Annotated in this window: 55 protein-coding genes, 1 pseudogene and 1 riboswitch (1 of these 57 cut by a window edge); of the genes and pseudogenes, 7 read left to right on the top strand and 49 right to left on the bottom strand. The window is 67.3% G+C overall.

Going from position 1 to position 55284, the window contains the following annotated elements; translation table 11 throughout:
- Positions 1-7 precede the first annotated feature (7 nt).
- The 28 genes from tatB to BBJ41_RS11780 form a co-directional block, all read right to left on the bottom strand.
- Complete coding sequence (gene tatB / locus BBJ41_RS11915; RefSeq protein ID WP_069746568.1) at positions 8-538, bottom strand: Sec-independent protein translocase protein TatB; 531 nt, start codon at positions 536-538, stop codon at positions 8-10.
- Positions 539-564: 26 nt separating this feature from the next.
- Positions 565-795 carry a Sec-independent protein translocase subunit TatA gene (tatA, locus tag BBJ41_RS11910; RefSeq protein ID WP_034183658.1) on the bottom strand — a complete coding sequence of 77 codons (231 nt, stop codon included), beginning with the start codon at positions 793-795 and terminating at the stop codon, positions 565-567.
- Between the two features lie 94 nt (positions 796-889).
- On the bottom strand, positions 890-1255 hold the full coding sequence (locus BBJ41_RS11905) for a histidine triad nucleotide-binding protein (protein ID WP_069746567.1): 366 nt from the start codon (positions 1253-1255) through the stop codon (positions 890-892).
- A 31-nt stretch (positions 1256-1286) separates the two neighbouring features.
- The gene (locus BBJ41_RS11900) at positions 1287-1679 is read right to left on the bottom strand and encodes a DUF4870 family protein (protein ID WP_069746566.1); all 393 of its coding nucleotides are present in this window, start codon (positions 1677-1679) and stop codon (positions 1287-1289) included.
- 68 nt (positions 1680-1747) lie between these two features.
- Positions 1748-2113: a phosphoribosyl-ATP diphosphatase gene (locus tag BBJ41_RS11895; protein WP_069746565.1), complete on the bottom strand. Its 366-nt coding sequence runs from the start codon at positions 2111-2113 to the stop codon at positions 1748-1750.
- A complete protein-coding gene (hisI, locus tag BBJ41_RS11890) occupies positions 2110-2526 on the bottom strand; it encodes a phosphoribosyl-AMP cyclohydrolase (RefSeq protein WP_069746564.1) in 417 nt (138 codons plus the stop codon). The genes BBJ41_RS11895 and hisI overlap by 4 nt, the downstream gene beginning before the upstream one ends.
- Entirely contained in the window at positions 2526-3299 is a 774-nt protein-coding gene (gene hisF, locus BBJ41_RS11885) for an imidazole glycerol phosphate synthase subunit HisF (RefSeq protein WP_069746563.1), read from the bottom strand. The genes hisI and hisF overlap by 1 nt, the downstream gene beginning before the upstream one ends.
- A 106-nt stretch (positions 3300-3405) precedes the next feature.
- Positions 3406-4161 carry a 1-(5-phosphoribosyl)-5-[(5-phosphoribosylamino)methylideneamino]imidazole-4-carboxamide isomerase gene (gene hisA / locus BBJ41_RS11880; RefSeq protein WP_069746562.1) on the bottom strand — a complete coding sequence of 252 codons (756 nt, stop codon included), beginning with the start codon at positions 4159-4161 and terminating at the stop codon, positions 3406-3408.
- A 163-nt stretch (positions 4162-4324) separates the two neighbouring features.
- Positions 4325-4966: an imidazole glycerol phosphate synthase subunit HisH gene (gene hisH, locus BBJ41_RS11875; protein ID WP_069746561.1), complete on the bottom strand. Its 642-nt coding sequence runs from the start codon at positions 4964-4966 to the stop codon at positions 4325-4327.
- Entirely contained in the window at positions 4963-5583 is a 621-nt protein-coding gene (locus tag BBJ41_RS11870; RefSeq protein ID WP_069746560.1) for a YchE family NAAT transporter, read from the bottom strand. Before BBJ41_RS11870 ends, hisH begins: the two co-directional genes overlap by 4 nt.
- A 62-nt stretch (positions 5584-5645) precedes the next feature.
- Complete coding sequence (hisB, locus tag BBJ41_RS11865; protein WP_006477126.1) at positions 5646-6233, bottom strand: imidazoleglycerol-phosphate dehydratase HisB; 588 nt, start codon at positions 6231-6233, stop codon at positions 5646-5648.
- A 65-nt stretch (positions 6234-6298) separates the two neighbouring features.
- A complete protein-coding gene (hisC, locus tag BBJ41_RS11860) occupies positions 6299-7372 on the bottom strand; it encodes a histidinol-phosphate transaminase (protein WP_069746559.1) in 1074 nt (357 codons plus the stop codon).
- Between the two features lie 149 nt (positions 7373-7521).
- Entirely contained in the window at positions 7522-8838 is a 1317-nt protein-coding gene (gene hisD / locus BBJ41_RS11855) for a histidinol dehydrogenase (protein WP_069746558.1), read from the bottom strand.
- A gap of 24 nt (positions 8839-8862) precedes the next feature.
- On the bottom strand, positions 8863-9516 hold the full coding sequence (hisG, locus tag BBJ41_RS11850; protein ID WP_069746557.1) for an ATP phosphoribosyltransferase: 654 nt from the start codon (positions 9514-9516) through the stop codon (positions 8863-8865).
- On the bottom strand, positions 9513-10862 hold the full coding sequence (murA, locus tag BBJ41_RS11845) for a UDP-N-acetylglucosamine 1-carboxyvinyltransferase (RefSeq protein ID WP_069746556.1): 1350 nt from the start codon (positions 10860-10862) through the stop codon (positions 9513-9515). The genes hisG and murA overlap by 4 nt, the downstream gene beginning before the upstream one ends.
- Positions 10863-10876: 14 nt before the next feature.
- Positions 10877-11116, bottom strand: a complete 240-nt coding sequence (locus BBJ41_RS11840) for a BolA family protein (protein WP_069746555.1) — start codon at positions 11114-11116, stop codon at positions 10877-10879.
- A gap of 51 nt (positions 11117-11167) precedes the next feature.
- Positions 11168-11923, bottom strand: a complete 756-nt coding sequence (locus tag BBJ41_RS11835; protein ID WP_069746554.1) for an ABC transporter permease — start codon at positions 11921-11923, stop codon at positions 11168-11170.
- Complete coding sequence (locus BBJ41_RS11830; RefSeq protein WP_069746553.1) at positions 11920-12846, bottom strand: ABC transporter ATP-binding protein; 927 nt, start codon at positions 12844-12846, stop codon at positions 11920-11922. The genes BBJ41_RS11835 and BBJ41_RS11830 overlap by 4 nt, the downstream gene beginning before the upstream one ends.
- A 192-nt stretch (positions 12847-13038) precedes the next feature.
- The gene (locus BBJ41_RS11825) at positions 13039-13314 is read right to left on the bottom strand and encodes an STAS domain-containing protein (RefSeq protein ID WP_069746552.1); all 276 of its coding nucleotides are present in this window, start codon (positions 13312-13314) and stop codon (positions 13039-13041) included.
- Positions 13311-13940: an MlaC/ttg2D family ABC transporter substrate-binding protein gene (locus BBJ41_RS11820; protein WP_069747671.1), complete on the bottom strand. Its 630-nt coding sequence runs from the start codon at positions 13938-13940 to the stop codon at positions 13311-13313. Before BBJ41_RS11820 ends, BBJ41_RS11825 begins: the two co-directional genes overlap by 4 nt.
- A gap of 111 nt (positions 13941-14051) precedes the next feature.
- Positions 14052-14990, bottom strand: coding sequence for an MlaA family lipoprotein (locus tag BBJ41_RS11815; RefSeq protein WP_069747670.1), 939 nt, complete (start codon positions 14988-14990; stop codon positions 14052-14054).
- 31 nt (positions 14991-15021) lie between these two features.
- Entirely contained in the window at positions 15022-15573 is a 552-nt protein-coding gene (gene mlaD / locus BBJ41_RS11810) for an outer membrane lipid asymmetry maintenance protein MlaD (protein ID WP_069746551.1), read from the bottom strand.
- Between the two features lie 24 nt (positions 15574-15597).
- Positions 15598-16365, bottom strand: coding sequence for a lipid asymmetry maintenance ABC transporter permease subunit MlaE (gene mlaE, locus BBJ41_RS11805; protein ID WP_069746550.1), 768 nt, complete (start codon positions 16363-16365; stop codon positions 15598-15600).
- A complete protein-coding gene (locus tag BBJ41_RS11800; protein WP_006477138.1) occupies positions 16362-17183 on the bottom strand; it encodes an ABC transporter ATP-binding protein in 822 nt (273 codons plus the stop codon). The genes mlaE and BBJ41_RS11800 overlap by 4 nt, the downstream gene beginning before the upstream one ends.
- Positions 17184-17267: 84 nt before the next feature.
- Positions 17268-18392 (bottom strand): thiamine phosphate synthase, encoded by a 1125-nt coding sequence (gene thiE / locus BBJ41_RS11795; protein ID WP_069746549.1) that lies wholly within the window; start codon positions 18390-18392, stop codon positions 17268-17270.
- The gene (locus BBJ41_RS11790) at positions 18389-19204 is read right to left on the bottom strand and encodes a thiazole synthase (protein ID WP_034183640.1); all 816 of its coding nucleotides are present in this window, start codon (positions 19202-19204) and stop codon (positions 18389-18391) included. Before BBJ41_RS11790 ends, thiE begins: the two co-directional genes overlap by 4 nt.
- Positions 19205-19242: 38 nt before the next feature.
- A complete protein-coding gene (gene thiS / locus BBJ41_RS11785) occupies positions 19243-19440 on the bottom strand; it encodes a sulfur carrier protein ThiS (RefSeq protein ID WP_027783340.1) in 198 nt (65 codons plus the stop codon).
- Positions 19441-19472: 32 nt separating this feature from the next.
- Entirely contained in the window at positions 19473-20609 is a 1137-nt protein-coding gene (locus BBJ41_RS11780; protein ID WP_069746548.1) for an FAD-dependent oxidoreductase, read from the bottom strand.
- 228 nt (positions 20610-20837) lie between these two features.
- Positions 20838-20961: riboswitch (TPP riboswitch) on the bottom strand.
- A 271-nt stretch (positions 20962-21232) separates the two neighbouring features.
- On the opposite strand from BBJ41_RS11780, the gene BBJ41_RS11775 reads away from it, so the two are divergent.
- From BBJ41_RS11775 to BBJ41_RS11760, 4 genes are all read left to right on the top strand, one after another.
- Positions 21233-23002, top strand: coding sequence for an ABC transporter ATP-binding protein/permease (locus BBJ41_RS11775; RefSeq protein WP_069746547.1), 1770 nt, complete (start codon positions 21233-21235; stop codon positions 23000-23002).
- The gene (locus BBJ41_RS11770) at positions 22999-23775 is read left to right on the top strand and encodes an SDR family NAD(P)-dependent oxidoreductase (protein ID WP_069746546.1); all 777 of its coding nucleotides are present in this window, start codon (positions 22999-23001) and stop codon (positions 23773-23775) included. Before BBJ41_RS11775 ends, BBJ41_RS11770 begins: the two co-directional genes overlap by 4 nt.
- Before the next feature lie 255 nt (positions 23776-24030).
- Positions 24031-25293 (top strand): MFS transporter, encoded by a 1263-nt coding sequence (locus tag BBJ41_RS11765; RefSeq protein WP_069746545.1) that lies wholly within the window; start codon positions 24031-24033, stop codon positions 25291-25293.
- Between the two features lie 25 nt (positions 25294-25318).
- A complete protein-coding gene (locus BBJ41_RS11760) occupies positions 25319-26602 on the top strand; it encodes a D-amino acid dehydrogenase (RefSeq protein ID WP_069746544.1) in 1284 nt (427 codons plus the stop codon).
- 314 nt (positions 26603-26916) lie between these two features.
- Here BBJ41_RS11760 and thpR read toward each other — a convergent pair whose 3' ends face one another.
- The 6 genes from thpR to BBJ41_RS11730 all read right to left on the bottom strand — a co-directional run bounded on the left by thpR (position 26917) and on the right by BBJ41_RS11730 (position 37790).
- Positions 26917-27483 (bottom strand): RNA 2',3'-cyclic phosphodiesterase, encoded by a 567-nt coding sequence (gene thpR / locus BBJ41_RS11755; protein ID WP_069746543.1) that lies wholly within the window; start codon positions 27481-27483, stop codon positions 26917-26919.
- On the bottom strand, positions 27480-28970 hold the full coding sequence (locus BBJ41_RS11750; RefSeq protein WP_069746542.1) for an alanine/glycine:cation symporter family protein: 1491 nt from the start codon (positions 28968-28970) through the stop codon (positions 27480-27482). Before BBJ41_RS11750 ends, thpR begins: the two co-directional genes overlap by 4 nt.
- Positions 28971-29296: 326 nt before the next feature.
- Entirely contained in the window at positions 29297-30763 is a 1467-nt protein-coding gene (locus BBJ41_RS11745; RefSeq protein ID WP_069746541.1) for a glutamate synthase subunit beta, read from the bottom strand.
- Positions 30764-30848: 85 nt separating this feature from the next.
- Entirely contained in the window at positions 30849-35552 is a 4704-nt protein-coding gene (locus tag BBJ41_RS11740; protein WP_069746540.1) for a glutamate synthase-related protein, read from the bottom strand.
- Positions 35553-35841: 289 nt separating this feature from the next.
- Entirely contained in the window at positions 35842-36555 is a 714-nt protein-coding gene (locus BBJ41_RS11735; RefSeq protein ID WP_027783329.1) for a transposase, read from the bottom strand.
- 242 nt (positions 36556-36797) lie between these two features.
- A complete protein-coding gene (locus tag BBJ41_RS11730; protein ID WP_007182917.1) occupies positions 36798-37790 on the bottom strand; it encodes an IS5-like element ISBmu23 family transposase in 993 nt (330 codons plus the stop codon).
- 172 nt (positions 37791-37962) lie between these two features.
- Between BBJ41_RS11730 and BBJ41_RS11725 the strand changes: the two genes are divergently transcribed.
- A complete protein-coding gene (locus tag BBJ41_RS11725; RefSeq protein WP_059232590.1) occupies positions 37963-38694 on the top strand; it encodes an OmpW/AlkL family protein in 732 nt (243 codons plus the stop codon).
- Between the two features lie 163 nt (positions 38695-38857).
- Here BBJ41_RS11725 and ugpQ read toward each other — a convergent pair whose 3' ends face one another.
- The 12 genes and pseudogenes from ugpQ to BBJ41_RS11665 form a co-directional block, all read right to left on the bottom strand.
- A complete protein-coding gene (gene ugpQ / locus BBJ41_RS11720) occupies positions 38858-39622 on the bottom strand; it encodes a glycerophosphodiester phosphodiesterase (RefSeq protein WP_069746539.1) in 765 nt (254 codons plus the stop codon).
- A 28-nt stretch (positions 39623-39650) separates the two neighbouring features.
- Positions 39651-40736: a sn-glycerol-3-phosphate import ATP-binding protein UgpC gene (locus BBJ41_RS11715; RefSeq protein ID WP_069746538.1), complete on the bottom strand. Its 1086-nt coding sequence runs from the start codon at positions 40734-40736 to the stop codon at positions 39651-39653.
- Positions 40737-40768: 32 nt separating this feature from the next.
- Positions 40769-41614, bottom strand: a complete 846-nt coding sequence (gene ugpE / locus BBJ41_RS11710; protein WP_069746537.1) for a sn-glycerol-3-phosphate ABC transporter permease UgpE — start codon at positions 41612-41614, stop codon at positions 40769-40771.
- Positions 41611-42495 carry a sn-glycerol-3-phosphate ABC transporter permease UgpA gene (ugpA, locus tag BBJ41_RS11705; protein ID WP_069746536.1) on the bottom strand — a complete coding sequence of 295 codons (885 nt, stop codon included), beginning with the start codon at positions 42493-42495 and terminating at the stop codon, positions 41611-41613. The genes ugpE and ugpA overlap by 4 nt, the downstream gene beginning before the upstream one ends.
- A gap of 97 nt (positions 42496-42592) precedes the next feature.
- Positions 42593-43927, bottom strand: a complete 1335-nt coding sequence (ugpB, locus tag BBJ41_RS11700) for a sn-glycerol-3-phosphate ABC transporter substrate-binding protein UgpB (RefSeq protein WP_069746535.1) — start codon at positions 43925-43927, stop codon at positions 42593-42595.
- A gap of 90 nt (positions 43928-44017) precedes the next feature.
- Positions 44018-45226 (bottom strand): deoxyguanosinetriphosphate triphosphohydrolase, encoded by a 1209-nt coding sequence (locus tag BBJ41_RS11695; protein WP_069746534.1) that lies wholly within the window; start codon positions 45224-45226, stop codon positions 44018-44020.
- Between the two features lie 41 nt (positions 45227-45267).
- Entirely contained in the window at positions 45268-46350 is a 1083-nt protein-coding gene (gene aroB / locus BBJ41_RS11690; protein WP_069746533.1) for a 3-dehydroquinate synthase, read from the bottom strand.
- On the bottom strand, positions 46347-46901 hold the full coding sequence (locus BBJ41_RS11685) for a shikimate kinase (protein ID WP_069746532.1): 555 nt from the start codon (positions 46899-46901) through the stop codon (positions 46347-46349). The genes aroB and BBJ41_RS11685 overlap by 4 nt, the downstream gene beginning before the upstream one ends.
- 38 nt (positions 46902-46939) lie before the next feature.
- The gene (locus BBJ41_RS11680; RefSeq protein ID WP_069747669.1) at positions 46940-48577 is read right to left on the bottom strand and encodes a type IV pilus secretin PilQ; all 1638 of its coding nucleotides are present in this window, start codon (positions 48575-48577) and stop codon (positions 46940-46942) included.
- Positions 48577-49449 (bottom strand): pilus assembly protein, encoded by an 873-nt coding sequence (locus BBJ41_RS11675; RefSeq protein WP_069746531.1) that lies wholly within the window; start codon positions 49447-49449, stop codon positions 48577-48579. Before BBJ41_RS11675 ends, BBJ41_RS11680 begins: the two co-directional genes overlap by 1 nt.
- A complete protein-coding gene (locus BBJ41_RS11670; protein WP_069746530.1) occupies positions 49446-50093 on the bottom strand; it encodes a fimbrial protein in 648 nt (215 codons plus the stop codon). Before BBJ41_RS11670 ends, BBJ41_RS11675 begins: the two co-directional genes overlap by 4 nt.
- Positions 50090-51014, bottom strand: a pseudogene (locus BBJ41_RS11665) (competence protein ComA). The gene BBJ41_RS11670 and the pseudogene BBJ41_RS11665 overlap by 4 nt, the downstream one beginning before the upstream one ends.
- A 226-nt stretch (positions 51015-51240) precedes the next feature.
- Between BBJ41_RS11665 and BBJ41_RS11660 the strand changes: the two are divergent.
- Positions 51241-53628 (top strand): penicillin-binding protein 1A, encoded by a 2388-nt coding sequence (locus tag BBJ41_RS11660; protein WP_156814770.1) that lies wholly within the window; start codon positions 51241-51243, stop codon positions 53626-53628.
- Between the two features lie 81 nt (positions 53629-53709).
- On the opposite strand, the gene cyaY is transcribed toward BBJ41_RS11660, so the two are convergent.
- A complete protein-coding gene (cyaY, locus tag BBJ41_RS11655) occupies positions 53710-54036 on the bottom strand; it encodes an iron donor protein CyaY (RefSeq protein WP_069746528.1) in 327 nt (108 codons plus the stop codon).
- Positions 54037-54072: 36 nt separating this feature from the next.
- Here cyaY and lptM point away from each other — a divergent pair, with 36 nt between their 5' ends.
- On the top strand, positions 54073-54348 hold the full coding sequence (gene lptM / locus BBJ41_RS38920) for an LPS translocon maturation chaperone LptM (RefSeq protein WP_083281854.1): 276 nt from the start codon (positions 54073-54075) through the stop codon (positions 54346-54348).
- A gap of 82 nt (positions 54349-54430) precedes the next feature.
- Here the strand turns inward: lptM and msrQ are convergent, their stop codons facing one another.
- A complete protein-coding gene (gene msrQ / locus BBJ41_RS11645; protein ID WP_069746526.1) occupies positions 54431-55117 on the bottom strand; it encodes a protein-methionine-sulfoxide reductase heme-binding subunit MsrQ in 687 nt (228 codons plus the stop codon).
- 20 nt (positions 55118-55137) lie between these two features.
- Positions 55138-55284, bottom strand: partial view of a protein-methionine-sulfoxide reductase catalytic subunit MsrP gene (msrP, locus tag BBJ41_RS11640; RefSeq protein WP_069747668.1) — the final stretch only. 849 nt of this gene lie beyond the right edge of the window; 147 of the gene's 996 nt are visible here — the last part of the coding sequence; its start codon lies off the right edge, out of view; the stop codon is at positions 55138-55140.

The raw sequence follows: 55284 nt of genomic DNA, 5'->3' as shown, positions 1-55284 counted from the left end.
GCTCGACTCAGAAGAAGCGCGTCGGCCGGCGCAGGCTGGCCGGCTGGTGGCGCGCGACACGCGCGGCGCCCGACTGCACGTGCGTACGGCGGGTGGTCGCGCGCTTGTACCAGACAGGCGTTGCCGCCTGCTTCACACGCCAGTTGCGGCGCTTCGGCGCGAGCGCGGCGGTGCTGCCGCGCCACGACGGCGCCGCAGGCGTGTCGGAGCCGTAGGACCCGGTGCTGCCCGACGCTTCGTCAAGGCCGCCGACCGCGGAATGCCACGTGTCGTTCAGTTCCTTCTCGTGCTCGCGCAGGTTGTCGTGAATCGTCGTCTCGACGTTGCGCGCGGCCGACTCGAAATCGGTCTTCATCGTCCGCAGCGCGTCGAGTTCGATTTCGCGCGAGACCTCGGCCTTCACGTCGTTGATGTACCGCTGCGCGCGGCCGAACAATGCGCCTGCCGTACGCGCAACGCGCGGCAGGCGCTCGGGGCCGAGCACCACGAGCGCGACGACGCCGATCAGCGCCATCTTCGAAAGACCGAGATCCAGCATCGCGAATGCCTGTCAGCGTGCCGGCGTTACGCCTTGTTCGAATCGGAACGCGTCGTTTCCTTCGCGTTGACGTCGACCGAGCCCGAGCGCGGCAGTTGCTGCGCATCAGCCGGCGTTTCGCCTTCCTTCATGCCGTCCTTGAAACCCTTGACGGCGCTGCCGAGATCGTTGCCGATGTTGCGCAGCTTCTTCGTACCGAAAACCAGCGCGACGATCAGCAGCACGATCAGCCAGTGCCAAATGCTCAATCCACCCATGATGAAACCTCTCCTCAACCACGCCGCTTCGCGGCGCAAATCGCCGGCGACGCGCCGGCTTCGACTATCGAATGCAGGGCAACGCCCCGCGCCGTCAACCCATCCGCTGCCACGGGCGCGGGCCGGCCAGAATATGCGCGTGCAGGTGGTAAACCTCCTGCCCGCCGCCGGGGCCCGTGTTGATCACCGTGCGAAAACCGGTTTCGCCGCCCGTGTACGCGACGCCGAGCTGGTCGGCCAGGCGCGCGACGAGCAACATCAGCCGGCCGAGCATCGGCGCATCGCCGTCGCTCGCCGCCGACAGCGTCGGCAGGTGCTGGCGCGGGATCACGAGCACATGCGTCTCGGCCGCCGGGCGGATGTCGCGGAACGCGACGAATTCGTCGTCCTCGTGCACCTTCGTGCTCGGGATCTCGCCTGCCGCGATCTTGCAGAACAGGCAATTCGGATCGTGACTCATGTTGCTCCTGCAGACGCCCGCGCGCGGCCGGTCAGAACCACGCCTGCGGATCGAGCGTCTTGTTGTCGTTCAGGTACAGCCAACCCTTGATGATACGGTACAGCGTCCAGATCCATGTGACAAACATCACTGCGAATCCGATCACCACGAACATCAACGCGAAGCCGATCACATAGGCGATCAGCGCGCGCCAGAACGTACGGATCTGCCACTCGAAGTGATCGGCGTACGGCGTGCCGGCCACATCGGCGCGCTTCACGTAGTTGATGATGATCGCGATGATGCCCGTGACGCCGCCCGTCAGCCAATGAAACGCGTAGAGGCCGTAAAGCACGTGAGTCAGCGTGCGCAGCCCGTTCAGGCGCTCGGCGTCCGCGGCCCCCGGCACCGACGGCGGCGGAAACTGGCTTGGCGTATCGGTCATGATGCTACCCCCGTTAGATGACAATTCTTACAGCTTACCGCACTGTGGCTGCATCGCGACGCTGCCTGTCACCCGCCGTTTTCCTCGCGCTCGCGGCGCTTGCGCAACGCCTTCTCCTCGATGCCCGACAGCCCTTCGCGGCGCTCGAGCTCGGCGATCACGTCGGCCGGGCTCAGGTCGAAGTGCGACAGCATCACGAGGCAGTGGAACCACAGATCGGCCACCTCGCTGACGAGCGCGGTCGGCGCGCCGCCCTGGCGCACGTCCTTCGCGGCCAGCACGACTTCCGTCGCCTCTTCGCCGATCTTCTTCAGCACCGCGTCGTCACCCTTGTGGAACAGGCGCGATACGTACGATTGATCGGGATCGCCGCCCTTGCGGCTATCGATCACGGCCGCGAGGCGCAGCAGCGTGTCTTCGGTCGATTGCGTCATTTGTAGATGTGTTCGGGATCTTTGAGCACCGGTTCGACCGCGACCCAGTCGCCGTTCTCGACGGTGCCTTCGAATTTCTGGAAGAAGCACGAATGCCGGCCGGTGTGGCATGCGATGCCCGACACCTGCTCGACCTTCAGCAGCACAACGTCCTCGTCGCAGTCGAGCCGCACCTCGTGCACGTGCTGCACGTGGCCCGACTCCTCGCCCTTGAACCACAGGCGCTTGCGCGAACGCGAATAATAGACCGCGCGCTGCGTCTCGATCGTCTTCGCCAGCGCCTCGCGGTTCATCCACGCGAACATCAGCACGTCGTTCGTCGACGCTTCCTGCGCGATCACCGGCACGAGGCCGTTGTCGTCCCAGCGGACCTTGTCGAGCCACGCGGGCAGGGATTTCGTTTCCGTATTCATCACAGCCTCACCGGGATGCCCTGGTCGGCCATGAAGCGCTTCGCCTCGCCGACCGTGTGCTCGCCGTAGTGGAAGATGCTCGCGGCCAGCACCGCATCGGCACGGCCGTCCTTGATGCCGTCGGCAAGGTGCTGCAGCGAGCCGACACCGCCCGACGCGATCACCGGCACCGGCACCGCGTCCGACACGCCGCGCGTGAGCGCGAGGTCGAAGCCCGACTTCGTGCCGTCGCGGTCCATGCTCGTGAGCAGGATCTCGCCCGCGCCGAGCTCGGCCATCTTGCGCGCCCATTCGATCGCGTCGAGGCCCGTGCCCTTGCGGCCGCCGTGCGTGAAGACTTCCCAGCGCGGCGTCTCGCCGTCGGCCGACACGCGCTTCGCATCGATCGCGACGACGATGCACTGCGAGCCGTACTTGTCGGCCGAGTCGCGCACGAGCTGCGGGTTCGCGACCGCCGACGAATTCATGCTGACCTTGTCCGCGCCCGCGTTCAGCAGGCGCCGCACGTCCTCGACGGCGCGCACGCCGCCGCCGACGGTCAGCGGAATGAAGACCTGCGACGCGACGGCTTCGATGATCGGCAGGATCAGGTCGCGCTGGTCGGACGTCGCGGTGATGTCGAGGAACGTCAGTTCGTCGGCGCCCTGGTCGTCGTAGCGGCGGGCGATTTCGACGGGGTCGCCGGCGTCGCGCAGCTCGACGAAGTTGACACCCTTGACGACACGCCCGGCGGTCACGTCCAGGCAGGGGATGATGCGTTTAGCTAGAGCCATGATGTTGCGCCAAAGGCCGCGATGGGACGGCCGGTTACGGAAGCCTCGCGCGAGGCTTCCGGTCGGGGCTGCTCACGGGCAGCCCCGGCGAAGGGGACAACCGCGATCAGGCGTTGTCGAGTTCGCCGTTCAGTTCGTCCGCGCGTTTTTGCGCGGCCGCGAAATCGAGATCGCCGGAGTAGATCGCGCGGCCGCAGATCACGCCTTCGACGCCTTGCTCTTCCACTTCGCACAGGTTCTCGATGTCGGCGAGGTTCGACAGGCCGCCGCTCGCGATCACCGGGATGCCGACCGCCTGCGCGAGCTTCACGGTCGCCTCGATGTTGATGCCCTGCAGCATCCCGTCGCGGCCGATGTCCGTATAGACGATCGATTCGACGCCGTAGTCCTCGAACTTCTTCGCGAGATCGATCACTTCGTGGCCCGTCAGCTTGCTCCAGCCGTCGGTCGCGACCTTGCCGTCCTTCGCGTCCAGCCCGACGATGATGCTGCCCGCGAACGCGGTGCACGCGTCCTGCAGGAAGCCCGGATCCTTCACGGCCGCCGTGCCGATAATCACGTAGGACAGGCCCGCGTCGAGGTACTTCTCGATCGTCTCGAGGCTGCGGATGCCGCCGCCGAGCTGCACGGGGATTTCATCGCCGACTTCGTCGAGGATCGCCTCGATCGCCTCGAGATTCCTCGGCTTGCCGGCGAATGCGCCGTTCAGGTCGACCAGATGGAGCCGCCGGGCGCCGAGATCGACCCACTTGCGGGCCATCGCCGCCGGGTCCTCGGAGAAAATCGTAGCCTGGTCCATATCGCCCTGTTTCAGGCGTACACACTGACCGTCTTTGAGATCGATGGCCGGAATCAGCAACATAGCAATCGGGTATCGTCGTGGAAAAAGAAAAGAATCCGGCGCGCACCGGCCAATCCGGTGCCGCGCCGCCTCGCTAGTTTAGTACAACTCTTTCGGCGCCTTGGCGGGCAAGCCCCGTGCGACAGGCCTTTCCGGCCCGCCGACTGTGGCACGCACGCGACGTTCACGGTTTCCAGTGTACGAAGTTGCGATACAGACGCAACCCGACCTCCGCGCTTTTCTCGGGGTGGAATTGGGTCGCGAAGAGATTATCCCGCGCGACCGCGGACGTAAACGGCGCGCCGTATGCCGTTTCGCCGACCGTATGCACCGGGTTGTCCGGGCTCACGTAATAACTGTGCACGAAGTAGAAATACGCGTCGTCGGGCACGCCGTCCCACAGCGGGTGCGGCTGCGACTGACGCACGCGGTTCCAGCCCATCTGCGGCACCTTGAAGCGCGAGCCGTCGTCCTGAAGCTGGCCGTCGAGCGCGAAGCGCACGACCTTGCCGGGCAGCAGGCCGAGGCCCTTCGTGTCGCCTTCCGCGCTCCAGTCGAACAGCATCTGCTCGCCGACGCACACGCCGAGCAGCGGCTTCGTGCGCGAGGCCTCGATCACGGCCTCCTGCAGGCCCGATTCGCCGAGGCAGCGCATGCAATCGGGCATCGCGCCCTGGCCGGGCAGCACGACGCGGTCGGCCGCGCGAATCGCGGCCGGCGTGTCGACGATCGCCACGTCGGCGGCCGGTTCGGCCTTCTTGAGCGCCTGCGCGACCGAGCGCAGGTTGCCCATCCCATAATCCACAATCGCAATCGAAGTTTTCATCTCAGTGCAGGCAGTAGCGCCCTCAGTCCATTGACGATGAATTCCACCGCCAGCGCCGACAGCATCAGACCCATCAGCCGCGTGGCGATGTTGATGCCCGTGCGGCCGATCCAGTTCGCGATCGGCTCGGCGAGCCGCATCGCGACGAAACACAGAAAAGCCAGGACCGCGCCGATCGCAACCAGCCCGGCCCGCTCATACCAGTGATGCGAGTTCGCCGCATAGATGATCACCGTGCTGATCGAGCCGGGGCCCGTGAGCAGCGGAATCGCCAGCGGCACGACCGCGATGTTGTCCTTCAGCTCGGCCTCGTGGCGCTCCTCCGGCGTCGATCGCGTGTTGCCGATCTGCGCGTTCAGCATGTTGATCGCCATCAGCAGCATGATGATCCCGCCGCCCACTTCGAGCGAGCCGACCGAAATACCGAAGAAGTCGATGATCTGCTGCCCGAGCAGCGCCGTCACCGTCATCACGCAGAACACCGACACCGACGCGATCCGGATCGTGCGCCGCCGCTCGCCGTCCGTCTGCTGCGCCGTCAGGCTCAGGAAGAACGGCACCGCGCCGATCGGGTTGATCAGCGCAAGCAGCGAAATGAACGATTTGAGCAGATCCATCGCAAGCCGGCGCTGTGCACCGAGGCCGTAAGGTTGTCCTTAGCGTCCGTCCGTTCGGAAGTTCAGAGGCTGCCTTTCGTCGACGGGATCTGCCCCGCCGCACGCTCGTCCAGCTCCACCGCCGCGCGCAGCGCACGCCCGAAGGCCTTGAACACCGTCTCGAGCTGATGGTGCGCGTTGATCCCGCGCAGGTTGTCGATGTGCAGCGTGACGCCCGCGTGGTTCACGAAACCGCGGAAGAATTCGATCGACAGGTCGACGTCGAACGTGCCGATCCGCGCACGCGTGAACGGCACGTGGAATTCGAGGCCCGGCCGGCCGGAGAAATCGATCACGACGCGCGACAGCGCCTCGTCGAGCGGCACGTACGAATGGCCGTAGCGGCGGATGCCCTTGCGGTCGCCGATCGCCTTCGCGACGGCCTGCCCGAGCGTGATGCCGACATCCTCGACCGTGTGGTGGTCGTCGATATGGGTATCGCCATGCGCTTCGACCTCGAGATCGACCAGACCGTGTCGCGCGATCTGGTCGAGCATATGGTCGAGAAACGGCACGCCGGTGGCCAGCTTCTGCTGGCCGGTGCCGTCGAGATCGAGCTTCACACGGATCTGCGTTTCGCTGGTATTGCGAACGACTTCCGCCACACGCATGGCAATTCCTTGATTGAGTCTGATGTAAATGGGGATTGATCGTCGCGCGCCGCCGCGCCCTGGGCTCAACCGGGCAGCGCGAGTTTCAAGGCGGCCAGCAGGCGGGCGTTTTCATCGGGAGAACCGACGGTCAGCCGCACGCATTCGGCCAGCAATGGATGCATTTTACTCACGTTTTTGACCAGCACCCGCTCGGTGAGCAGCGCGTCGAACACCGCAGCCGCTTCAGGCACGCGCACCAGCAGGAAATTGCCGGCGCTCGGGAACACCGTCGCGCCCGGCAGCGCGGCCACGGCCTGGGCAAGGCGCGTGCGTTCCGCTCGCAGTTCGGCCGCCTGCGCGTCGAGCACGTCGAGGTGGTCGAGCAGGAAATCGGCGGTCGCCTGGGTCAGCACGTTGATGTTGTACGGCGGGCGCACCTTGTCGAATTCGGTCAGCCACGCGGGCAGCCCGACCAGATAACCGAGACGGATGCCCGCGAGGCCGAGCTTCGACACCGTGCGCATCACGACGACGTTGTCGAATTCGGCGGCGCGCGGCAGCCACGAGCGTTCGGCGAACGGCTGGTACGCCTCGTCGATCACGATCAGGCTGTGGCGCGCGGCCGCGATGATCCGTTCGACGTCGGCATCGTCGTACAGCGTGCCGGTCGGGTTGTTCGGGTAGGCGAGATAGACGAGCGCCGGACGGTGCTCGGCGATCGCCGCGAGCATCGCGTCGACGTCGAGCGTCAGGTCGGCCTTCAACGGCACGCCGACGAATTCGAGCTGCGCGAGCTTCGCGGACAGTTCGTACATCACGAAGCCCGGCACCGGTGCGAGCACCTTTGCGCCCGGCTGCGCGCACGCGACCGACATCATGCTGATGATTTCGTCCGACCCGTTGCCGAGCAGCACGTCGCAGGCCGCCGGCACGCCCATCGCGTGGCGCAGCTTGTCGAGCAGCGCGGCCGGGCGCGGCGCCGGGTAGCGGTTCAGCGCGACCTGCGCGAGGCGCTCGCCGAGCGCTTCGGCGAGCGGTTCGGGCAGCGGGTACGGGTTCTCCATCGCGTCGAGCTTCACGAACCCGCTTGCGTCCGGCACCGGGTAGCTCGTCATCGCGAGCACGTCGCGGCGGATGATGTCTTGTGGCGTCGTCATGGTCTCAAGCCGGCGTGCGTCGCGCCGGCGTCAAATGATCCGCAAGGCGGCGGCTGCCGCCCTGCGCGTGTCTCCAGCCCCGGCTTCGGGGTATCCGCCGGAGCCGGCACGTCGTCTGCGCCTGCCCCGGTCCCGCATCACGCGTGCGGTCAGCCCCTCATCCGGAACTCGGCGCTCCTCGCGTGCGCCTGCAGCCCCTCGCCGTACGCGAGCTCGGACGCGATCTCGCCGAGCGTCTGCGCGCCTTCGGCGCTGACCTCGATCACGCTCGAACGCTTGATGAAGTCGTACACGCCGAGCGGCGACGAGAAGCGCGCGGTGCGCGACGTCGGCAGCACATGGTTCGGGCCCGCGCAGTAGTCGCCGAGGCTCTCGCTCGTGTAGCGGCCGAGGAAGATCGCGCCCGCGTGGCGGATCTGCTGGCCCCATTGCTGCGGCTCCAGCGCCGAAATCTCGAGGTGCTCGGGCGCGATGTCGTTCGCGATCCGGCATGCCTCGGCCATGTCGCGCACCTTGATCAGCGCGCCGCGGCCTTCGAGCGACGCGCGGATCACGTCCTGGCGCGGCATCGACGGCAGCAGCTCGTCGATCGCCTTTTCGACGCGATCGAGGAACGCGCCGTCCGGGCACAGCAGGATCGACTGCGCGAGTTCGTCGTGCTCCGCCTGCGAGAACAGGTCCATCGCGACCCAGTTCGGATCGGTCGTGCCGTCGCACAGCACGAGGATTTCCGACGGGCCCGCGATCATGTCGATGCCGACCGTGCCGAACACGCGGCGCTTCGCCGATGCGACGTACGCATTGCCGGGCCCGCAGATCTTGTCGACGGCCGGCACCGTCGCCGTGCCGTACGCCAGCGCGCCGACCGCCTGCGCGCCGCCGATCGTGAACACGCGATCGACGCCGCCGAGCAGCGCCGCGGCGAGCACGAGGTCGTTCTTCACGCCGTCCGGCGTCGGCACGACCATCACGATCTCGCCGACGCCCGCGACGCGCGCGGGAATCGCGTTCATCAGCACCGACGACGGATACGCGGCCTTGCCGCCCGGCACGTACAGGCCGACGCGGTCGAGCGGCGTGACCTTCTGGCCGAGCACCGTGCCGTCGCTTTCCGTGTACTGCCAGCTATGGGTGCCGCACTCGATCTTCTGCTTCTCGTGGTACGCCCGCACGCGCGCCGCGGCCGCTTCCAGCGCCGCGCGCGCTTTCGGCGCGAGGCCGTCGAGCGCCGTCTGCAGCGCATCCTGCGGCAGTTCGAGCGCGGCGACGCTGCCTGCGTTCAGCCGGTCGAAACGGTTCGTGTACTCGAGCACCGCGGCGTCGCCGCGCGACTTCACGTCGGCGAGAATCTGCGCGACCGATTGCTCGATCGCCTCGTCTTCGCTCGCCTCGAATGCGAGTACCGCGCGCAGCGCGGCGCCGAAGCCTTCGCTCGTCGAATCGAGTTTGCGGATGGTGATGGCCATGAGAGTTCCGTTACGGTGATGCGCTCAATTGCCATTCTGCGACGCGCGTTCGAACGCGTCGAGGATCGGCTTGAGCGCCGCGCGCTTCAACTTCAGCGCGGCCTGGTTCACGACGAGGCGCGACGAGATCGCCATGATCTCTTCGACCTCGACCAGATTGTTCGCTTTCAGCGTGCCGCCCGAGCTGACGAGGTCGACGATCGCGTCGGCCAGCCCGACCAGCGGCGCCAGTTCCATCGAGCCGTACAGCTTGATCAGGTCGACGTGCACGCCCTTCGCGGCGAAGTGCTCGCGCGCCGTTTCGACGTACTTGGTCGCGACCCGCAGGCGCGCGCCCTGGCGCACGGCGCTCGCGTAGTCGAAGCCGGCCGACACGGCCACCGACATCCGGCAGCGTGCAATGTTCAGATCGATCGGCTGATACAGGCCCGAGCCGCCGTGCTCGACCAGCACGTCCTTGCCGGCCACGCCGAAATCGGCCGCGCCGTATTCGACATAGGTCGGCACGTCGCTCGCGCGCACGATGATCACGCGCAGGTCCGGGTTCGTCGTCGGCAGGATCAGCTTGCGCGACGTTTCCGGATCCTCGGTCACCTGCACGCCGGCGGCGGCCAGCAACGGCAGGGTTTCCTCGAAAATCCGGCCCTTCGACAGGGCGAGGGTCAGCGGCGCGGTCATGCTTGGCTCCCGGAAAGGCGGCGCACGTTCGCGCCGACGGCGGTCAGTTTGGCTTCCATGCGGTCGTAGCCGCGGTCCAGGTGATAGATGCGGTCGACGAGCGTTTCGCCGTCGGCGCGCAGCCCGGCGATCACGAGGCTCGCCGACGCGCGCAGGTCGGTCGCCATCACGTTCGCGCCCGACAGTTTCTCGACGCCGGTCACGAGCGCCGTATTGCCGTCGATCGTGATGTTCGCGCCGAGCCGGTTCAGCTCCTGCACGTGCATGAAGCGGTTCTCGAAGATCGTCTCGACGACCTGCGCGGTGCCGGTCGCGACCGTATTGAGGGCCATGAACTGCGCCTGCATGTCGGTCGGGAACGCCGGGTATTCCGAGGTGCGGATCGTCACCGCCGACGGCCGGCGGTCCATTTTCACGCGCAGCCAGGTGTCGCCTTCCTCGATCGACACGCCGGCTTCGCGCAGCTTGTCGATCACCGCGTCGAGAATGTGCGGGCGCACGCCCGTCAGCCTCACGTCGCCGCCCGCCGCCGCGACCGCGCACAGGAACGTGCCGGCCTCGATGCGGTCGGGAATCACCGAATGGCGCGCGCCGTGCAGCCGCTCGACGCCCTGGATCACGAGGCGGTCGGTGCCGATGCCGTCGATTTTCGCACCCATCGCGACCAGCAAGTGTGCGAGATCGCTCACTTCCGGCTCGCGCGCGGCGTTCTCGATCACCGTTTCGCCGTCCGCGAGCGTCGCGGCCATCAGCAGGTTTTCCGTCCCCGTCACCGTGATCATGTCGGTCACGATGCGCGCGCCCTTCAGGCGCTTCGCGCGCGCTTCGATGAAGCCGTGCTCGATGCTGATCTCGGCGCCCATCGCCTGCAGGCCCTTGATGTGCTGGTCGACCGGACGCGCGCCGATCGCGCAGCCGCCCGGCAGCGATACCTTCGCCTCGCCGAAGCGCGCGAGCAGCGGCCCGAGCACGAGGATCGACGCGCGCATCGTCTTCACGAGCTCGTACGGCGCAACGAGGTTGTCGACGCGCGACGCGTCGAGCTGCACGCGGCAGCCGTCGGTCTCGCTCTTCACGCCCATCTGGTTCAGCACCTTCAGCGTCGTGCGCACGTCCTTGAGGTTCGGCACGTTGTCGAGATCGACCGGATCGGCGGTGAGCAGCCCCGCGCAGAGGATCGGCAGTGCGGCGTTCTTCGCGCCCGACACGACGATCTCGCCGGACAGGCGGCGGCCGCCCTCGATCACGAGCTTGTCCATCCCCTGTCCCTGCGATTCCCCGTTGGCGGCCGGGTGTGCCGTGGCGACGCTCTGGACGGCGTCGCGCTCGTTGACGGTGACTTGCACTCAGTGATTTCCGGTTATGCGTTCTGCCATTCGGCGGGCGTCAGCGTCTTCATGCTGAGCGCGTGAATTTCCTGTTTCATGCGATCGCCGAGCGCCGCATAGACGAGCTGATGCCGCTGGATCGGCCGCTTGCCTTCGAAGGCCTCGGACACGATCGTCGCAAAGAAATGCTGGCCGTCGCCTTCGACTTCCAGATGAGTGCAGGCGAGACCGCCGGCGATGTATTGCTTGACCTGTTCGGGAGTCGGCAACATGTAAGGCTCCTGTCGGCGCGCGCCGCCCGCGGCGGCCGCTGCCTGTCGATATCAATGACGCAGTTTGTAGCCGGTCGCGAGCAGCCGCATCGCGACCACCGCGAGCAGCACGAAGAAACCGGTGACGATCGCAAGGCTCGCGAACGGGTTGATGTCGGACGCGCCGAAGAACCCGTAACGAAAGCCGTCGATCATGTAGAAAAACGGATTGAGACGCGAGATCTCGCGCCACACGGGCGGCAGCGAGTGCGTCGAATAGAACACGCCGGACAGGAACGTCAGCGGCATGATCAGGAAGTTCTGGAATGCGGCGAGCTGGTCGAATTTCTCGGCCCAGATCCCGGCGATCAGGCCAAGCGTGCCGAGGATCGCCGAGCCGAGCAACGCGAACGCGATGATGAACAGCGGCGCCGCGAAGTGCATCGGGATGAACCAGATCGTCACGACGAACACGCCCGTGCCGACCGCGAGCCCACGCACGACGGACGCGAGCACGTACGCGCCGAAGATGTCGCGGTACGACAGCGGCGGCAGCAGCATGAACACCAGGTTGCCGGTGATCTTCGACTGGATCAGCGACGACGAGCTGTTCGCGAACGCGTTCTGCAGCACGCTCATCATCACGAGGCCCGGCACGAGGAAGCTCACGTACTCGACGCCCGGATACACCTCGACGCGGCCCGACAGCGCGTGGCCGAAGATCGTCAGATACAGCAGCGCCGTGACGATCGGTGCGCACACCGTCTGGAACGACACCTTCCAGAAACGCAGCAGTTCCTTGTAGAACAGCGTTTGAAACCCGCTCATGCCAATCCCTCGATGACGTCTGCCCCGTTCATCACCTGGACGAACACATCCTCGAGGTCGGCCTTGCGAACCTCGATCTCGTCGAACGTGCAGCCCGCCGCGCGGCATTGCGCGAGGATGCGTTCGACATCGTCGTAGCTGGACAGGCGCAGCAGGTGCTCGCCCGGCGCGCGCGCGGCCGGATCGGTCTCCAGCCCGCGCAGCTCGGCCGGCAACGCGCCCGTCGCCAGGCGCAGGTAGAGCTGCAGCCCCGCGAAGCGGCGCAGCAGCGCGTCGGTGCGATCGAGCGCGACCACTTCGCCACGGCGCAGCATCGCGATGCGATCGCACAGAGACTCGGCTTCCTCGAGGTAATGGGTGGTCAGCACGATCGTGTGACCCTCGCGGTTCAGGCGCGAAATGAATTTCCACAGCGTCTGGCGCAGTTCGACGTCGACGCCGGCGGTCGGCTCGTCGAGCACGATCACGGGCGGCCGGTGCACGAGCGCCTGCGCGACGAGCACGCGGCGCTTCATCCCGCCCGACAGCGCGCGCATGTTCGCGTCGGCCTTCTCGGTGAGATCGAGATTGGCCATCACCTCGTCGATCCAGTCGTCGTTGCGACGCAGCCCGAAATAGCCGGACTGGATCCGCAGCGTCTCGCGGACGGTGAAGAACGGGTCGAAAACAAGCTCCTGCGGCACGACGCCGAGTGCGCGACGCGCACCACGGAAGTCCTTGACGACGTCGTGGCCGCGCACCGAGATACTGCCTTCGTCGGCCCGGGCGAGCCCGGCGAGGATACTGATGAGCGTGGTCTTGCCTGCGCCGTTGGGGCCGAGCAGACCGAAAAACTCGCCTTCCTCGACCGACAGGCTGACGCCCTTGAGCGCCTGAAGCGACTTGTAGCGCTTCTTGACGTGACGGATTTCTATGGCTGACATGACTGTGCGCGACGCAAGGGCCGCGACGCCTATTCTGTGCTTGCTGCGAAAGAAAATGGGGGCCGGACGCCGATTGACTGCCCCGCAAAACGCTTGATTATAGGGCAAACCGGCTGGTGAAGCCGACGCCGGAGGCGCGCGGCCTGAAGCTTGCGCGCGCCGGCTGGCGCGGCAGGCTCCGGTCGGACAGGGTCAATGTCGCCCGGTGCCTTCGATGAGCGCGTCGACGCCGTAGGCGCGCGCGAGGCTGGCGAGCTTCGGGGGGAGATTGAGGATATCGAGGGCTGCGCCGCGCGCTTTGGCGGCGCGTTGCCATGCGAGCAGCACGGCGAGCGCGGACGAGTCGAACTGCGTCAGCGCCGCGCAATCGACGGCGGTCGCACCCGCGCCGATGCGCGCAAGACCGTCCGCGAGCGCGGACTTCGCGCTCGCGACGGTCAGCGAGGAGCCTGCTTCGAAGCCGCTCACGACGCCTGCTTGCCCGCGGCAAGTTGCTGGTTGCGCTGCGTCAGGAACTGGATCAGGCCGTCCACGCCGCTTTGCTGGATCTTCTCGTTGAACTGCTGCTGGTACGTCTGGATCAGCCACGCGCCGAGCACGTTCAGGTCATACACCTTCCAGCCGTTCGCCGTCTTGTACAGGCGGTAATCGATCTGGACCGGCTGGCCGTTGTTCATCGCGACCGTCTTGACCACGACATCGGTATCGGCCGGGTCCGCGCGGAACGGCGGGTACTGGATCTGCTGGTCCGGCTTCAGCTGCGCGAGCGCACCCGAATACGTGCGGATCAGCAGCAGCTTGAACTGCTCCTGAACCTGTTGCTGCTGCTCGGCCGTCGCCGTGCGCCAGTTGCGGCCCATCGCGAGCTGCGTGGTGCGGCGGAAATCGGTGTACGGCAGGATGTCCTTGTTGACGATCGTGATGATGCGATTGGTGTCGCCTTGCTTGATCGTCTGCGCCTTGACTTCGTCGAGCACCTGCTGCGTCGCCGTCTTGATCAGTGCCTGCGGGTTCGACTGGTCGACTTGCGCGTGAGCTGCGCTGCCGAACGAGAACAGCGCCGCGAAAACGGGGATCAGGAACAGTTTTTTCATCATAGTGACCTGCATGGAATGAGTCGATGCGAAGGTTGGAGCCGGTAGCTTACGCGCAAGTTCGCGTGGGCTACCGACTGAATCGTTTCCGGCTGTAACGAATGTAAATCGTCAGTGCAGGCGGATGCTCGGGAAGCGGAATCCGCCCGGCGACGGCGGCGCCACCTGCATCGCCGGCACGTTCGTTTCGCTGGCCGGATTCGGCGATTCGGCCGTACCCGATGCCGGCGCAGCCACCGCCGCGCCCGAAGCACCGGCCGGCGCCGCTGCACCCGCCGTGCCGGCTGCCGCCGGCGCCGCGCCGTCGTCCGGCAGGTCGTACTTCGGCAGCGCATCGTTGCTCGACGTCGCGGCGGCTTCGCCGCGCGCGTTGCTGATCAGCATCTGGCGGCGCTGCAGGTACGCGTTGCGCACGAACGAGTACTTGTCGAGTGCCGCAGCATCCAGCACGTCGCCCGCGCCGAGCAGGTTCGAGCGCGTGTTGACGAGGTTCACGCCGAACAGCCCCCAGCTCACGCCGTCCGGCTTCACGTAGGTGAGCGGGTTGCCGACGTAGTCGACGCCGAGGCCGGCCGTGTCGCGCAGCGTGCTCGGGCCGAGCAGCGGCAGCACGAGATACGGGCCCGACGGCACGCCGTAGCGGCCCATCGTCACCCCGAAGTCGGCCGTGTGCTTCGGCAGCTTCGCGATCGTCGCGACGTCGAACAGGCCGCCGACGCCGAACACCGTGTTGATCACGACGCGCATGATGTCGCCGACACCGTCCGCGATCCGCAGCTGCACGATGTTGTTCGCCGCGACGTAGACATCGCCGATGTTCGAGAAGAAGTTCGTGACGCTGTCGCGCACCGGCTGCGGCACGACGTACTGGTAGCCCTTCGCGACCGGCTTCAGCGCATACGTGTCGACCGTGTCGTTGAACTTGTACATCGTCCGGTTGAAGCCTTCGAGCGGATCGCCCTTGGTCGGCGTCTGCACGGTCGCGCAGCCGCTCAACGCGGCGACTGCCGCCACTGCCAGCACGGCGTGCCTGATGCGGATCGTCTGCATGGTCATTACCCTCTTCTATTCTCTCGTGTGGTTATTGGGCTGCCGAGCCCGACACGGCGGACGCCGGCACCGCCACCGGTGCGGGCGCAGCCGACGCGCCGGCTGCCGGCTTCGCACCGCCCGCGTCGGCCGCCTTGCTGTACAGGAACTGGCCGATCAGGTTCTCGAGCACGATCGCGGATTGCGTCATCGTGATCGTATCGCCTGCCTTCAGCATTTCAGTGTCGCCGCCCGGCTCGAGGCCGATGTACTGCTCGCCGAGCAGGCCCGACGTCAGGATCTTCGCCGACGAATCTTTCGGGAACGGGTACTGGCCGTCGATATCGATCGTCACCAGCGCCTGGTAGGTATTCGTGTCGAAACCGACCGTCTTCACGCGGCCGACCACGACGCCCGCACTCTTCACCGCCGCGCGCGGCTTCAGCCCGCCGATATTGTCGAATTTCATCCGGACCGAGTAGGTCGGCTGAAACGACAGCGAGCTCATGTTGCCGACCTTCAGCGCCAGGAACAGCACCGCAAGGAAGCCCACCACCACGAACAGGCCGACCCAGAAGTCGAGAGCAGTCTTTTTCATCGTCATTCCAAAATTTGGCTTGGCTGAGGCTTAGCTGAACATCAGCGCGGTCAGCAGGAAATCGAGGCCGAGTACGGCGAGCGACGCGAACACGACCGTCTTGGTGGTCGCGCGCGACACGCCTTCGGGCGTGGGCTTCGCTTCATACCCCTGATACAGCGCAATGAAGGTCACGGCGAACCCGAACACGATGCTCTTCAGCACGCCGTTGCCGACGTCGGCCCAGACCTGGACCCCGCCCTGCATCTGCGACCAGAACGCGCCCGGATCGACGCCGATCAGCACGACGCCCACGAAGTAGCCGCCGAGCACGCCGACCGCGTTGAAGATTGCAGCCAGCAGCGGCATCGCGATGATGCCCGCCCACATGCGCGGCGCGATCACCGTCTTGATCGGGTCCACCGCCATCATCTCGAGCGCGGTGAGCTGCTCGCCGGCCTTCATCAGGCCGATCTCGGCCGTGAGCGACGTGCCCGCGCGGCCCGCGAACAGCAGCGCGGTGACGACCGGCCCGAGCTCGCGCACCAGCGACAGCGCGACCAGCAGGCCGAGCGCCTGCTCGGAACCATAGCGGTTCAGCGTGTAATACCCCTGCAGGCCGAGCACGAAGCCGACGAACAGCCCCGACACGGCAATGATCACGAACGAATAGTTGCCGAGGAAGTGGATCTGCTTCGTGACGAGCCGCGGCCGGCGCAGCAGCGGGAAAAATTCCAGCACGAGGCGCACGAACAGGCGCGTGCCGTAGCCCGCGCGTTCGAGACCGCCGATGACGTAACGTCCGATCGCGCTGATCATGCGCGCCCTCCGCCGAGCCCGAAATCCGCTGCGAGCGGCGGGCTCGTGTAATGAAATTTGAACGGGCCGTCCGGCGCGCCGTCGATGAACTGCCGCACGCTCGGATCGGTCGACGCGCGCAGCTCGTCGGGCGTACCCTGCGCGAGCACGCCGCCGTTGGCCAGAAAATACACGTAATCGGCGATCGCGAACGACTCCGGCACGTCGTGCGTGACGAGGATCGACGTCGCGCCGAGCGCCTGGTTCAGCGTGCGGATCAGGTTGGCGGTGATGCCGAGCGAGATCGGGTCGAGGCCGGCGAACGGCTCGTCGTACATGATGAGCTGCGGATCGAGCGCGATCGCGCGCGCGAGCGCGATGCGGCGCGCCATCCCGCCCGACACCTCGGACGGCATCAGGTCGCGGGCGCCGCGCAGCCCGACCGCGTTGAGCTTCATCAGCACCAGATCGCGGATCAGGTCTTCGGGCAGGTCGGTATGCTCGCGCAGCGCGAACGCGACGTTCTCGAACACCGACATGTCGGTGAACAACGCGCCGAACTGGAACAGCATGCCCATCTTGCGGCGCAGCGCGTACAGGCCGTCGCGCGTTTGCGCGCCGACATCGGCGCCGTCGAATAGCACCTGGCCGCGGCGCGCGCGCACGAGGCCGCCGATCAGGCGCAGCACGGTCGTCTTGCCGCAACCCGACCCGCCCATGACCGCGACGACCTGCCCGCGCCCGAAACGCAGGTTCAGGTTGGACAGGACGAGGCGGTCGCCGTAGCCAAAGTCGACGTCGCGAAGTTCCAGCAGTGTCTCGGTAGGAGTGGGGCTCACGGAGCTGACAGTCCTTTTACGCAGAACGCCGAATTATAGGGCCTGCATTGGAATGATGTCGTGACGCCGTTCCGGGCCCTGCGGTCAATGATTGTCAAATTGTCCGGGAAAACATTGCTGCAACGCAATAAGCGCAGTCCGATAGTCGGCTGCGCCCGTCACCGCACTGACCACCGCAACGCTGCCGACGCCCGTCGCCAGTACGTCCGGCAGCGCGTCGAGCCCCACGCCGCCGATCGCGACGAGCGGCGCCCGCGCGCGCGCGAAGCGCGCATAGCGGGCAATCCGCGCGAGGCCCTGTGGCGGCGCGGCGACAGCCTTGGTCGCGGTTGCATACACGGGGCCGAGCGCGAGGTAGCTCGGGCGCTCGTGCAGCGCCCGCAACATCTCGTAATAACCATGGCTCGAAAGTCCGAGCCGCAGGCCCGCGCGCGCGATCGCGGCCAGATCGGCCGTTTCGAGATCCTCCTGACCCAGATGAACGCCGTACGCACCCTCATCTGCGGCGATCTGCCAGTGATCGTTGATGAACACGCGTGCATCGGGATAACGCCGCCCTGCCGCGACCGCGCGTGCGATTTCCCGGCGCAACACGTCCGGCGTCGCGCCTTTCACGCGCAGCTGCACGGTTCGCGCGCCGCAATCGAGCACGCGTTCGACCCATTCGGCGTCCGGCACGACCGGATACAGGCCGAGTTGCGCGGGGCATGGCGGGAACGCCGGCTCGGGCGCGGCCGGCAACCCGGCGACGCGCGGAAACCTCGCGGCGTCGACCGGCCACGCGTCGGCGGCGCGTGTTTCGTCGCCGTCGCGCCATGCGAGCGCGAGCACCAGCGCGTCGATCGGCTCAAAACCGCAATCGAGGAACGCAGCGAGCGCCGCGATCCAGTCGTCCGCGAGCGGATGCGCGGCTTCGAGCGCGTAGCGCGCGCCCGCCGCATGCAGCACCGCGCCCTGCTCGTCGAATTCGATCGCGACCGCGTCCGGCGACGCAGGCCGCGACACGGCCGACGCCCGCGCTTGCGCGATGTGGTCTCCGGCCGACACGATCAGCACATCGCCAGCGGCCGGCGCGTCGGGCGCCGCCACGCAGAGCCGCCACGGCGCGGCGCCGCCCGGCCAGTCGCCGAGCCGCGCGCGAATCCGTTCGGCCGCTTCGGCCAGTTCGTCGGCCGGCGGCCAGAACGCTTCTGCGAAACGCGCGCTCATGCGCCGCCTCCGTCCTGGTGCCAGAACGGCATCCCGACGACCGGCGTGCTCGCATGCGCGGTCTCGCGCGCGTCCATCGGACCGGCGAGATACGCGGCACGGCCAGCCTCGACGCCCTGCGCAAAGGCACGCGCCATGATCTCGGGGTGCGTGGCTTGCGACACGGCCGTGTTCAGCAGCACGCCGTCGAAGCCCCACTCCATCACCTGGCACGCGTGCGACGGCACGCCGAGCCCCGCATCGACGATCAGCGGCACGTCGGGCAGCCGCTCGCGCAGCACGCGCAAGCCGTACGGGTTCACGACGCCCTTGCCGGTGCCGATCGGCGCCCCCCACGGCATCAGCGCCTCGCAGCCGACGTCGAGCAGGCGCCGGCCGATCACGAGATCCTCGGTGCAGTACGGCAGCACCTTGAAGCCGTCCTTCACCAGTTGCGCGGCGGCCTCGATCAACCCGACCGGGTCGGGCTGCAGCGTGTAGTCGTCGCCGATCAGTTCGAGCTTGATCCAGTCGGTGCCGAATACCTCGCGCGCCATGTGCGCGGTCGTCACGGCCTCGGCGACGGTCTGGCAGCCGGCCGTGTTCGGCAACAGCGGCACCGCGTGGCGCTTGAGCAGGTCGAAGAAGCCGGCTTCGGCCGTACCGCCCGTCATCTGGCGGCGCAGCGCGACCGTCACCATCCCGGGGCGCGACGCGGCGATCGAATCGGACAGCGACTGCAGCGACGGATAGCGCGATGTGCCGAGCAGCACGCGGCTTGCAAAGGTTTCGCCGTACAGCGTGAGCGCGTCGGCGGATGTGAGGGACGTCATGTCGTTTTCCTGGAAGAGCGGGGACGAACCGGCGGCGCTCAGCCGCCCGCGACGGGGTGCACGACGTCGAGCTTGTCGCCCGCCGCGAGCGCACGCGCCGCATGCTGCGTGCGCGCGACGAAGTTGCCGTTCAGCGCGACCGCGTACGGCGGACGCGCGCCGTACGCGGCGAGCGCGTCGGCCACGGTCGCGCCATCGGGCAGCGTCAGGGTCTGTTGATTGATCTGGATATCCATGAGGCTTCGTCGGATTCGGTCGGCGGCGCGCGTCAGGCCGGCTGGCGCGCGTCGTTGCGGTGATGAAGGAGCGTCGGCCAGCGCGCGGCGTCGCGCCACGCGGCGAACGCGTCGGCATCGCCGAACGCGCCGCCGAGCGCGGCTTGCGCGAACGTCGCCGCTGCGTGCGCGACTTCCGGCGCGATCATGAAGCCGTGCCGGTACAGGCCGTTGACGGCGAGCGTCGACGCGCCGTCCCAGATCACCGCCGGGCGATGATCGGGCAGCGTCGGCCGGCAGTGCGCATTGAGTTCGAGAATGCGCGCCTCGCCGAACGCCGGATGCACGGAGAACGCCGCGCTCAGCAGTTCCAGCGCGGAGCGCACGCTGACGGGCGACATGTCCTCGCCCTCCACTTCGGTCGCGCCGATCACATAGAGATCGTCCTGCTTCGGCGCGATATACAGCGGGTAGCGCGGATGCAACAGCCGCACGGGCCGCGTGAGCCCGATGCCAGGCGCATGCACGCGCGCGACTTCGCCGCGGATGCCGCGCAACGCGGGCAGCGCGGGTTTCGCGCCGAGCCCGCGGCAATCGATCGTGAAGTGGGCATCCGGCAGGTTCGCATCGTCGATCGTCACGTGCCAGTGCAGGTCGACGCCGCGTTCGGCGAGGCCCGCCGCGAGCGCGTGCAGCGCCTGACGATTGTCGAGCTGGCCTTCGCGCGGCAGCAGCAGGCCGCGTGCGAAGCGGCCCGCGAGCGCGGGCTCAGCCGCGTCGACCTGCGCGCCGGCGAGCGTGACGAAACCGCCGTCGAACAGTCCGGCCGGTGCGTTCGCGCGCACGCGCCGCTCGAACAGCGGCGCCTCCGCGCGGTCCGCGTGATGCCACACGACGAGCGTGCCGTGATGCTGGAAGAAAACGGGTTCGGGCAGCTCTGCGAGCCACTGCGGCCAGCGCGCGAGCGACGCGGCGCCAAGCTCGGTGATCAGCAGCTCGGCGCTCGCCGCTTCCGCGAGCGGCGCGAGCATCGCGGCCGCGATCCACGCGGCCGACTGCTCGCCGTCCGGGCCGCCGCGCTCGTAGAGCGCGACGCGATGCCCGTCGCCCGCGAGCCGCCACGCGATCAGGCGGCCGACGAGGCCGCCGCCGAGCACCGCGAAATCGGGCCGGGAATCCTGGGCGTTCATCGCGCACCCTCCCCGCGAACCGCACGCGCGACGAATGTCGACGCGCGCGCGCCGCCCCGTGCAAAAGCACGCGGCATCGGGCCGGGAATCATGCAAAAGACTGAAGATTGTGCGGTCATCATTCCTTCCGTAACGCGCAATGCGCGTACCCAAAAGGACGAAACCGGCAGCAAAGGCCGGCCGGGCGGGACTCGGGCGCTGACCATGTGGGATGGCGGCCAGCGCGGCCCGGCGGGATCAGAAACTTCCCTCGCCGGTATTACCCGGATCGGGTGCGAAGGGTCTTTCTCAGCCTCGCCGCGCCGTGCGGAACATCCCGCCGGTTGCCTGCAAAGCACCCCTGTTTCGTCGTCGGCCATTAGACCATAAAAGCGGAAAGCGCCGCAAACTGTCCCCCGTGCGGCAAATTCGCCGTCGTGCCGTGCCGCTCTGGCACAATGCCCGCAGGCCGGCCCGCGCGAGCGGCCGGTTGCCGCGTCACCGCCGGCCTTTAAGTGCCGTTTAAGACGCGCGGGCGACCATCCGGACGCCCGCCGTCAGTCGGCGCTTCGTTCCGGCTTGCCGTATCGCGGCGCGCGCCCGGTTTCGCCCGGCCCGCGCGCCGGCTACTCATCAGGAAGCACATGACCCAATCGATCGATCCCGTCCGCTCCGCCTCCGACGCGCCGCAGGACGAGCGCCCGGTATCCGCATGGAGCCTCATCAAGCCCTACTGGGTATCGTCCGAATGGAAAATCGCGTGGGGACTGCTCGTCACGATCATCGCGATCAACCTCTGCGTCGTCTGGATCAACGTCCGGCTGAACAAGTGGAACGCCGAGTTCTACAACGCGCTGCAGTCGAAGGACGTTCACGACTTCCCGCACCTGCTGATGCAGTTCTCCGCGCTGGCGTTCGCGTTCATCATCCTCGCCGTGTACGGCCGCTACCTGCGGCAGATGCTCGGCTTCCGCTGGCGCCAGTGGCTCACCGACCGTTTTCTCGGCCAGTGGCTCGGCGATCGCGCGTTCTACCGGATCGAACGCGACCGCCTCGCCGACAACCCCGACCAGCGGATCACCGATGACCTCCAGTCGTTCGCGACGACCACGCTCGCGCTGTCGCTCGACCTGCTGTCGACGGTCGTCACGCTCGTGTCGTTCATCACGATCCTGTGGTCGCTCGCCGGCGCGCTGACGGTCTCGCTCGGCGCGACGCCGATCACGATTCCCGGCTACATGGTGTGGGCGGCCGCGCTGTACGCGGTGGTCGGCTCGCTGATCATCCAGAAGGTCGGCCATCCGCTCGTCTCGATCAACTACCAGCAGCAGCGCGTCGAGGCCGATTTCCGCTTCGGGCTGATCCGCGTGCGCGAGAACGCCGAGCAGATCGCGTTCTACGACGGCGAGAAAACCGAGACCGGCAACGCGCAAAACCTCTTCATGCGCATCCGCGACAACTGGTGGCGCGTGATGAAGTACACGAAGCGGCTCACGTTCGTGCTGAGCTTCTACGGGCAGATCGCGATCATCTTCCCGCTCGTCGTCGCCGCGCCGCGCTATTTCGCGGGCGCCTTCTCGTTCGGCGTGCTGATGCAGATCTCGTCCGCGTTCGGCACCGTCAGCGATTCGTTCTCGTGGTTCATCAACAGCTACTCGACCCTCGTCGAATGGCGCGCGACCGTCAACCGTCTGCGCGAATTCAAGCGCGTGATGGGCACGTCGCACCTGAAGGAAAGCCTGTCGCCCGCAACCGAGCACGGCGGCATCAACCTGCACTACACCGACGGCGCGAAGCTGTCGACGTCGTCGCTCAAGCTCGCGCTGCCGAACGGCAACGCGCTCGCGAACATCGGCAACGTCACGATCGAGCCCGGCTCGCGCTGGCTCGTGATCGGCAAGTCGGGTTCCGGCAAGAGCACGTTCATGCGCGCGCTCGCGGGCCTGTGGCCGTTCGGCGACGGCGCGATCGACGCGCCGGTCGGCGCGCGGATGATGTTCGTGCCGCAGACGAGCTACCTGCCGATCGGCACGCTGAAGGCCGCGCTCACCTATCCGTCGACGCCCGACGCGTTCAGCGACGATGCCTGCCGCGACGCGCTGCGCGCCTGCCGCCTCGAAGACTACGCCGCGCGCCTCGACGAGACCGCGCACTGGACGCGCGTGCTGTCGCCGGGCGAACAGCAGCGCCTTGCCGGCGCACGCGTGCTGCTGCACAAGCCCGACTTCCTGTTCCTCGACGAAGCGACAAGCGCGCTCGACGCCGACAACGAAGCACGGCTCTACCACCTGTTCGCCGAACGGCTGCCGAAGGCCGCGATCGTCAGCATCGCGCACCGCGAGTCGCTGGCCGCGTTCCACGTCGGCACGATCAACGTCGAGCGCGTGAACAACAGCGACAAGGTCGCCGCGTGAACGCACGCGCCGCGCAGATCGGGCGCATCGCGCTGATCACCGGCGCAGGCTCGGGGATCGGCGCGGCGCTCGCGCGGCGGCTCGCGGCGCCCGGCATCGCGCTCGCGCTGCACGCGCGCGGCGCGGACGATGCGGCGCGGGCCCGGCTCGGCGAAGTCGCGCGCGCGTGCACGGCGGCCGGCGCGGAATGCATCACGCTCACCGGCGATCTCGCCGAACCGGGCGTTGCCGCCGCGCTCGTCGACGCAACCGCGACGCGCTTCGGCGGCCTCGATCATCTCGTCGCGAACGCCGGCTTCGCCGCGCGGCAAGCCTTTTCCGACCTTTCCGCGGATGCGCTCGCGTCCGCCTTCGCGGCGATGCCGGGCGCGTTCTCCGCGCTCGCGGGCCGCGCGCGGCCGCTGCTCGACGCATCGGCCGCACCGAGGATCGTCGCGGTCAGTTCGTTCGTCGCACACCGCTACCGCGCCGACGCGCCGTTCGCAGCCACCGCCGCCGCGAAGGCCGCGCTCGAATCGCTGGTGCGCACCGCAGCCGTCGAATTCGCCGCGCGCGGCATCACCGTCAACGCGGTCGCGCCCGGCTTCACGCGCAAGGATCAGGGGCCGAGCGCCGGCAACGCCGCCGCATGGGCGCAGGCCGAACAGGCGACGCCGCTCGGCCGGATCGCCGAACCCGACGACGTCGCCGCCTTGATTGAGTTCCTGCTGTCGGATGCCGCACGGCACATCACCGGGCAGGTGATCCACGTCGACGGCGGCCTGACGCTCTGAATCGAGCGCCCACGCGCCGTGCCGGCGCGCGGACCGCCGCCGGCACCGGCGTTTGCGCGACGCTCAAGCGCAATCGGCAATCGCGTCTTCCCCCAAAACACCCGCCGTTTCGCGCTGCCCCCGCCACCGTCACAGCCCTCGCTGGCCGCCGCGCCATCACGCTCACGCCCACCTAGTCTTTTTGGCGCCTCGCTCCCCGCCCGTAAAATAAGCACCACGCGGCAGCGCGACACGAGACAAGAGGGGGCGGCAAGCATGCAGGCATTCCAGTGGTTCACCGAATTGTCGACACGCGAGCGCAGGACGCTGTACGCCGGCTTCGGCGGCTATGCGGTCGATGCGTTCGACTTCATGATCTATTCGTTCCTGATTCCGACGCTGATCGCCACCTGGGGCATGACGAAGAGCGAAGCCGGGATGATCGCGACGAGTTCGCTGATCTCGTCGGCGATCGGCGGCTGGGCCGCCGGCATCCTCGCCGACCGTTACGGCCGCGTGCGCGTGCTGCAGTGGACGATCGCGACGTTCGCGCTGTTCACGTGCCTGTCCGGTTTCACGCATTCGTTCTGGCAGCTCCTCGCGACGCGCACGCTGCAGGGTTTCGGTTTCGGCGGCGAATGGTCGGTCGTCACGATCATGATGGCCGAGACGATCCGCTCGCCCGAGCATCGGGCGAAAGCGGTCGGCACCGTGCAGAGCAGCTGGTCGTTCGGCTGGGCCGCGGCCGCGATTCTCTACTGGGCGTTCTTCGCGCTGCTGCCCGAGCAAGTCGCGTGGCGCGCATGCTTCTGGATCGGCATCGCGCCCGCGCTGTGGATCCTCTACATCCGCCGCAACGTCAGCGATCCCGACATCTACACGGCCACGCGCCGCGCGCGCGACGAAGGCCGCGTGTCGGGCCACTTCCTCGAGATCTTCGCGCCGCAGCACCTGCGCGCGACGCTGTTCGGCAGCACGCTCTGCACCGGGATGCTCGGCGGCTACTACGCGATCACGACGTGGCTGCCCACCTACCTGAAAACCGTCCGCCACCTGTCGGTGTTCAACACGAGCGGCTATCTCGTCGTGCTGATCGTCGGCTCGTTCGTCGGCTACGTGGTCGGCGCGATCCTGTCCGACCGGCTCGGCCGCCGCGCGTCGTTCATCCTGTTCGCGATCGGCTCGTTCTCGCTCGGCATGGCCTACACGATGCTGCCGATCACCGATACCGCGATGCTGCTGCTCGGCTTCCCGCTCGGCATCGTCGTGCAGGGGATCTTCGCGGGCATCGGCGCCTACCTGTCGGAGCTGTATCCGGGCGCGATCCGCGGCTCGGGCCAGGGCTTCTGCTACAACCTCGGGCGCGGGCTCGGGTCGTTCTTCCCGATCCTCGTCGGCTCGCTGTCGCAGTCGATGTCGCTCGTGAAAGCGATCGGCCTCGTCGCGGGCGGCGGTTACCTGCTCGTGATCGTCGCCGCGCTCGTGCTGCCGGAAACGCGCGGCAAGTCGCTCGTCGACGATCCGGCCATCGCGTCCTGAGCCCCCTCTTCGTTCCGGAATCGGCATGCACGTGATCGTTCTCGGCGCCGGCGTGATCGGCGTCGCCACCGCCTGGCACCTGCGCGAAGCGGGCTGCGACGTCACCGTGATCGAACGCGAGGCCGACGTCGCGCAGGCGACGAGCCTCGGCAACGCGGGCGTGATCGCGCCCGGCTACGTGACGCCATGGGCCGCGCCCGGCATGCCCGGCAAGATTCTCAAATACCTGTTCAAGCCCGCATCGCCGCTGATCTTCCGGCCGACGCTCGATGCCGCGCAGTGGCGCTGGATCGCGCGCTGGCTGCGCGAATGCGAGTTCGAGCGGTTCCGCGTGAACAAGCAGCGGATGCAGCGCATCGCGTATTACAGCCGCGCATGCCTGCATGCGTTTCGCGAGCGTCATCCGTTCGAGTACGGCGCGAGCCGCGGCTACCTGCAACTGCTGCGCGGCGCATTCGACGTCGAGATGGTGCAGCCCGCGCTGAAGGTGCTGCGCGATGCCGGCATCGCGTTTCGCGAACTCGACGCGGCCGGCTGCACGGCGATCGAGCCGGGCCTGCGCTGGGCGCGGCAGGCACCGGTCGGCGGCATCTACCTGCCCGACGACGAAGCCGGCGATTGCGCGCGCTTCACGCGCGAGCTGCGGGCGCTGTGTGAAGCGAACGGCGTGACGTTCCGCTTTCGCACCGAGATTCGCGCGCTCGATGTCGCGGGTGGCAAGGTGCGCGGCGTGCGGATCGCCCCCGTCGAAGCAGGCTCGGCCGCGCGGCGCGACACCCCGCTCGCCGCCGACGCGATCGTCGTCGCGCTCGGCGTCGACAGCGCCGGCCTGCTGAGGCCGCACGGGATCGACGTGCCGCTGTATCCGGTGAAGGGGTACTCGGCGACGCTCGCGGTCGTCGACGACGAAAAAGCCCCGCGCGCCGCACTGATGGACGAATCGCTGAAGACGGCGATCACGCGCTTCGGCCCGACGCTGCGCGTCGCGGGCACGGCCGAACTCGGCAACCGGCACGCGGTGCTGCGGCAGCAGGCGCTCGATACGCTGATGAAGGTGCTCGACGACTGGTTCCCGCACGCGGCCGATCGTACTTCGGCGCGCTTCTGGGTCGGCCGCCGGCCGATGACGCCCGACGGGCCGCCGCTGCTGGGCGCGAGCGGAATCGACGGGCTCTGGCTCAACGTCGGCCACGGCTCGACCGGCTGGGCGATGTCGATGGGTTCGGGAAAGGTGCTGGCGGATCTCGTCACGGGACGCGAGCCGGAAATCGATCTGTCGGGCCTGACGCTCGCGCGTTATGGGCGGTAGCGCTGCGGGCCGGGCGTCGGGAGACGTCGGCGATGCCAGGCGCCAAGGGAGATATCCAGCGTGATGCCGACGACGGCAGGCCTTCGCAACGCATCGTGGGAACCTCTCCCTCGCGTCTGCAGACCTGACGTCGGGCGATGTCATCGACGCAATGCGCCGGCGGTTATATCCGGCGTAATGCCAATGACGGCGGGCCTTCGCAACGCGTCGCGGGAACCGCTCACCTTGTCTGCAGGCCGGACGCCAGGCACCAAAAGTTATATCCAGCGTGATGCCGACGACGGCAGGCCTTCGCAACGCATCACGGAAACCGCTCACCGCATCGCGTGGCCGTCCGCCTGCGCGATCGGCGCCGACACGATCGGCCGATGCGACACGCCTTCGTGCGACAGCCGGCTTTCGAACAGCGTCAGCGCTTCGACACGCAGCACGACCGGCCGCCCGGGCGCGCCGCCATGCGCGGGCTGCCCGACCGCATCGTGCGGCAGCCGCGCGAGCGTCACGTGCGGCCGGAACGGCCGCCGGTCGGCCGGCACGCCGAGTTCGCGCAACAGCACCGTCAGCCCCGCATTCAGCGCCACGCAAGCAGGATCGGCCTCGAGCTCCGCGACGATCAGCCGTGCGCGCGGCAGGCTCGGCCACCACGCGATCCGCTCGACCGGCAGCAACGGCAACGCATGCGCGGCGGCGAGTTCAGGCAGGTGCGCGGCGAGCGCGTCGCACCGTTCCCGTTCGATCGCGCCGATGAACGCGAGCGTCATGTGCAGTTGCGCGGGCAGCGTGCGCCGCGCGCCGCGGGTGACCGGCAACGCGTGCAGCGCGTCGCGCGAGGCCGCATCGGGCATCAGCGCGACGAACGCACGGAGCCGGTCGCCGTTCATGACTCGCGCACCGTCGCGCGCACCTCGTTCACCGTGCCGGCCGAAACCGGACGCTGCGGCAGCGGGCCGTGCTCGCCCCACACATCGGCCGGCAGCACGCGCGCGAGTTCGGGAATCGTATTGCGCGTGAACACCGGATCGGTGACGCCCGCCGCGCGCTGGCGACGATAGTCGGCCCACGCGGCGTGCGCGTACTTGCCGAGCGCGAGGATCGCGATCAGGTTGATGATCGCCATCAGCCCCATGCTCGTATCGGCCATCGCCCACACGAGCGGCAGTTGCCCGACGCTGCCGAACATCACCATGCCGAGCACCGCGACACGGAACAGCGGCAGCACACCGCGCCGCTTCGTGATGAATTCGACGTTGCCTTCCGCATACGCGTAGTTGCCGATCACCGACGAGAACGCGAGGAAGAAGATCGCGACGGCCATGTAGATGCCGCCCCAGTCGCCGACGTGGCTCGAGATCGCGCGCTGCGTGAGCGCCGCGCCTTCCATGCCGGTGCCGAGTTCGTACTGGCCCGACAGCAGGATCACGAACGCGGTCGCGCTGCAGATCACGATCGTGTCGACGAACACGCCGAGCATCTGGATCAGCCCCTGCGTGACCGGGTGACGCGTGCTGGCAGTTACGGCCGCGTTCGGCGCGCTGCCCATCCCCGCCTCGTTCGAGAACAGCCCGCGCTTCACACCGATCGCGATCGCCTGGCTGACCGCATAACCCGTCAGGCCGCCCGCAGCCTGCTCGAGGCCGAACGCGCTCTTCACGATCAGCGCGATCACGCCCGGCACCAGCGCGATATGCGTCGCGACCGCGTACACCGCGAGCGCGAGGTAGCCGATCGCCATCAGCGGCACGATCACCTGCGCGACCGTCGCGATGCGGCGGATGCCACCGAAGATGATCGGTGCGCTCAGCAGCACGAGGCCAAGGCCGACCGTCTCGCGGCTCCAGCCGAACGACGTATGGAATGCGTCGGCGATCGCGTTAGCCTGCACCGCGTTGAACACGAAGCCGAACGCGAGGATCAGTGACAACGAGAACAGCACGCCGAAGCCGCGCGAACGCAGGCCGGTCTGGATGTAGTACGCGGGGCCGCCGCGATAGCTGCCGTCCGGGTGCGACACCTTGAAGATCTGCGCGAGCGTCGCCTCGACGAACGCAGACGACATGCCGACAAGCGCGGTCATCCACATCCAGAAGATCGCGCCCGGCCCGCCGACCGTCAGCGCGACCGCGACACCCGCGATGTTGCCGGTGCCGACGCGGCTCGCGAGCCCGGTCGCGAACGCCTGGAACGACGAAATGCTGCCCGGCTCGCCCTTGCTGCCGACCAGCTTCATGCTGAGGAACAGCGCCTTCAGCTGGATCATCCGGAACCGCAGCGTGAACCACGCACCGGCGCCGAGCAGCAGCGCGATCAGCACGTAGTTCCACAACACGCCGTTGACGGCGTCGATCAGCCCATGCACGAGTGCTTCCATCCGGTTTCCTTGTAAATAGGGTCAGTCATATGCGGCGGCTACGCGGTCGCAGCCCGAGGGGCGACATGATATGACAGTTTGCAAGAAAAATTACAAAACGAAAGGAAACGAGATGACGAAAAATCAGCGCCGGATGTGATCAGATTAGGCGACGCTTCGCGAAAATGAAGGACATCCGCGTAGCGATAAAACGGCCCGGAGTACGGCGCGAGGCCGTGCGGCCTGCCGGCTGAAGTGCATCGTCGCGCTCGCGCGACGGCCATAAAAAAAACCGGGCGTCCTTTCGGACGCCCGGTTTTCATCGAAACCCGCTTGCGCGATTCAGCTCAGCGCGGCAGTTCCGAATGCCCCATCAGGTACGCATCGACCGAACGTGCGCACTGGCGGCCTTCACGGATCGCCCACACCACGAGCGACTGGCCGCGGCGCATGTCGCCCGCCGCGAACACCTTGTCGACCGACGTGTAGTACGAGCGATCGCCTTCGGTCGCCGCACGCGCATTGCCGCGCGCGTCCTTCGCGACGCCGAACGCTTCGAGCACCGGCGCCGCCGGCTGCGTGAAGCCCATCGCGAGCAGCACGAGATCGGCCTTCATCTCGAACTCGGAACCCGGCACTTCCTGCATCTTGCCGTCCTTCCACTCGACGCGCACCGCGATCAGCTTCTCGACCTTGCCGTTCTTGCCTTCGAGACGCTTCGTCGCGACCGCCCAGTCGCGCTCGCAACCTTCCTCATGCGACGACGACGTGCGCAGCTTGATCGGCCAGTACGGCCACACGAGCGGCTTGTGTTCCTCTTCCGGCGGCTGCGGCAGCAGCTCGAACTGCGTGACGTGCTTCGCGCCGTGACGGTTCGACGTGCCGACGCAGTCCGAACCCGTATCGCCGCCGCCGATAACGATCACGTGCTTGCCCTTCGCGAGCAGCTGGTCGACGAGCTTGTCGCCCGCGTTCACGCGGTTCTGCTGCGGCAGGAAATCCATCGCGAAATGGACGCCCTCGAGCTCACGGCCCGGCACCGGCAAATCGCGCGGCGTTTCCGAACCGCCGGCGATCACGACCGCGTCGAATTCTTCCTTCAGCGTGTCCGGCGAAATGGTTTCCTTCGCGAGGCTGCCGATCGACTCGGGCAGCGGGTCCTTGCCGATGAACACGCTGGTGCGGAACGTCACGCCTTCCGCTTCCATCTGGCGCATGCGGCGGTCGATCAGCCACTTTTCGAGCTTGAAGTCGGGAATCCCGTAGCGCAGCAGGCCGCCCACGCGATCGTTCTTCTCGAACACCGTCACGTCGTGGCCCGCGCGCGCGAGCTGCTGCGCGGCGGCGAGGCCCGCGGGGCCCGAACCGACGACCGCGACCTTCTTGCCCGTCTTGTGCTCGGCCGGCAGCGGCTTCACCCAGCCTTCCGCCCAGGCCTTGTCGATGATCGCGTGCTCGATCGACTTGATGCCGACCGGATCGTCGTTGATCCCGAGCGTGCATGCAGCCTCGCACGGCGCCGGGCAGATGCGGCCCGTGAACTCCGGGAAGTTGTTGGTCGAGTGCAGGACTTCGATCGCCTGCTGCCAGTCCTGGCGGTAAACGAGATCGTTGAAGTCCGGGATGATGTTGTTGACCGGGCAGCCGTTGTTGCAGAACGGGATGCCGCAATCCATGCAGCGCGCGCCCTGGACCTTCGCGTCCGCGTCGGCCAGCGCCGCGACGAATTCCTTGTAGTGCTTCACGCGCGTGAGCGGTGCTTCGTACGCCTCGTGGCGGCGTTCGAACTCCAGAAAACCGGTTGCCTTGCCCATAAGGTGCTCTTCTGTTCGGTGTATCGGGTGGGGGAGCCGCGCGCGGCCATCATGCGCGCGCGGCATTCGCTATGTCGTTCGTCGCTCAGGCGGCCAGCACTTCCTTCGCCGCCTTCTTCGCACCGATCTCGCCCAGCGCGCGCTTGTATTCGTGCGGGAACACCTTCACGAACTGGCGGCGCGCGGCGTCCCAGTTTTCCAGCAGCGACTTCGCGCGCGGCGAACCCGTGAACTGGAAATGACGCTCGATGAGCCCCTTGAGCAGCGCTTCGTCCGTCGTGCCTGCATGCCAGAGCGCGCGGTCGACCGTGCGTTCCTGTTCGGCCTGCTGCAGCACCGGGTCGAGCGCGACCATCGACTTGTTGCACTTCGCCGCGAACGTGCCTTCCGGATCGTAGATGTACGCGAGGCCGCCCGACATGCCGGCCGCGAAGTTGCGCCCCGTCTCGCCGAGCACGACGACCGTGCCGCCCGTCATGTATTCGCAACCGTGGTCGCCCGTGCCTTCGACGACCGCCGTCGCGCCCGAGTTGCGCACGCAGAAGCGCTCGCCCGCGACGCCGCGGAAGAACGATTCGCCTTCGATCGCGCCGTACATCACCGTGTTGCCGCAGATGATGTTTTCTTCGGACTTGCCGCGGAAGTCGTTGGTCGGACGGATGATGATCCGGCCGCCCGACAGGCCCTTGCCGACGTAGTCGTTGCCGTCGCCGACGAGGTCGAGCGTCACGCCCTTCGCGAGGAACGCGCCGAAGCTCTGGCCGGCCGTGCCCTTCAGCTGGATGTGCACCGCGTCGTCGGCCAGGCCGTCGTGGCCGTGCTTCTTCGCGATCACGCCCGACAGCATCGCGCCGACCGTGCGGTTCACGTTGCGCACCGGCTGGATGAACGACACATGCTCGCCGTTCTCGATCGCGGCCTTCGCCTTCTCGATCAGCACGTGGTCGAGCGCGCGCTCGAGGCCGTGATCCTGCACGTCGACGTGACGCGGCGCGACGTCCTCGCATTCTTCCGGCTGGTAGAACACGCGCGAGAAGTCGAGGCCCTTCGCCTTCCAGTGCTCGACGCCCTTGCGCGTGTCGAGCAGGTCGGCGCGGCCGATCAGGTCGTCGAACTTCGCGATGCCGAGCTGCGCCATGATCTCGCGCACTTCCTCGGCGACGAAGAAGAAGTAGTTCACGACGTGCTCGGGCTGGCCCTTGAACTTCGCACGCAGCACCGGGTCCTGCGTCGCGACGCCGACCGGGCACGTGTTCAGGTGGCACTTGCGCATCATGATGCAGCCCTCGACGACGAGCGGCGCCGTCGCGAAGCCGAATTCGTCCGCGCCGAGCAGCGCGCCGATCACGACGTCGCGGCCCGTCTTCATCTGGCCGTCGGCCTGCACGCGGATACGGCCGCGCAGGCGGTTCAGCACGAGCGTCTGCTGCGTTTCGGCGAGGCCGAGTTCCCACGGCGTGCCCGCATGCTTGACCGACGACAGCGGCGATGCGCCCGTGCCGCCGTCATGGCCGGCGATCACGACGTGATCGGCCTTCGCCTTCGCCACGCCCGCTGCGACCGTGCCGACGCCCACTTCCGACACGAGCTTCACCGAGATGCTCGAGCTCGGGTTCACGTTCTTCAGGTCGTGGATCAGCTGCGCCAGATCCTCGATCGAGTAGATGTCGTGGTGCGGCGGCGGCGAGATCAGGCCGACGCCCGGCACCGAGTAACGCAGCTTGCCGATGTACTCGGACACCTTGTGGCCCGGCAGCTGGCCGCCTTCGCCCGGCTTCGCGCCCTGTGCCATCTTGATCTGGATCTGATCGGCCGACGCGAGGTACTCGGCGGTGACGCCGAAGCGGCCCGACGCGACCTGCTTGATCTTCGAGCGCAGCGAATCTCCGTCCTTCAGCTCGATGTCGCTGACGATTTCGTCGCCGATCACCGACTTCAGCGTCTCGCCGGCCTTGATCGGAATGCCGCGCAGTTCGTTGCGATAGCGCTTCTGGTCCTCGCCGCCTTCGCCGGTGTTCGACTTGCCGCCGATCCGGTTCATCGCGATCGCGAGCGTCGCGTGCGCTTCGGTGCTGATCGAACCGAGCGACATCGCGCCCGTCGCAAAGCGCTTGACGATGTCCTTCGCCGATTCGACGTCGTCGATCGGGATCGCCTTGGTCGGCTCCACCTTGAACTCGAACAGGCCGCGGAACGTCATGTGACGCTTGGTCTGGTCGTTGATCAGGTGCGCGTATTCCTTGTACGTCTGGTACGAGTTGCTGCGCGTCGCGTGCTGGAGCTTCGCGATCGAATCCGGCGTCCACATGTGGTCTTCGCCGCGCACGCGGTACGCGTACTCGCCGCCCGCGTCGAGCATGTCGCGCAGGACCGGGTTGTCGCCGAACGCGTCGCGGTGCAGGCGGATCGCCTCTTCCGCGACTTCGAACAGGCCGATGCCGCCGACCTTCGACGCCGTGCCCTTGAAGTACTTCTCGACGAGGTCGCTCGACAGGCCGAGCGCTTCGAAGATCTGCGCGCCCGTGTACGACATGTACGTCGAGATGCCCATCTTCGACATCACCTTCTGCAGGCCCTTGCCGACCGCCTTCGTGAAGTTGTAGACGGCCTTCTCCGGCGACAGGTCGCCCGGCAGGCCTTCGGCCATCTTCGCGAGCGTTTCCATCGCGAGGTACGGGTGCACGGCTTCCGCGCCGTAGCCCGCGAGCAGCGCGAAGTGGTGCGTTTCACGCGCAGAGCCCGTCTCGACGACGAGGCCCGTGCTCGTGCGCAGCCCTTGCTGGACGAGGTGCGTGTGGATCGCCGACGTGGCGAGCAGCGCCGGAATCGCGACGTGCTCGGCGTCCGTCTTGCGGTCCGACACGATCAGCATGTTGTAGCCCGACTTCACCGCGTCGACGGCTTCCGCGCACAGCGACGCGAGGCGCGCCTCGATGCCTTCCTTGCCCCACGCGACCGGGTAGCAGATGTTCAGTTCGTACGCGCTGAACTTGCCGCCCGTGTACTGGTCGATCGCGCGGATCTTCGCGATGTCCTTGAAGTCGAGCACCGGCTGCGACACTTCGAGACGCATCGGCGGGTTGATGTTGTTCGTGTCGAGCAGGTTCGGCTTCGGGCCGATGAACGACACGAGCGACATGACCATGTTCTCGCGGATCGGGTCGATCGGCGGGTTCGTGACCTGCGCGAACAGCTGCTTGAAGTAGTGATAGAGCGTCTTGTTCTTGTTCGACATCACCGCGAGCGGCGAGTCGTTGCCCATCGAACCGACAGCCTCTTCGCCCTGCTGCGCCATCGGCGCCATCAGGAACTTCAGGTCTTCCTGCGTGTAGCCGAACGCCTGCTGGCGGTCGAGCAGCGCGGCGCCCTGCGTGCGGCCGGCCGCGACTTCCTCGGCCTTCGGCTCGATTTCGTCGAGCTTGATGCGCACCGCGTCGATCCAGCTCTTGTACGGCTTCGCGTTCGCGAGGTTGTCCTTCAGTTCCTTGTCGTCGATGATGCGGCCGTGTTCCATGTCGATCAGGAACATCTTGCCCGGCTGCAGGCGCCACTTCTTGACGATCTTCGATTCGGGGATCGGCAGCGTGCCGGCTTCCGACGCCATGATGACGAGGTCGTCGTCGGTCACGATGTAGCGCGCCGGGCGCAGGCCGTTGCGGTCGAGCGTCGCGCCGATCTGGCGGCCGTCGGTGAACGCGATCGCGGCCGGGCCGTCCCACGGCTCCATCATCGCGGCGTGGTATTCGTAGAACGCGCGGCGGTTCTCGTCCATCAGCGTGTGCTGTTCCCACGCTTCCGGAATCATCATCATCACCGCGTGCACGAGCGGGTAGCCGGCCATCACCAGCAGCTCGAGACAGTTGTCGAACGATGCGGTATCCGACTGGCCCGGGTAGATCAGCGGCCACAGCTTCGGAAGATCATCGGCGAGCACGTGCGACGCGATCGCGCCGGTACGCGCGTTCAGCCAGTTCACGTTGCCCTTCACGGTGTTGATCTCGCCGTTGTGCGCGATCATCCGGTACGGGTGAGCCAGCTCCCACGCCGGGAACGTGTTGGTCGAGAAACGCTGGTGCACGAGCGCGAGCGCCGACACGACGCGCGCGTCCTGCAGGTCGCGGTAGTACACGCCGACCTGGCCCGCGAGCAGCAGCCCCTTGTAGACGATCGTGCGCGCCGACATCGACGGCACGAAGTATTCCTTGCCGTGCTTGAGCTTCAGCGCCTGGATGCGGTGGCTTGCCGTCTTGCGGATCACGTACAGCTTCCGCTCGAGCGCGTCCGTCACCATGATGTCCTTGCCGCGGCCGATGAAGATCTGGCGGATCAGCGGCTCGCTCGCCTTCACGGTCGGCGAAATCGGCATCGCATGGTCGACCGGCACGTCGCGCCAGCCGAGCACCACCTGGCCTTCGGCCTTCACCGTGCGCTCGAGCTCCTGCTCGCACGCGAGACGCGATGCGTTTTCCTTCGGCAGGAAGATCATCCCGACCCCATATTCGCCGGCGGGCGGCAGCATCACGCCCTGCTTCGACATTTCCTCGCGATAGAACGCGTCCGGGATCTGGATCAGGATGCCCGCGCCGTCGCCCATCAGCGGATCGGCGCCGACCGCGCCACGGTGATCGAGGTTCTCGAGGATCTTCAGACCCTGCTGGATGATCTCGTGGCTCTTCTTGCCCTTGATGTGAGCGACGAAGCCGACGCCACAGGCGTCGTGTTCGTTTTGCGGGTCATACAGACCTTGTGCGGCGGGCACCGCGGCGAGCGGCTGCTGGTGGTCGTTCATGGGGACACCGTCGTAAAGGGGGCCTGGAGGGCCGTTGAACCATTTTTTTGTTGCCGTCGATCCCGCTCCCGACGGGAGACGGCACGGCCGACAGTGGTGGGCATGCTTCGCCCGGGCCACCGGAATTCGGAATATACGCGACGAATCAAAGGAATAGCAACAAAAACCACTTGATCGAACCCCAATTAAACCAATGCTTCGATCTGGTGCCTTTTTATTGGGGACGTATCGATTTGGTGCAAAAAGAAGCGGCGCACGCAGCGCCGCCTCTTCGATCGCCGTTCCCGCGTTACTGCTGGATCGGCGGCGTATTCTCACGCACCTTTCTGGGGCGTCCGCGCGGCAGCGGCGACACGCGCCGGTTCGCGGTACGCGCCGCCCACTCGCGGTAATTCTCGCCGCCGAGCACCCAACCCTTGAGCGTCGCCTGCTGCAGCTGGTCGGCCTGCCGCTCGTCGAGCGGCTGCTCGCACAGCTCCTTGTACGCGCGCTGACGGTCGAACGGCGTATTGCCGAGCGCCCAGTAGAGCGGATGGTCGGTGATCAGGCTGTCGACGGTGAGCCCGACGTGATGCCGGTAGCTCGACCAGCGATAGGCCTCGGGCGTCGCGACGAGCTGCGAGCGCACCGGGCTCATCTCGACCACGCGGCTCGCGAGCAGGAAATAGCGCTCGCCTTCGATCACCGTCGCGCGATAGCGGCCTTCCCACAGGGTGCCGCGCCGCGAATAGCGCCGGTTGAAATGCGCGACGTAGCGGCGGCCGACGGCCTGCATCGCTTTCGGCAGGCTCGCCTCGTCGCTGGGCGTCACGAGGAGTTGCACCTGGCGCGGCAGCAGCACGTAGGCGTGCACCGACAGGTGATGATCGCGCGCGGCGGCCTTCAGACAATCGATGAAGAGTTCGTAGTCCTGGTCGTCGACGAACGCGGGTTGCTGATCCAGGCCGCGCAGTATCACGTGCTGCGGCTGGTCGGGAACGTAGAGTCGTGCTAACCGTGCCATGCTGAATGTCCGTTTGAACGCGTTAGGAAATACCCGGAGGTCCGAAAATGCGCACCTGCGTAGAATGCCTGTCCCCGCGGCGCGCGAAAGCGTACGGTCGTACGAAACCTAGGGAAACGCTGATCAATGAGCCTGTCGTCCGCATAACGGACGAGGCAGGTTGCAATTTTCAGATTGACGTAGGAATTTGACGACATGCGAGGTGAGTTTCGCTCGTATTCGGGCCTCACTTCCCGCGTTTTTCACACACATGACGGATTGCTCCCATGAGTCGACAACAGCTGATTTTTCGCGATCACCAGGTTCGCCAGCGCGAACAGACTGAACAGCTGTGCCGTGTTCCTGGCTAGACCCTTGTAGCGCACCTTGCGATGACGAAACAGGTTCTTCACGACATGAAACGGATGCTCGACCCGGGCGCGGATCTGCGCCTTGGTTCGCTCGACCGCGATCACGAGGTCCTTCAGCGGACCTTCCTGCATCGCCCTGATCTTTCCGCGCTTGAGCGCCACGTGCCACTTCACCGTCTTGCCCTTCATCTCCTCGCGCTTGTCCACGCCGGTGTAGCCCGCATCGCCAAACGCTTCCTGCTCATGACCGTGCAGCAGGGCGTGGGCCTGCGATACGTCCGGCTCGTTGGCCGCCGTGGTGACCACGCTATGCACCAGACCCGAGTCGGCGTCGACGCCGACATGGGCCTTCATGCCGAAATACCAGTCGTTGCCCTTCTTCGTCTGATGCATCTCCGGGTCACGGCTCTTCCCGGCGTTCTTCGTGGACGGCGCAGCCTCGAAGATCGTCGCATCCACCAGCGTGCCTTCCTTCATCATCAGCCCGCGCTCGCACAACTCGATGCCGATCTCGTCGAACAGCTTTCGCGTCAGTGCGTGCTCGACCAGCAGGCGCCGGAATTTCAACAGCGTGGTGGCGTCCGGCACGTTCTCGCGCGCCAGGTCGATGCCCGCGAAGGCGCGCATCGCGATGCTGTCGTAGAGCGCATCTTCAAGCCCTTCGTCCGACAACCCGTACCACTGCTGCAGCAAGTAGATCCGCAGCATCCGTTCCAGGCCAATCGGCGGCCGGCCACGCTCGCCCTTCGGGTAATACGGCCCGATCACCGACAGCAGCCGCGACCAAGGGACGACCTTCTCCATCTCGGCCAGAAAGCGTTGACGCTTGGTCACCCGCTTCTTGCCCGCACTTTCCGCTTCCGCAAAACCGATCTGCCGCTGCATCGTCGTGGGTCCGTTCCGTGAGCTTCTTTCTACAACGCCCTTGGCCTCGTCAGCGATGACCGCCAAGCCGAATTGATCAGTGTTTCCCTAGGGAGAAAACTCTAACTTACGAGCTTGTTTGGTTTTAAACGCAGTCGTCATAATGAGCACGCCTTTGATCGGAGGAGACACAATGAAACGAAAACTGGCCATTACGGGGGCCGCAGCGCTCGCATTCACGTTTGCGGGCGGTACGGCACATGCACAATCCGCAGGTGATTTCTACGTCAGCACCGGCTGGCTGCACCTTGCGCCGCAGGACAGCAGCGACCCGCTGTTCCTGTACGGCGTAGGCGGCACGCCCATCAACCAGTCGGTTCCCAACACCGGGGCCGGCATCAGCGATGCCGACACGCTCGCGCTGGCGACCGGTTACTTCGTGACCGACCACATCGCCACCGAGTTCATCGCCGGCATCCCGCCGAAGTTCGACATCACCGGCAAGGGCCAGTTCTCAAGTTTCGGCACGCTTGGCCGCGCGTACCAGTGGAGCCCCGCGCTCCTCCTGAAGTACTACTTCAACGACGCCAACGCGAAGTTCCGTCCGTATGTCGGCGTCGGCGCAACGTATATCTGGTTTACCGGCGCAAAGATCACGAACAGCGCGTTCGAGAACGGCGTGCTCGGCGGCCCGACCAGCGCGCAGACCAGCAACCAGTGGGCGCCCGTGTTCAACGCCGGCTTCACGTACAACTTCACGAAGCACTGGTTTGCCGGCTTCTCGATGTCGTACATCCCGGTCAGCGTGACGGCGACCTTCACGACGGCCCGCCGGACGCCGGTCGGCACGCTGACGGAAACGTCGAAGGCTCACATCTCGCTGAACCCGATCGTGACGTACCTGAACGTCGGTTACCGCTTCTAAGCGTAGTCGAATATTTGGGGAATGGTTAATCCTGCTGCAATTTGTAGCGGAATTTTCCTGACGTAACGTCTCCACGATGCAAAACGCCCCGGCGGATTCCCGCCGGGGCGTCGTTTTTTTGTCTCAGGGTCTTCCCGCATCCACCGTCGCGCGGGACCGGAATTTACGCGATGTCGTCCAGCGCGCCGGGGCCGATCAGGTCGATCCGGTCCGTGCAAACGGCATCGACGCCCCAGCGCACGAGTTCGCGCGCCCGGTCGAGATCGTTGACCGTGTACACCAGGATGCGCAGCCCGGCCGCCTTGATCGCGCGCACGAGCGGCTCGTCGAGCTGTTTGTGGTCTGCATGCAACGATACGCAATCGAGCGCGCCGACGACCTGCGCATGCCAGTCGTCCGGCACGGCCTCGTAGAGCATTCCACGCGGCAGCGCCGGCGCGGTCGCACGCGCCTGTTGCAGCGCCTCGAACGAGAACGACGACAGCAGCGGCGGGACGGCGGCATCGCGCCAGTACGCGGCCGCGTCGGCCGCCACGCGCTGCCCGGTCTCGCGCTCGCGACCCGGGCACGGCTTGATCTCGACGTTCGCGGCCAGGCCGTGCGCGATGCACCGTGCCGCCGCCGCCTCGAGCGTCGGCATCCGCTCGCCCGCGAAGCGCGCGTCGCGCCACGCGCCCGCGTCGAGCTCGGCCAGCGCCGCATAACGCATGCCCGCCGCCAGGCCCCGGCCGTTCGACGTCCGGTCGACCGTGTCGTCGTGCAGCAGGAACGTCACGTCGTCGGCCGACAGCTTCGCGTCGAACTCGACCATCCGGTGACCGCGTCGCGCGCCCTCGTCGAGCGCGGCGAGCGTGTTCTCCGGCGCGAGCGTGCCGCCGCCGCGATGGGCGACGACGCGCGGATAAGGCCAGTCGGTGCGGGTTGTCATCGTCGGTCTCCCGGCAAGTGCAGCAGGTTCAGCCGGCACGCTTGCCGGTCTCGGGATCGAAGAAATGCAGCCGGTGCGCGGGCAGCGCGGCCGCCAGCGCCGTGCCGCGCGCGGGACGATCCGCGTGCGGCAGGCGCACCGCGACGTCGTGACTGCCCCAGCGGCCGTGCGCGAGATTATCCGCGCCGAGCAGCTCGCACGAATCGACGGGCAGCGTCGCCTGCGCAACGCCCGGCTGCGGCGTCATGTGTTCCGGACGCACGCCGAGCACCCAGTCGCGGCCGGTGGCGATCGCCGTGCCGATGCCCGGCGCACCGGCGACCGGCAGCGCGGGGCCGCCGCCCGCGACCGTGAAGGTCGCGCCGTCTTCCGACAGCCGGCCGTTCATCAGGTTCATCGCGGGCGAGCCGATGAAGCCCGCGACGAACACCGTCGCCGGCTTCTCGTACACGTCGACCGGCGCGCCGATCTGCTCCGCGTAGCCGCGGTTCATCACGATCACGCGCTGCGCGAGCGTCATCGCCTCGATCTGGTCGTGCGTCACGTAGACGCTCGTCGTCGCGAGCCGTGCATGCAGCCGCTGGATCTCCAGCCGCATCTGCACACGCAGTTTCGCGTCGAGGTTCGACAACGGCTCGTCGAACAGGAACACCGACGGCTCGCGCACGATCGCGCGCCCCATCGCGACACGCTGCCGCTGGCCGCCCGACAACTCGCGCGGCCGCCGTGCGAGCAGCGGCTCGAGCTCGAGGATCTTCGCGGCCGCGGCCACCCGCGAATCGATCGTCGCGCGCTCGATCCCGCGGATCTTCAGCCCGTACCCCATGTTCTGCGCGACCGTCATGTGCGGATACAGCGCATAGTTCTGGAACACCATCGCGATGTCGCGATCCTTCGGCTCCAGCGTGTTGACGACCCGCTCGCCGATCGCGATCTCGCCGTCCGTCACGGACTCGAGCCCCGCGATCATCCGCAGCAGCGTCGACTTGCCGCAGCCCGACGGGCCGACCAGCACGATGAATTCGCCGTCGGCGATCTCCACGTCGATGCCATGCAGCACGTGCTGCTTGCCGTCGTAGGATTTCCTGACGCCCTTCAAGCTCAGCGCAGCCATACTTGGTCTTTCTCCCGGTTGCCGTCCGTCATTTATTTCTCGGAATCGACGAGGCCGCGCACGAACCAGCGCTGCATCGCCAGCACGACGACGAGCGGCGGAATCATCGCCAGCAGCGTCGCCGCCATCACGTATTGCCATTCGGTCGCGGCGTCGCCGCTCGCGATCATCGTCTTGATGCCCACCACCGCCGTCGACAGCGATGCCTCCGTCGTGATCAGGATCGGCCACAGATACTGGTTCCAGCCGTAGATGAACGTGATCACGAACAGCGACGCGATGCTCGTCTTCGACAGCGGCAGCACGACGTCCCAGAAGAAGCGCAGCGGCCCCGCGCCGTCGATGCGCGCGGCATCCATCAGCTCGTCGGGCAGCGTCATGAAGAACTGCCGGAACAGGAAGGTCGCGGTCGCCGACGCGATCAGCGGCAGCGAGAGCCCCGCGTAGGTATTCGTCAGGTGCAGCGTCGACACGACCTGCACGGTCGGGAAGATCCGCACCTCGACCGGCAGCATCAGCGTGATGAAGATCAGCCAGAACGCCGTGTTGCGGAACGGGAAGCGGAAATAGACGATCGCGTACGCCGACAGGATCGACATCGCGATCTTGCCGACCGCGATGCCGAGCGCCATCACGAAGCTGTTGACGAGCAGGCGGCCGAACGGCGCCGTCGTGCCGCCGCTGCCGTGCCCCCAGATGTACGCGACGTTCTCGAACAGGTGCGTGCTCGGCACGAGCGACAGCGGCACCGTGAACACTTCCTGCGCGTTCATCGTCGCCGCGCAGAACGCGACGTAGACGGGGAACACGATCAGCACGACGCCCGCGATCAGCACCGCGTGGCAGAACAGGTCGAAGCCCTTGCGATTTTCGATCATGCGTATTGCACCCTGCGTTCGACGAAGCGGAACTGGATCACCGTGAGCCCGACGACGATGATCATCAGCACGACCGACTGCGCGCCCGAGCTGCCGATGTCGAGCCCCTGGAAGCCCTCCGCGAAGATCTTGTAGATCAGCGTCTTGGTGCTCTGCGCCGGGCCGCCGCCGGTGGCCGCGTCGATCACCGGGAAGGTGTCGAAGAACGCGTAGACGAGGTTCACGACCAGCAGGAAGAAACTCGTCGGCGACAGCAGCGGCAGTACGATGTTGAAGAAGCGCCGCACCGGCCCCGCGCCGTCGATCGACGCCGCCTCGATCAGCGAGCGCGGGATCGCCTGCAGGCCCGCATAGAAGAACAGGAAGTTGTAACTCACCTGCTTCCACACCGACGCGAGCACGACGAGGAACATCGCCTGCCCGCCATTCAGCGCGTGGTTCCACACGATGCCGCCCTTCGCGAGCGCATACGTGATCAGGCCGATGCTCGGGTTGAACAGGAACGCCCACAGCACGGCCGCGATCGTCGGCGCGACCGCGTACGGCCAGATCAGCAGCGTGCGGTACGTGCGCGCGCCGCGGATCACGCGGTCGGCGCACGCGGCGAGCAACAGCGACACGACGAGCCCGCTCACCGTGACGAGCGAGCTGAACACGAGCGTCGTGCGGAACGAATCGAGATACAGCGGATCGGCGAACAGGTGCGTGAAGTTCGCGAAGCCGACGAATTCGCTCGACGTGCCGAACGCGTCCTGCATCTGCGTCGACTGCCACAGCGCGACGCCGGCAGGCCACAGGAAGAACACGGCGGTGATCGCGAGCTGCGGCGCGATCAGCAGGTACGGCAGCAGGCTCGTGCCGAAACGGGAACGGGATTGCATCGCGGATATCCGGTCAGGCGAAACGGAAAGGAAACCGCGCCGCCGGACGGCGCGCGCGCATGCGCGGCGCCGCCGGCGGCACGAACGCGATGCGTGTTCAGCCGCCCGACTTCTCGAAGCGGCGCAGCAGCTCGTCACCGCGCGAGGCCGCCGAATCGAGCGCGTCCTTCGGCGACTTCTTCTGCGCCCAGACCTGCTCGAACTCCTCGTCGACGATCGTACGGATCTGCGGCATGTTGCCCAGGCGCAGCCCCTTCGTGTACGGCAGCGGCGGCTTGTTCAGCATCTGCTTGATCGCGGTTTCGGCGCTCGGGTTCTTCGCGTAGAAGCCCTGCTGGCGCGTGAGGTCGTACGCGGCGGTCGTGACCGGCAGGTAGCCGGTGTCCTGGTGCCACTTCGCGGCGACGGCCGGCGAGGCGAGATACGCGAGGAATTTCGCGACGCCCTTGTAGGTCGCCGGATCCTTGCCGGCCAGCACCCACAGGCTCGCGCCGCCGATGATCGCGTTCTGCGGCGCGCCCTTCACGTTCGCGTCGTACGGCATCATCCCCGTGCCGTAGCTGAATTTCGCGAACTTCTGCACGTTCGCGAGCGCGCCCGACGACGTCGTCATGATCCCGCAGTCGCCGCTGTAGAACTTCGCCGACGCTTCATCCTTGCGGCCCGCGTACGTGAACGTGCCGTCCTTCGCCATCTGCTGCAGGAACGTGACATGCGCGATCTGCTGCGGCTTGTTGAATTCGAGCACGGCGTCGGTGCCGTCGAAGCCGTTGTTGCGGCTCGCGAACGGCAGCCCGTGCCAGGCGCTGTAGTTTTCGAGCTGGATCCAGCCCTGCCAGCCGGTCGTGAAGCCGCACGCCATGCCCGACTTGCGCAGCTTCTCGGCATCGGCCTTCACGTCGGCCCACGTCTTCGGCGGCTGGTTCGGGTCGAGCCCGGCCTTCTTGAACGCATCCTTGTTGTAGTACAGCACCGGCGTCGAGCTGTTGAACGGCATCGACACGAGATGGCCCGTCTTCGCGTCGCTGTAGTAGCTCGAGATGGTCGGCACGAACGCCTTTTCGTCGAGCGGCACGCCGGCCTGCTTGAACACGTCGTAGACGGGTACGACGGCCTTCTTCGCCTGCATCATCGTGGCCGTGCCGACTTCATAGACCTGGAGGATCGCCGGCGCGTTGCCGCTGCGATAGGCGGCGATGCCGGCCGCGAGCGCCTGGTCGTACGTGCCCTTGAAGACCGGCACGATCTTGTAGTCGCTCTGCGACGCGTTGAACTGGTCGGCGATCGTGTTGACCCGCTCGCCGAGCGCGGCCTCCATCGCATGCCAGAACTGGATCTCCGTCGCGGCGAGCGCCGCGTGCTGCACACCGAACATCAGCGCGCCGCCCAGCGCGATCGAACGAACCACGGTCCCCGCAGGCTTCTTCTTCATCGACCTCTCTCCCATGAAAACGTTACCAACAGCGTGTGCAACATTCCCGTCGCCATTGAACCGGCGAAGTCTAGTGATCGTTTGTGACAGTCAGTTGTCGTTGATGACGAACAGGCGCTGATATTCCTTCAGCGCGAAGCGGTCGGTCATGCCGGCGATGTAGTGCGCGACGAGACGCGGCTGCTGCGCCGCGTCGTCCGACTGGTACGGCGGCGGCAGCAGGCGCGGATCGTCGATGAACGCGTCGAACAGGCCGGTGACGACGCGCTGCGCCTTGCTCGCCATGCGCATCACCTTGTAGTGGCGATACAGGTTCTTGAAGAGGAAACGCTTGAGGGCGGCCGCCTGCGCGGCGACCGTTTCGCTGTGCGACACGAGCGGCGGCGCGGCACGCACATCGTCGAGCGACGCGGGTGCGACGCGCGCGAGATTGCGCATCGTCTCGTCGATCAGGTCGACGATCAGCGTGTTGATGATGCGGCGCACCGTCTCGTGCACAAGGCGGCGGCCTTCGAGGTGCGGGAATTCAGCGAGCGCCGCTTCGTAGTGGCGCTGCCACAGCTCGACTTCCGCAAGCTGCTCGATCGTGATCAGGCCGGAACGCAGCCCGTCGTCGACATCGTGGTTGTTGTAGGCGATCTCGTCCGCGATGTTCGCGAGCTGCGCTTCGAGCGACGGCTGGCGGCCCTGCAGGAAGCGCTCGCCGAGCGCGCCGAGCTTGCGCGCGTTCTCGCGCGAACAGTGCTTGAGAATGCCTTCGCGCGTCTCGAAGCACAGGTTCAGCCCGTTGAACGCGCCGTAGTGCTCCTCGAGCTCGTCGACGACCGCGAGGCTCTGCAGGTTGTGCTCGAAACCGCCGTGCTCGCGCATGCAGGCATTCAGCGCGTCCTGCCCGGCATGGCCGAACGGCGTATGGCCGAGATCGTGCGCGAGCGAGATCGCTTCGACGAGATCCTCGTTCAGGCGCAGGTTGCGCGCGACCGAGCGCGCGATCTGCGCGACTTCGAGGCTGTGCGTAAGGCGCGTGCGGAACAGGTCGCCTTCATGATTGACGAAGACCTGCGTCTTGTATTCGAGCCGGCGAAATGCGGTCGAATGGACGATGCGGTCGCGGTCGCGCTGGAATTCGGTGCGCGCCGCCGGCGGCGTTTCCGGATAGCGGCGGCCGCGCGACTGCAACGCATGTGCGGCATACGGAGCGAGATGGGCTTCCAGCGCCGCCAGCGTCGGCGGCTCGGCCACCGGCGCGGCTGATGCGCGGTTGGCCTCGGGCAGTGTGCTGCTGGATGTCTCGCTCACGTCTCCTCCATGTCAGGGGCGCCGGGGCATCCGGGCCGCCGTTAGCGGGCCGTCGTCTGCGCCAGTGTAGCGAACACGGCTTCGTCCGGCGCCTGTGTGATCAGCGTATCGCCGAATCGCTTCAGCAGGATGAACTTGATCGCACCTGCCTCGGCCTTCTTGTCGACGCGCATCAGGTCCATGTAGCGTGCATCGCCGAGCGCAGGCGCGCGGGTCGGCAGATGTGCGGCCGCGATCACCGCGTCGAGGCGTTGCCGCGATGCTTCGTCGAGCAGGCCGAGCCGCACCGACAGGTCGCCGGCCATCACCATCCCGCAACCGACCGCCTCGCCGTGCAACCACTCGCCGTAGCCGAGCCCGGCCTCGATCGCGTGGCCGAACGTGTGACCGAAGTTCAGGATTGCGCGCAGACCGCCTTCGCGTTCGTCGGCCGCGACCACGCTCGCCTTGATCTCGCACGAACGCTTCACGGCGTGCGCGAGCGCAGCCGGCTCGCGGCGGTTCAGCGCGCCGACGTTCGCCTCGATCCAGTCGAAGAATTCCGCATCGGCGATCGCGCCGGTCTTGATGACCTCGGCGATGCCGGCCGCCAGTTCGCGCTCGGGCAGCGTCGTCAGCGCGCCGATGTCCGCGATCACGGCCTGCGGCTGGTAGAACGCGCCGATCATGTTCTTGCCGAGCGGGTGGTTGATGCCCGTCTTGCCGCCGACCGACGAATCGACCTGCGACAGCAGGGTCGTCGGTACCTGGATGAACGGCACGCCGCGCATGTAGCACGCGGCGGCGAAGCCCGTCATGTCACCGACCACGCCGCCGCCGAGCGCGACGAGCGTCGTCTTGCGATCGGCACGCCCGGTGAGCAGGCCGTCGAAGATCAGGTTCAGCGTTTCCCAGTTCTTGTAGGCTTCGCCGTCCGGCAGCACGACCGTCGACACGTGCTTGCCGAGCGGCGCGAGCGCCGCGCGCAGCGCGTCGCCATAGAGCGGATCGACCGTCGTGTTCGTGACGATCGTGACGGACGAACCCAAGATGTGAGGCGCGAACAGCTCGGCGCGGCCGATCAGGCCGGCGCCAATGTGAATCGGATAGGCGCGGTCGCCCAGATCGACGTTGACAGTAATCATGCTTGTAGCGGCTTGGCGATGACGCCCGCCAGTTCGAGTTGCATCAGCACCATGTTGACGAGACCGTTGACCGACGGACGGCCGGTCTCGATGACGAAATCCGCGCATTCGCGGTACAGCGGGTCGCGCACTTCGTACAGCGCTTCGAGACGCCCCTTCGGGTCTTCGGTCTGCAGCAGCGGGCGGTTCTTGTCCTTGCGCGTGCGCAGCCACAGATCGTGCGGATTGGCGCGCAGGTAGATGACGATGCCGCTGCTTTTCAGGCAGTCGCGATTTTCCGGGCGCAGCACCGCGCCGCCGCCCGTCGCGAGCACGATGTTCTCGCGCTGCGTGAGATCGGCGATCACCTGCGTTTCGCGATCGCGAAACCCGGCCTCGCCTTCCAGTTCGAAGATCACCGGAATGCGCGCGCCCGTGCGGGCCTCGATTTCGTGGTCGGAGTCGAAGAACGTCCTGTCGAGACGACGCGCGACCGCACGGCCCACGGTGGTCTTACCCGCTCCCATAAGGCCGACGAAAAATACGTTTGCATGTGGGTCCCGCGCTTGCAACGGCTTCCTCTGCTTCAATCTTGCTGGTGTGGCGCAGCTTACTGGCAAAGCGGCTGCCTTGTCGAGCCTGCGCCGGCGGCTTCCGGCCCCGTTTTGTCGACATCCGCGTCGCCCGCGCCGAGCGCATCGCAGCGCGCATCGACGACGGTCGGCGTGATGAAGACGACCAGTTCGTTACGCTGGTCGCGCTGCGCGCGGTGCCGGAAAAGCGCGCCCAGAAACGGTATTTTGCCCAAGAGCGGCACGCGCGTCACATCGTTCCGGCTCAACTGCTCGTAGATCCCGCCAATTGCGACCGTCCCGCCGTTCTCGACCTCGACGCGCGTCTGCACGTGCTTCGTATGGATCGCGGGCCCGGCGGCCGTCGGCTCGCCGACGCTGTCCTTCGTCACGTCCAGGTCGAGCACCACCCGCCCGTCCGGCGTGATCTGCAGCTCGACCTCGAGCTTGAGCGTCGCGCGGCGAAACTGCACGCCGCTCACGCCGTTGCCGACCTTGGCCTGGTAAGGCAGTTCCGAACCCTGTTCGACGATCGCCTTGACGCGATCGGCAGTCACCACGCGCGGCCGCGAAACGATCTGGCCCCGCCCTTGCGCCTCGAGCGCGCTCAGTTCGACGTCGAGTACGCGGCTGAGCGGCGCGGCGAACAGCGTGAAGCCGGCGGTCGCCGCCTCGAAGCCGCCGAGCGGCCGCGCGGCGAGGTCGAGCGCGTTGCGCGCGTCGGTGGTGAATGTAGCGCTCTCACCCGACGGCGGCCGCCCCTGCGCACGCAGCGCGACGCGTGCGCCGAGATTGCGCGAGAAGCCCTGTTCGCCTTCGACGATGCGGGCCTCGATCCGGACCTGCCGCGACGGGCGGTCGATCGCGTCGATCAGACCCGCGATCTGCACGAGGCGCGGCGCAAGATCGGTCACGAACAGCAGGTTCATGCGCGGGTCGGCCGCCGCGGCGCCGCGTTTCGACAGCAGGCGCTGGCCGGTCGCGCCGGCCAGCAGCCGCTGGACGTCCTGCGCGCGCGGATAGTGCAGCGTGAACGTGCGGCTCTCGAGCGGCTCCAGATCGGCGGCCCGCGCATGCATTTCGAAACGCTCGCGTTCGCGCGCGGCCAGTTCGGCCGCCGGCGTGACCCGGATCACGTTGCCGCGCCGCGACATCGCGAGCCCGTGCGTGTCGAGCAGCGTATCGAATGCATCGCGCCAGCGGACATTGTTCAGACGTAATGTGACGGTGCCGCGTACCTGCTCACCGACAACGATATTGAGCCCCGTGAACCGCGCGAACGCGTCGAACGCAGCCGCGAGCCCGACGCCCTGCAGATTCAGCGAGATCCGCCGCGCGTCGTCCGCGTCGCCGGGTTGCCGCGCCGCATCGCTCATCCGCGCCGGCGGCGCCAACGGGATCGGCGGCCCTTCCAGCCCGGGTGCCGGTGCAGCGGCTTGCGCCTGAAGCGCCGCGCGCGCCGCCTGATCGAACGGCGGCGGGCCGGCCTCCGCCGATACGGTGTTGCCGGCGTCGTCGGCCATGCGCGGCGGCAGCGGCAGGCCTGGCACCTGTGCATCCATCGACGCGGCAGGCCAGACGGCCGGCAGCGGCGGCAATGACGCGCTGGCGCCGGCCGCCGTCAATCCGGCCCAGACGGCAAGTGCCCGGCATCCGTACTTCGATCGGCGCTTCATCATGGCCGCCCTCCGCCGTCCAGGACGAGCCGGTGCGCCCCGTCCACCGTCGCGAGCGTCACGGCCGCCGGCTCGATACGCACGACGCGCGCGGCCCCGACCGCTTCCCCCGGCGCCACGGCCGTGAACGCGCCGTCGCCGTCGTCGAACAGCGCGAGACCCGCACGCGCATCGCGAATCGTGCCGGCCAGGCGGGCCGCCTGATCATCCGCTGCGGACAGGCCTGCCCCATCGAACGGATCCGCGCCGGGCGCAGCAACCGGCACCGTGTCGGCCATCGCGGTTGCGGCCGGCAGGGCCGGAAACACGTCGACAGACATCTCCACCCGCGCCGCCGGCACGCCCTGCTCGATGCGCAGCGCCGACGGCACTGCCAGCACCGGGAAGCGCGCCAGCCCGCCGATCATCCGCAACAGCGCGCGAAAGTCGCCACTCGCAACGATGCGCACCGTGCGCCGGCCGTCCGGTGCCGCATCGTCGGCGCGCTGCGGTTCGATCGATACGCGATGCAGCCCGCTCGACGCGGCAAGATCGGCCAGCTCCAGCATCAGCGCGGCCCATTCCGGCGCACGCGGCACGCGATCGTCGCGCGCCGGCGCCGGCGCCGGCGCCGGATGCGCATCGCGCCGTGGCCGAGCGGCGGCGAGCAAGCGTTGCGCGTCGGCCGCACGTACCTGCGCCGCCGCCAGCAATGCGCGACCGTGCGCGAGCCCGCTCCAGTCGGCGGCATTCGCCAGATGAATGCCGCCCGCCAGCACGGCCGCGAACGCCAGCATGCAGCCGGCGGCATGTGCAGCCGCAGGCGACACGCGCCGCCTGCCGCCCGGCCGCGCGTGGCCGCGCGACGCGGATCGATGCGTGATCGCCGTCATGCGTCACCTCCCGATGCGTTGCGCGACGGCATCGCGTCGCGCCAGTGCAACTGGACCGAGAACCGGAACGGCATCCCGGCCGTGGTGACGGGCCCATCGGACGCGGGCTTCAACGCATTCATGTCGAACCGCCAGTCACGCTGCTCGCGAGCCATCCCGGCGAGCCAGCGTGCAGCCGCCCGGTAACCGGTGGCGCGCGCCTCGAGCACGGCGCCGGTCGACGTCATGCGTAGCGCGTCGAGCCGGACGCTGTCGTCGCGCGCCCGGGTCAATGCCGCCAGCAGCCCTGCGACACGCCGATAAGGCGCGGCAAGCACGGCAGCCCGCGCGTCGCGCTGCGTGACGGCGGCGGCTGCATTGGCGGCGCGCGTCGCGGCATCCACCTGTGGCTGCAACTGCTGCAGCCGCGTCTCGACGCTTGCGCGCTCGGCGTCCGCCCGCCAACGCGACCACGTGGCTGCGCCCGTCCACAGGCCGGCGCCGAGCACACCGAGCAGGATCGCGGTACCGCACTGTACGGCTCGGCGACGTCGCAACGCCTGCGCCAGCCGCTCGCGGTACGGCAGCAGGTTGAAGCCGCCGAGCCCGGCTCGATCGACCGGCACCGCCCACGACAGGCTTGCCGGCATGCGATCGGCCCTCATTCCCACACCCCGCGCAACGCCAGCCCGAACGCGACGGCGAATGCCGGGCCGCCCTGCATGCCGTCTGGCGAACACGGCTGCCCGCTCCAGCCCATGCAATCGAACGGCACGGCAACCGCGCCGAGCAGGTCGCCGATATCGGCGACGGACGTACCGAAGCGGGCAATGCACCGCTCATCCCCGGCCACGAGGACACAACGCACGGCCCCGAGCGCACACCGGCGCAATGCATCGGAGAACGCCCCCCGGCACGTCGCCCGACAGCGCAAGCACCGGTGCGGCCACCGGTCCGTCGATTCGCCAGCCGTGCACGCCCGAGTCGCCGAACCAGAGCGCCGCGTACGCGCCCTGCGCGTCGAGTTCGAACTGCGCGGCGTAGCGCAACGCACGCAACGCGGCGGCCGACTCACCGTCGACGGCCGCCAGGTCGACACCGGCCTGGGCGGCCACGTCGATCCGCCGCTCGAGCAGCGCCAGCGGCGCCACGGCAACCGCGATCTCGCCGGACTCGGCGCCGCCGTCCTGCCGCCAATCGAACGCAAGGCTGTCCGGCGCGAGCCCAGAGATGCGCTCGGCCGCCTGCCGCGCAGCGTCCGCGACGTCGTCACGCCCGGCCAGATCAAGCGTCGCGGTGCGCATCTCGTCATCATGCAACGCCATCACGCCGCGCGCCTCGCACCGCACATCCGCCGCCGACAGCCGCGACACGGCCGCCGCGAGCCCGCGCGCGACCGCCGCCCAGCGCGCGTCTTCCGGCCCGCCCGCCAGCCCGACCGGCTCCCGCTCGAGCCCTTCGATGCGCACCTCCGCGACACGACCGCGCCGGCTCAGCACGACCACCCTCACCTCGTCCGCACCGACGTCGATTCCCGTCGACCGGTGCCTGCCCTGCGCAAACCGCGCCACCCACCGTCCCGCCATCCCAGCCTCCCGCGATCGTCGCGACCCATGTCGCGTTTCCGAGGCTTGATTCTGCAAAGCGGCGCGCGCCGCCGACAGTCGGCCAAACGGCCAGCAACGGCTCGCGGCGGCCGCGCGCGGGCTATGCTGGAGGCACATCAGCCTGCGGCTTTCCGACGGGCGTCCCTCGCGTCAGGACCGGTCTTACCGGGCAGCTATAATCGCGGGACTGTTTTCCGGTATGCCTATGCAATCCACGACTCCTACGTCCCCGCCTCCTGCCCCGGAGCCGAAAAAGCGGCCCTGGTGGCAAAAAGTCCTGCTCGGCTTCGCCGCGATGTGCGTGGCCCTCGTCGTGGCCGGCGGCCTCGTGCTCGGCTACGCACTCGTTGTCGCGTGGCCGAACATGCCGTCGCTCGATGCGCTGACCGACTATCGCCCGAAGGTGCCGCTGCGCATCTACACGTCCGATCACGTGCTGATCGGCGAATTCGGCGAGGAGCGACGCGACGTCGTCCATTTCAAGGACGTGCCCGACTCGCTCAAGAAGGCGATCCTCGCGATCGAGGACGCGCGCTTCTACGATCACGGCGGCGTCGACCTCACCGGCATCGTCCGCGCCGGCTTCGTCGCGCTGACGAACGGCCACGCGTCGCAGGGCGCGAGCACGATCACGATGCAGGTCGCGCGCAACTTCTTCCTGTCGAGCGAAAAGACCTACACGCGCAAGATCTACGAGATGCTGCTCGCGTACCGGATCGAGCGCGCGCTGACGAAGGATCAGATTCTCGAGGTCTACATGAATCAGATCTATCTCGGCCAGCGCGCGTACGGCTTCGCGAGCGCCGCGCGGGTCTATTTCGGCAAGGACCTGAAGGACATCACGCTCGCGGAAGCGGCGATGCTCGCGGGGCTGCCGAAGGCGCCGTCCGCGTATAACCCGGTCGTCAATCCGAAGCGCGCGAAGGTGCGCCAGGAATACATCCTGCAGCGGATGCTCGAGCTGAACTTCATCACGCGCGAGCAGTACGACGAAGCCGTCGCGCAGCCGCTCGTCGTCAAGGGCCCGGGCCGAGATTTCAGCGTGCACGCCGAGTACGTCGCCGAAATGGTCCGACAAATGATGTACGCGCAGTACCGCGAGGAAACCTACACGCGCGGCTTCAACGTCGTCACGACGATCGATTCCGCCGACCAGCAGGTCGCGTACACCGCGCTGCGCAAGGGCATCATGGATTACGAGCGCCGGCACGGCTATCGCGGGCCGGAAGGCTTCATCGAGCTGCCGGCCGGCGCCGACGACCGCGAACAGGCGATCGACGATGCGCTGCTCGAGCACCCCGACAACGGCGAGCTGATCGCCGCGGTCGTCACCGCCGCGAGCCCTCGCCAGATCACGGTCGCGTTCATCGACGGCAGCAATGCGACGATCGACGGCGACAACCTGCGGTTCGCGTCGGGCGCGCTGGCGGCCAATGCGCAGCCGAACCGCCGCATCCGCCCCGGCGCGATCGTCCGCGTCGTGAAGAACGACGCCGGCAAGTGGTCGATCACGCAGTTGCCGCAAGTCGAAGGCGCGTTCCTGTCGATCGTCCCGCAGGACGGCGCGATCCGCTCGCTCGTCGGCGGCTTCGACTACAACAAGAACAAGTTCAACCACGTCACGCAGGCGTGGCGGCAGCCGGGTTCGTCGTTCAAGCCGTTCATCTACTCGGCGTCGCTCGACAAGGGCCTTGGGCCCGCAACCGTGATCAACGACGGCCCGCTGTATTTCAGCGCCGCCGAAACGGGCGGCCAGCCGTGGGAGCCGAAGAACTATGGCGGCGGCTTCGAAGGCCCGATGTCGATGCGCACCGCGCTGCAGCGCTCGCGCAACCTCGTGTCGATCCGGATCCTGAACCACATCGGCACGAAGTACGCGCAGCAGTACATCACCCGCTTCGGCTTCGACGCCGAACGTCATCCGGCCTACCTGCCGATGGCGCTCGGCGCGGGCCAGGTCACGCCGCTGCAGATGGCCGGCGCGTATTCGGTATTCGCGAACGGCGGCTACCGCGTCAATCCGTACCTGATCGCCGAAGTCACCGACCCGAATGGCGCGATCGTCGCGCGCGCGCAGCCGCTCGTCGCCGAGCAGAATGCGCCGCGTGCGATCGACGCGCGCAACGCATACGTGATGAACAGCCTGCTGCAGAGCGTCGCGCAGCGCGGCACGGGCGCGCGGACCAACGTGCTGAAGCGCACCGACCTCGCGGGCAAGACCGGCACGACGAACGACTCGCACGACGCGTGGTTCGCCGGCTACCAGCACACGCTCGCCGCGATCGCGTGGATCGGCTACGACAATCCGCGCAGCCTCGGCGATCGCGAAACCGGTGGCGGCCTGTCGCTGCCGGTCTGGATCGACTACATGGGCGCGGCGCTGAAGGGCGTGCCCGAGTTCAAGCCGACGGTGCCGGACGGCGTCGAATCGCTCGGCGGCGAGTTGTACTTCGCCGACTTCACGCCGGGGCACGGCTTCGTGTCGACGGTCGGCGTGCCGCAGGCGCCGGCCGCGCAGAACGTCGACGAGGCGGTGCCGCATGTCGACGAGCAGGAAAAGCAGGACATCATGAACCTGTTCCGCGGCCACTGACACGCAGCCCGGAGATGAAAAAAGCGCCCCTCGGGGCGCTTTTTCTTTTGGTGCGATGCTCGGGGCCGAACGCCCCGGCCGTCACGCGCTGAACGTGATCGGCAGGCCGGCCTGCTGCGTCGCGTATTCGGTGAGCGCCGAGAAAAACTCGGTGCCCGTGCGCGTATCGCGCCATTCGCCGTCCGTGAAACGGTAGTGGAATCCGCCCGCTTTCGCGGCGATCCACACTTCCTTCATCGGCGGCTGCAGGTTGACGATGATCTTCGAGCCGTTCTCGAACGTCAGCGTCAGGACGCTGCCGTTGCGCTCCAGATCGATGTCGTGATCGCCGTCGTTGGCGTCGTCGACAGTACGCTCGACGGCCGCCAGTACGGCCTCGGCACGGGACAGGTATTGGGTATCGGACATGCTAAACTCTATCGGTTCAATTGTTCAGGGACGATCATGCGAGTCGTTTTCCGGATGAGCGCGATTGTAGCGGCTTTGGCGATTCTTGCCGGCTGCGGTCAAAGCGGCGCGCTCTATCTGCCCACCGTGCCTCCGATGCCCAAGCCACTCCAGCAGCAGAATACGCCACCGTCGGACGTGAAACCGACCGATGAAAACGCATCGTCCGACGATACACCCGACACTTCGGGCTCGCCGCTGATGCTGTCGCCCGAGTTGTCGAGCAGCGCATCGGCCGTGCCCGCACCGGCATCGAGCCCGGCCGCGAAGTAACGAACACAACGCCGCTCGCGCGGCAGGCGAAACAAGGCGATGGCTTCACGGTCATCGCCTTTTGTTTTTTCGGGCTGCGCCGTCACGCGCGCACGCGCCGCCATCCCCATGCCGCCAGGCGCCAGCCGAGCAGCGCCGCGACGATCGCCGCGTAAAGCTTCGGCTGCGCGAGATCGTGCTTGCCGGCGCGCATCCACCAGAAATGCAGCACGCCGAACAGCGCGATCGCGTAGATCGCGCGATGCAGCACTGCCCAGTGGCGGCCGAGCCGGCGCACCATCGCGCGCGGCGACGTCGCGGCGAGCGGGATCAGCAGCACGAACGCGGCAAAGCCGACCGTGATGAACGGGCGCTTGCCGACGTCCTTCAGGATCGCGACGACGTCGAACCACTTGTCGAACCACAGGTAGGTCGTGAAGTGCAGCGTCGCGTAAAAGAACGCGAACAGCCCGATCATCCGGCGAAAGCGCAGCAGCGTCGCAAACCCCGTCATGCGCCGAAGCGGCGTGACGGCAAGCGTGATGCAGAGCATCACGAGCGTCCAGAGGCCCGTCGAGCGCGTGATGAATTCGATCGGATTCGCGCCGAGCCGGTCGGTCAACCCGAACAGCACGAGACGCGCGAGCGGATAGAGGCCGGCCGCGAAAACCAGCACCCTCGCCGGCGCGAGCCAGCGCGGCGCGGCGGGACGGATCGCGCCGGCCCGCGCCGCGCGTGCAGCGGGTTCGGCGCCGGCTGCGCGCGCGGGCGTCAGCGTCGAAGGAGGCATGTCGTTTCTCACCGTCGCGCTCAGAAGTTCTTTTTCAGGTCCATGCCCTGATACATCGACGCGACCAGATCGCCGTAGCCGTTGAACATCAGCGTCTTGCGTTTCGGCGTGAAGAAGCCGTCCTCGCCGATGCGCCGCTCGGTCGCCTGGCTCCAGCGCGGGTGATC

This window comes from Burkholderia stabilis, from assembly GCF_001742165.1.
Lineage (GTDB): Bacteria > Pseudomonadota > Gammaproteobacteria > Burkholderiales > Burkholderiaceae > Burkholderia > Burkholderia stabilis.
Note: the sequence above shows the minus strand (reverse complement) of the source record. Positions and strands in the feature narration are given on the sequence as shown.

What these genes read in the sequence shown, in the direction of transcription:
- tatB (WP_069746568.1), bottom strand. Translation starts at nt 538, where the DNA reads ATGCTGGATCTCGGTCTTTCGAAGATGGCGCTGATCGGCGTCGTCGCG.
- tatA (WP_034183658.1), bottom strand. Translation starts at nt 795, where the DNA reads ATGGGTGGATTGAGCATTTGGCACTGGCTGATCGTGCTGCTGATCGTC.
- BBJ41_RS11905 (WP_069746567.1), bottom strand. Translation starts at nt 1,255, where the DNA reads ATGAGTCACGATCCGAATTGCCTGTTCTGCAAGATCGCGGCAGGCGAG.
- BBJ41_RS11900 (WP_069746566.1), bottom strand. Translation starts at nt 1,679, where the DNA reads ATGACCGATACGCCAAGCCAGTTTCCGCCGCCGTCGGTGCCGGGGGCC.
- BBJ41_RS11895 (WP_069746565.1), bottom strand. Translation starts at nt 2,113, where the DNA reads ATGACGCAATCGACCGAAGACACGCTGCTGCGCCTCGCGGCCGTGATC.
- hisI (WP_069746564.1), bottom strand. Translation starts at nt 2,526, where the DNA reads ATGAATACGGAAACGAAATCCCTGCCCGCGTGGCTCGACAAGGTCCGC.
- hisF (WP_069746563.1), bottom strand. Translation starts at nt 3,299, where the DNA reads ATGGCTCTAGCTAAACGCATCATCCCCTGCCTGGACGTGACCGCCGGG.
- hisA (WP_069746562.1), bottom strand. Translation starts at nt 4,161, where the DNA reads ATGTTGCTGATTCCGGCCATCGATCTCAAAGACGGTCAGTGTGTACGC.
- hisH (WP_069746561.1), bottom strand. Translation starts at nt 4,966, where the DNA reads ATGAAAACTTCGATTGCGATTGTGGATTATGGGATGGGCAACCTGCGC.
- BBJ41_RS11870 (WP_069746560.1), bottom strand. Translation starts at nt 5,583, where the DNA reads ATGGATCTGCTCAAATCGTTCATTTCGCTGCTTGCGCTGATCAACCCG.
- hisB (WP_006477126.1), bottom strand. Translation starts at nt 6,233, where the DNA reads ATGCGTGTGGCGGAAGTCGTTCGCAATACCAGCGAAACGCAGATCCGT.
- hisC (WP_069746559.1), bottom strand. Translation starts at nt 7,372, where the DNA reads ATGACGACGCCACAAGACATCATCCGCCGCGACGTGCTCGCGATGACG.
- hisD (WP_069746558.1), bottom strand. Translation starts at nt 8,838, where the DNA reads ATGGCCATCACCATCCGCAAACTCGATTCGACGAGCGAAGGCTTCGGC.
- hisG (WP_069746557.1), bottom strand. Translation starts at nt 9,516, where the DNA reads ATGACCGCGCCGCTGACCCTCGCCCTGTCGAAGGGCCGGATTTTCGAG.
- BBJ41_RS11840 (WP_069746555.1), bottom strand. Translation starts at nt 11,116, where the DNA reads ATGTTGCCGACTCCCGAACAGGTCAAGCAATACATCGCCGGCGGTCTC.
- BBJ41_RS11835 (WP_069746554.1), bottom strand. Translation starts at nt 11,923, where the DNA reads ATGAGCGGGTTTCAAACGCTGTTCTACAAGGAACTGCTGCGTTTCTGG.
- BBJ41_RS11830 (WP_069746553.1), bottom strand. Translation starts at nt 12,846, where the DNA reads ATGTCAGCCATAGAAATCCGTCACGTCAAGAAGCGCTACAAGTCGCTT.
- BBJ41_RS11820 (WP_069747671.1), bottom strand. Translation starts at nt 13,940, where the DNA reads ATGAAAAAACTGTTCCTGATCCCCGTTTTCGCGGCGCTGTTCTCGTTC.
- BBJ41_RS11815 (WP_069747670.1), bottom strand. Translation starts at nt 14,990, where the DNA reads ATGCAGACGATCCGCATCAGGCACGCCGTGCTGGCAGTGGCGGCAGTC.
- mlaD (WP_069746551.1), bottom strand. Translation starts at nt 15,573, where the DNA reads ATGACGATGAAAAAGACTGCTCTCGACTTCTGGGTCGGCCTGTTCGTG.
- mlaE (WP_069746550.1), bottom strand. Translation starts at nt 16,365, where the DNA reads ATGATCAGCGCGATCGGACGTTACGTCATCGGCGGTCTCGAACGCGCG.
- thiE (WP_069746549.1), bottom strand. Translation starts at nt 18,392, where the DNA reads ATGAGCGCGCGTTTCGCAGAAGCGTTCTGGCCGCCGGCCGACGAACTG.
- BBJ41_RS11790 (WP_034183640.1), bottom strand. Translation starts at nt 19,204, where the DNA reads ATGACGTCCCTCACATCCGCCGACGCGCTCACGCTGTACGGCGAAACC.
- thiS (WP_027783340.1), bottom strand. Translation starts at nt 19,440, where the DNA reads ATGGATATCCAGATCAATCAACAGACCCTGACGCTGCCCGATGGCGCG.
- BBJ41_RS11780 (WP_069746548.1), bottom strand. Translation starts at nt 20,609, where the DNA reads ATGAACGCCCAGGATTCCCGGCCCGATTTCGCGGTGCTCGGCGGCGGC.
- BBJ41_RS11775 (WP_069746547.1), top strand. Translation starts at nt 21,233, where the DNA reads ATGACCCAATCGATCGATCCCGTCCGCTCCGCCTCCGACGCGCCGCAG.
- BBJ41_RS11765 (WP_069746545.1), top strand. Translation starts at nt 24,031, where the DNA reads ATGCAGGCATTCCAGTGGTTCACCGAATTGTCGACACGCGAGCGCAGG.
- BBJ41_RS11760 (WP_069746544.1), top strand. Translation starts at nt 25,319, where the DNA reads ATGCACGTGATCGTTCTCGGCGCCGGCGTGATCGGCGTCGCCACCGCC.
- thpR (WP_069746543.1), bottom strand. Translation starts at nt 27,483, where the DNA reads ATGAACGGCGACCGGCTCCGTGCGTTCGTCGCGCTGATGCCCGATGCG.
- BBJ41_RS11750 (WP_069746542.1), bottom strand. Translation starts at nt 28,970, where the DNA reads ATGGAAGCACTCGTGCATGGGCTGATCGACGCCGTCAACGGCGTGTTG.
- BBJ41_RS11745 (WP_069746541.1), bottom strand. Translation starts at nt 30,763, where the DNA reads ATGGGCAAGGCAACCGGTTTTCTGGAGTTCGAACGCCGCCACGAGGCG.
- BBJ41_RS11740 (WP_069746540.1), bottom strand. Translation starts at nt 35,552, where the DNA reads ATGAACGACCACCAGCAGCCGCTCGCCGCGGTGCCCGCCGCACAAGGT.
- BBJ41_RS11735 (WP_027783329.1), bottom strand. Translation starts at nt 36,555, where the DNA reads ATGGCACGGTTAGCACGACTCTACGTTCCCGACCAGCCGCAGCACGTG.
- BBJ41_RS11730 (WP_007182917.1), bottom strand. Translation starts at nt 37,790, where the DNA reads ATGCAGCGGCAGATCGGTTTTGCGGAAGCGGAAAGTGCGGGCAAGAAG.
- BBJ41_RS11725 (WP_059232590.1), top strand. Translation starts at nt 37,963, where the DNA reads ATGAAACGAAAACTGGCCATTACGGGGGCCGCAGCGCTCGCATTCACG.
- ugpQ (WP_069746539.1), bottom strand. Translation starts at nt 39,622, where the DNA reads ATGACAACCCGCACCGACTGGCCTTATCCGCGCGTCGTCGCCCATCGC.
- BBJ41_RS11715 (WP_069746538.1), bottom strand. Translation starts at nt 40,736, where the DNA reads ATGGCTGCGCTGAGCTTGAAGGGCGTCAGGAAATCCTACGACGGCAAG.
- ugpE (WP_069746537.1), bottom strand. Translation starts at nt 41,614, where the DNA reads ATGATCGAAAATCGCAAGGGCTTCGACCTGTTCTGCCACGCGGTGCTG.
- ugpA (WP_069746536.1), bottom strand. Translation starts at nt 42,495, where the DNA reads ATGCAATCCCGTTCCCGTTTCGGCACGAGCCTGCTGCCGTACCTGCTG.
- ugpB (WP_069746535.1), bottom strand. Translation starts at nt 43,927, where the DNA reads ATGAAGAAGAAGCCTGCGGGGACCGTGGTTCGTTCGATCGCGCTGGGC.
- aroB (WP_069746533.1), bottom strand. Translation starts at nt 46,350, where the DNA reads ATGATTACTGTCAACGTCGATCTGGGCGACCGCGCCTATCCGATTCAC.
- BBJ41_RS11680 (WP_069747669.1), bottom strand. Translation starts at nt 48,577, where the DNA reads ATGAAGCGCCGATCGAAGTACGGATGCCGGGCACTTGCCGTCTGGGCC.
- BBJ41_RS11675 (WP_069746531.1), bottom strand. Translation starts at nt 49,449, where the DNA reads ATGACGGCGATCACGCATCGATCCGCGTCGCGCGGCCACGCGCGGCCG.
- BBJ41_RS11670 (WP_069746530.1), bottom strand. Translation starts at nt 50,093, where the DNA reads ATGAGGGCCGATCGCATGCCGGCAAGCCTGTCGTGGGCGGTGCCGGTC.
- BBJ41_RS11660 (WP_156814770.1), top strand. Translation starts at nt 51,241, where the DNA reads ATGCAATCCACGACTCCTACGTCCCCGCCTCCTGCCCCGGAGCCGAAA.
- cyaY (WP_069746528.1), bottom strand. Translation starts at nt 54,036, where the DNA reads ATGTCCGATACCCAATACCTGTCCCGTGCCGAGGCCGTACTGGCGGCC.
- lptM (WP_083281854.1), top strand. Translation starts at nt 54,073, where the DNA reads ATGCGAGTCGTTTTCCGGATGAGCGCGATTGTAGCGGCTTTGGCGATT.
- msrQ (WP_069746526.1), bottom strand. Translation starts at nt 55,117, where the DNA reads ATGCCTCCTTCGACGCTGACGCCCGCGCGCGCAGCCGGCGCCGAACCC.